Annotated in this window: 42 protein-coding genes (1 of these 42 running past the window's edge); 25 read left to right on the top strand and 17 right to left on the bottom strand. The window is 35.7% G+C overall.

Annotation, left to right across the window (positions count from 1 at the left end):
• Both VB264_RS17885 and VB264_RS17880 read left to right on the top strand, forming a co-directional pair.
• Positions 1-275, top strand: the 3' end of a protein-coding gene (locus tag VB264_RS17885; RefSeq protein WP_323251500.1) for an ATP-grasp domain-containing protein. Its footprint begins 661 nt before the window's first position; 275 of the gene's 936 nt are visible here — the last part of the coding sequence; its start codon lies off the left edge, out of view; its stop codon occupies positions 273-275.
• Positions 276-382: 107 nt separating this feature from the next.
• Positions 383-1318: a metallophosphoesterase family protein gene (locus VB264_RS17880; protein ID WP_323251497.1), complete on the top strand. Its 936-nt coding sequence runs from the start codon at positions 383-385 to the stop codon at positions 1316-1318.
• Between the two features lie 181 nt (positions 1319-1499).
• Here the strand turns inward: VB264_RS17880 and VB264_RS17875 are convergent, their stop codons facing one another.
• Positions 1500-2141, bottom strand: a complete 642-nt coding sequence (locus VB264_RS17875; protein ID WP_309915855.1) for a response regulator transcription factor — start codon at positions 2139-2141, stop codon at positions 1500-1502.
• 38 nt (positions 2142-2179) lie between these two features.
• Here VB264_RS17875 and VB264_RS17870 point away from each other — a divergent pair, with 38 nt between their 5' ends.
• The gene (locus tag VB264_RS17870; RefSeq protein ID WP_323251494.1) at positions 2180-3919 is read left to right on the top strand and encodes a sensor histidine kinase; all 1740 of its coding nucleotides are present in this window, start codon (positions 2180-2182) and stop codon (positions 3917-3919) included.
• Positions 3920-4024: 105 nt separating this feature from the next.
• Here the strand turns inward: VB264_RS17870 and VB264_RS17865 are convergent, their stop codons facing one another.
• Both VB264_RS17865 and VB264_RS17860 read right to left on the bottom strand, forming a co-directional pair.
• Entirely contained in the window at positions 4025-5401 is a 1377-nt protein-coding gene (locus tag VB264_RS17865) for a hypothetical protein (RefSeq protein WP_323251492.1), read from the bottom strand.
• Between the two features lie 213 nt (positions 5402-5614).
• Entirely contained in the window at positions 5615-6013 is a 399-nt protein-coding gene (locus VB264_RS17860) for a DUF3244 domain-containing protein (protein ID WP_323251491.1), read from the bottom strand.
• 649 nt (positions 6014-6662) lie between these two features.
• On the opposite strand from VB264_RS17860, the gene VB264_RS17855 reads away from it, so the two are divergent.
• The 10 genes from VB264_RS17855 (at position 6663) to VB264_RS17810 (ending at position 26614) form a co-directional block, all read left to right on the top strand.
• The gene (locus tag VB264_RS17855; RefSeq protein ID WP_323251489.1) at positions 6663-9848 is read left to right on the top strand and encodes a SusC/RagA family TonB-linked outer membrane protein; all 3186 of its coding nucleotides are present in this window, start codon (positions 6663-6665) and stop codon (positions 9846-9848) included.
• Between the two features lie 36 nt (positions 9849-9884).
• On the top strand, positions 9885-11522 hold the full coding sequence (locus VB264_RS17850; protein WP_323251487.1) for a RagB/SusD family nutrient uptake outer membrane protein: 1638 nt from the start codon (positions 9885-9887) through the stop codon (positions 11520-11522).
• Between the two features lie 67 nt (positions 11523-11589).
• Positions 11590-12855: a glycan-binding surface protein gene (locus VB264_RS17845; protein WP_323251484.1), complete on the top strand. Its 1266-nt coding sequence runs from the start codon at positions 11590-11592 to the stop codon at positions 12853-12855.
• A 112-nt stretch (positions 12856-12967) separates the two neighbouring features.
• Complete coding sequence (locus tag VB264_RS17840; RefSeq protein ID WP_323251482.1) at positions 12968-14749, top strand: hypothetical protein; 1782 nt, start codon at positions 12968-12970, stop codon at positions 14747-14749.
• 62 nt (positions 14750-14811) lie between these two features.
• Entirely contained in the window at positions 14812-16680 is a 1869-nt protein-coding gene (locus tag VB264_RS17835; RefSeq protein ID WP_323251480.1) for a glycoside hydrolase family 44 protein, read from the top strand.
• A 104-nt stretch (positions 16681-16784) separates the two neighbouring features.
• Positions 16785-19586 carry a glycoside hydrolase family 2 protein gene (locus tag VB264_RS17830; RefSeq protein ID WP_323251478.1) on the top strand — a complete coding sequence of 934 codons (2802 nt, stop codon included), beginning with the start codon at positions 16785-16787 and terminating at the stop codon, positions 19584-19586.
• An 84-nt stretch (positions 19587-19670) separates the two neighbouring features.
• Complete coding sequence (locus VB264_RS17825; RefSeq protein ID WP_323251476.1) at positions 19671-20870, top strand: PQQ-dependent sugar dehydrogenase; 1200 nt, start codon at positions 19671-19673, stop codon at positions 20868-20870.
• 147 nt (positions 20871-21017) lie between these two features.
• The gene (locus tag VB264_RS17820) at positions 21018-22781 is read left to right on the top strand and encodes a glycoside hydrolase family 9 protein (RefSeq protein WP_323251474.1); all 1764 of its coding nucleotides are present in this window, start codon (positions 21018-21020) and stop codon (positions 22779-22781) included.
• 7 nt (positions 22782-22788) lie between these two features.
• Positions 22789-24183, top strand: a complete 1395-nt coding sequence (locus VB264_RS17815) for a glycoside hydrolase family 5 protein (protein WP_323251472.1) — start codon at positions 22789-22791, stop codon at positions 24181-24183.
• 40 nt (positions 24184-24223) lie between these two features.
• Positions 24224-26614: a glycoside hydrolase family 31 protein gene (locus tag VB264_RS17810; protein ID WP_323251470.1), complete on the top strand. Its 2391-nt coding sequence runs from the start codon at positions 24224-24226 to the stop codon at positions 26612-26614.
• Between the two features lie 194 nt (positions 26615-26808).
• Here the strand turns inward: VB264_RS17810 and VB264_RS17805 are convergent, their stop codons facing one another.
• Positions 26809-27207, bottom strand: a complete 399-nt coding sequence (locus VB264_RS17805) for a hypothetical protein (protein WP_323251468.1) — start codon at positions 27205-27207, stop codon at positions 26809-26811.
• Positions 27208-27550: 343 nt separating this feature from the next.
• Here VB264_RS17805 and VB264_RS17800 point away from each other — a divergent pair, with 343 nt between their 5' ends.
• From VB264_RS17800 to VB264_RS17790, 3 genes are all read left to right on the top strand, one after another.
• Entirely contained in the window at positions 27551-28366 is an 816-nt protein-coding gene (locus VB264_RS17800; protein WP_323251466.1) for an SDR family oxidoreductase, read from the top strand.
• A 15-nt stretch (positions 28367-28381) separates the two neighbouring features.
• Complete coding sequence (locus VB264_RS17795) at positions 28382-28765, top strand: DoxX family protein (protein ID WP_323251464.1); 384 nt, start codon at positions 28382-28384, stop codon at positions 28763-28765.
• 65 nt (positions 28766-28830) lie between these two features.
• Entirely contained in the window at positions 28831-29745 is a 915-nt protein-coding gene (locus tag VB264_RS17790) for a helix-turn-helix domain-containing protein (RefSeq protein WP_323251461.1), read from the top strand.
• A 94-nt stretch (positions 29746-29839) separates the two neighbouring features.
• Here the strand turns inward: VB264_RS17790 and VB264_RS17785 are convergent, their stop codons facing one another.
• Positions 29840-30859: an aldo/keto reductase gene (locus VB264_RS17785; protein WP_323251460.1), complete on the bottom strand. Its 1020-nt coding sequence runs from the start codon at positions 30857-30859 to the stop codon at positions 29840-29842.
• 118 nt (positions 30860-30977) lie between these two features.
• The gene (locus VB264_RS17780; protein ID WP_323251458.1) at positions 30978-31877 is read right to left on the bottom strand and encodes a helix-turn-helix domain-containing protein; all 900 of its coding nucleotides are present in this window, start codon (positions 31875-31877) and stop codon (positions 30978-30980) included.
• A 535-nt stretch (positions 31878-32412) separates the two neighbouring features.
• On the opposite strand from VB264_RS17780, the gene VB264_RS17775 reads away from it, so the two are divergent.
• Entirely contained in the window at positions 32413-32949 is a 537-nt protein-coding gene (locus VB264_RS17775; RefSeq protein ID WP_323251456.1) for a DinB family protein, read from the top strand.
• A gap of 383 nt (positions 32950-33332) precedes the next feature.
• Here the strand turns inward: VB264_RS17775 and VB264_RS17770 are convergent, their stop codons facing one another.
• The 6 genes from VB264_RS17770 to ruvX all read right to left on the bottom strand — a co-directional run bounded on the left by VB264_RS17770 (position 33333) and on the right by ruvX (position 38397).
• Entirely contained in the window at positions 33333-33710 is a 378-nt protein-coding gene (locus tag VB264_RS17770; protein ID WP_323251454.1) for a nuclear transport factor 2 family protein, read from the bottom strand.
• A gap of 101 nt (positions 33711-33811) precedes the next feature.
• Positions 33812-34336, bottom strand: a complete 525-nt coding sequence (locus VB264_RS17765; protein ID WP_323251452.1) for a DinB family protein — start codon at positions 34334-34336, stop codon at positions 33812-33814.
• Positions 34337-34389: 53 nt separating this feature from the next.
• Positions 34390-34929, bottom strand: a complete 540-nt coding sequence (locus VB264_RS17760; protein WP_323251450.1) for an NADPH-dependent FMN reductase — start codon at positions 34927-34929, stop codon at positions 34390-34392.
• Positions 34930-34973: 44 nt separating this feature from the next.
• On the bottom strand, positions 34974-36548 hold the full coding sequence (locus VB264_RS17755; protein ID WP_323251448.1) for a hypothetical protein: 1575 nt from the start codon (positions 36546-36548) through the stop codon (positions 34974-34976).
• A gap of 527 nt (positions 36549-37075) precedes the next feature.
• Positions 37076-37828 carry a shikimate dehydrogenase family protein gene (locus tag VB264_RS17750; protein ID WP_323251446.1) on the bottom strand — a complete coding sequence of 251 codons (753 nt, stop codon included), beginning with the start codon at positions 37826-37828 and terminating at the stop codon, positions 37076-37078.
• A 152-nt stretch (positions 37829-37980) separates the two neighbouring features.
• Complete coding sequence (gene ruvX / locus VB264_RS17745) at positions 37981-38397, bottom strand: Holliday junction resolvase RuvX (protein WP_309915932.1); 417 nt, start codon at positions 38395-38397, stop codon at positions 37981-37983.
• 223 nt (positions 38398-38620) lie between these two features.
• Here ruvX and VB264_RS17740 point away from each other — a divergent pair, with 223 nt between their 5' ends.
• A complete protein-coding gene (locus VB264_RS17740; RefSeq protein ID WP_323251444.1) occupies positions 38621-40315 on the top strand; it encodes a S41 family peptidase in 1695 nt (564 codons plus the stop codon).
• 315 nt (positions 40316-40630) lie between these two features.
• On the opposite strand, the gene VB264_RS17735 is transcribed toward VB264_RS17740, so the two are convergent.
• On the bottom strand, positions 40631-41188 hold the full coding sequence (locus tag VB264_RS17735) for a YcxB family protein (RefSeq protein ID WP_323251442.1): 558 nt from the start codon (positions 41186-41188) through the stop codon (positions 40631-40633).
• A gap of 242 nt (positions 41189-41430) precedes the next feature.
• On the opposite strand from VB264_RS17735, the gene VB264_RS17730 reads away from it, so the two are divergent.
• Positions 41431-41940 carry a phosphoribosyltransferase family protein gene (locus VB264_RS17730; protein WP_323251440.1) on the top strand — a complete coding sequence of 170 codons (510 nt, stop codon included), beginning with the start codon at positions 41431-41433 and terminating at the stop codon, positions 41938-41940.
• Positions 41941-41942: 2 nt separating this feature from the next.
• On the opposite strand, the gene VB264_RS17725 is transcribed toward VB264_RS17730, so the two are convergent.
• Positions 41943-43469: an NADH-quinone oxidoreductase subunit N gene (locus VB264_RS17725; protein ID WP_323251438.1), complete on the bottom strand. Its 1527-nt coding sequence runs from the start codon at positions 43467-43469 to the stop codon at positions 41943-41945.
• 74 nt (positions 43470-43543) lie between these two features.
• Here VB264_RS17725 and VB264_RS17720 point away from each other — a divergent pair, with 74 nt between their 5' ends.
• On the top strand, positions 43544-44554 hold the full coding sequence (locus VB264_RS17720; protein WP_323251436.1) for a sensor histidine kinase: 1011 nt from the start codon (positions 43544-43546) through the stop codon (positions 44552-44554).
• A 3-nt stretch (positions 44555-44557) separates the two neighbouring features.
• On the opposite strand, the gene VB264_RS17715 is transcribed toward VB264_RS17720, so the two are convergent.
• A complete protein-coding gene (locus VB264_RS17715) occupies positions 44558-46213 on the bottom strand; it encodes a complex I subunit 4 family protein (protein ID WP_323251434.1) in 1656 nt (551 codons plus the stop codon).
• A 48-nt stretch (positions 46214-46261) separates the two neighbouring features.
• On the bottom strand, positions 46262-48181 hold the full coding sequence (gene nuoL / locus VB264_RS17710) for an NADH-quinone oxidoreductase subunit L (protein ID WP_323251432.1): 1920 nt from the start codon (positions 48179-48181) through the stop codon (positions 46262-46264).
• Positions 48182-48402: 221 nt separating this feature from the next.
• Between nuoL and VB264_RS17705 the strand changes: the two genes are divergently transcribed.
• The 3 genes from VB264_RS17705 to VB264_RS17695 all read left to right on the top strand — a co-directional run bounded on the left by VB264_RS17705 (position 48403) and on the right by VB264_RS17695 (position 52162).
• Positions 48403-48978, top strand: a complete 576-nt coding sequence (locus VB264_RS17705; RefSeq protein ID WP_407654663.1) for an acyl-CoA thioesterase — start codon at positions 48403-48405, stop codon at positions 48976-48978.
• 280 nt (positions 48979-49258) lie between these two features.
• The gene (locus VB264_RS17700; RefSeq protein WP_323251428.1) at positions 49259-49798 is read left to right on the top strand and encodes a DUF2911 domain-containing protein; all 540 of its coding nucleotides are present in this window, start codon (positions 49259-49261) and stop codon (positions 49796-49798) included.
• A 330-nt stretch (positions 49799-50128) separates the two neighbouring features.
• Positions 50129-52162: an LruC domain-containing protein gene (locus VB264_RS17695; protein ID WP_323251426.1), complete on the top strand. Its 2034-nt coding sequence runs from the start codon at positions 50129-50131 to the stop codon at positions 52160-52162.
• Positions 52163-52617: 455 nt separating this feature from the next.
• Here VB264_RS17695 and VB264_RS17690 read toward each other — a convergent pair whose 3' ends face one another.
• A complete protein-coding gene (locus VB264_RS17690; protein WP_323251424.1) occupies positions 52618-55422 on the bottom strand; it encodes a putative LPS assembly protein LptD in 2805 nt (934 codons plus the stop codon).
• Positions 55423-55598: 176 nt separating this feature from the next.
• Between VB264_RS17690 and VB264_RS17685 the strand changes: the two genes are divergently transcribed.
• Positions 55599-56411 carry an N-acetylmuramoyl-L-alanine amidase family protein gene (locus tag VB264_RS17685; RefSeq protein WP_323251422.1) on the top strand — a complete coding sequence of 271 codons (813 nt, stop codon included), beginning with the start codon at positions 55599-55601 and terminating at the stop codon, positions 56409-56411.
• A gap of 74 nt (positions 56412-56485) precedes the next feature.
• The gene (locus VB264_RS17680; RefSeq protein ID WP_323251420.1) at positions 56486-57445 is read left to right on the top strand and encodes an MlaD family protein; all 960 of its coding nucleotides are present in this window, start codon (positions 56486-56488) and stop codon (positions 57443-57445) included.
• Positions 57446-57671: the final 226 nt, after the last annotated feature.

The following is a 57671-nucleotide window of genomic DNA, read 5'->3' as shown; positions in this document are numbered from 1 at the left end:
CTGACATTGAAGAAAGCATCAAAAGGGAAATCATGCATAAAGTATTGACATTACACAAAACCATGAAAATAAAAGGAATGTCTAGAACAGATATCCGTATTCATAATGGTGAGATTTATGTATTAGATATCAATACAATGCCTAATTTGGATGCCCGTAGTTTTTTGCCAAGTATTGCTCAAAACGAAGGTGTTGACTTGAAAGAACTCTTTCGTAGAATTTTATTAGTCACTCAAATAGCCTATAACCAACCTATTGAATTTGAAATGGCTTAGTTTACAATTCCTTTACAAACAATAGATAAAGTTTACAAAGGCTTAATTGTCAGAAAACTAAGAGGTTATCTTAAAAGCCCATCTTTGCGCAACCAAACTGTAATTAGATGCAAAGACGTGATTTACTTCGCCAGCTGGGGCTTATTGCTGGCGGTTTATCCATTCCGAATTTAGTAAAAGCACAAGAAGACAAACCAACTGTTCCTAAAAGAGTATTGAGGGTGGCTCATATCACTGATGTACACATCGAAGAAGCAATTCCTTTAGTGAATTCTTCTAAAGGTTTTGCAAGATGTTTACACCATATTCAAAATGAAGTAAAGCCCGACTTAATTATCAATTCTGGCGACTGTGTGATGGATGCTCATAAACACAGAAAAGGAAATGTAAAAAAGCAGTGGGATTTATTTAATGATGTCCTGAAAGCTGAAAACTCATTGCCTGTTTTTCATAGCGTTGGCAACCATGATATTTGTTGCGAGGGCGATAGCCAAAGTAGTTTTGAAGATGGGAAAAAATGGGCAATGGACGAAATGGGGCTAGCCAAGCCTTATTATAGCTTTGACAATAACGATTGGCATTTTGTGATGCTAGATAGCGTTCAGAAAAAGAAGGATGGCTCGTGGTACACGGCTAATTTGGATGAAGAACAATTCGATTGGTTAAAAAGAGACCTGAAAGCTTTGCCTGACAATAAACCAACGATGGTAATATCGCATATTCCTATTTTGGCGGCCTGTGTTTTTTTTGATGGTAATAACATGAAAGAAAAAGATGGACGATGGGAAGTGCCAGGGAGTTGGATGCACACAGATTCTAAACAAATTGCAGAACTTTTTCATCACCACAAAAATGTAAAGCTTGCGGTGTCAGGTCATATACATTTAAGCGACCGTGTTGATTATAATGGTGTTTCTTACTGTTGTAATGGTGCTGTATCGGGTCGTTGGTGGTTTGGAAAATATCAGCATACAGAAGCAGGCTATGCTGTAATTGATTTATACGATGATGGCTCTTTTACTAATCAATATGTGAGCTATTAAGAGTTGTGAATGAGTGAGTTGTGATTATATTATTTAGCGATTGAGTGAGTTGTGATTTAGTGATTATTATTAATTTTATTTAAGTACAAATTCATAATTCACTAACTCACAATTCACAACTAATATAATCACTCAATCACAATTCACTCATTCACTAAATCACAACTCACTCACTCACTCATTATTTCAAATACCCATATTCAATAGCGAGTTTAATCAAACCTGCTACGTTTTTTACTTCAAATTTTGCTAATAAATTACTTCGGTGAGTCTCTACAGTTTTATCACTAATAAAGAGTGCAGTAGCAATTTCTTTCGTGGTTAAGCCTTTCCCGATAAGGTCGAGTATTTCTCTTTCTCTACGCGTAAAACGAATTTGATAAAGACTTTTCTCTTGTTGTTTCTGACGAGTTAACCCCCTCATGATGATATTCATTACCTCCTCGCTTTGGTAGGTATTACCTTCATATACCGTTCTGATGGCTTTTTGAAGCTCTTCTCCACCAGTGTTTTTCAAAATATATCCCGACGAACCGTTTTTAATCATTTTAGTGATAAAACTCTCATCATTATACATCGACATCGCCAAGACTTTTACCTTCGGATGATTGTCTGAAATGAATTTACAAACATCTAGCCCACTATCTTCCCCAAGGTTGATGTCTAGCAAAACCACATCAATGCTATTTGATTGTAAAAAAGTCTTAACTTGTTTCGCTGTTTTACATTCTCCTACCACCTGAAAGTCTGCCTCTGTCGATAACAGTGAAGCAACACCTTCAGTAAAAATTTTATGATCATCAACTAATAAAATGCGTACCATTACGTGATTAATATTTGGCAAATGTATATTTAACTGATATGAAGAAATATTTTTTATACCCTAAAATAACAATATTTTTTTTGCTTTTCAAGGTTTCTTTAGCAATCTCCCAAGATGAGTACCCTAGTTTAAGTAAAAATTATACGAAAGCACAGCTAGATGAAATGCTGGTGAAATATCAAAATAGGAAAGATACACTTGGGCTAGCTTACACTTATTGGAGTTATGCCAAAAGTGAGGAGAAACAGTATGGACTCAATTATTCTCCACTCACGAACCTCCGTAAAAGTATGGAGTGTTTTCAGATAATGAAAGATTCTGCTAGTTTTTATAATATCAGGGGAGCATTAGGCTCTTATTTTATGGATAGGCCTTTTATTAAAGAATATGCAAAGGAATACATTAAAGGTGCAGTTGATTATTTCAGAAGAAAGAAACAGCCCAACAGCGAAATCGGGCATTTAGTTAATTTAGCCAATATTGATATTCATGGGAATAATTTTAAAAATGTAAAAGCAATACTCGATAGGGTTGAAATGCTTAATAGAGAGGTAAAAGATGAGGCATACGAAGGAAGGCTACATTCTTCCTACTCTGATTATTATTACCGTATTAAAAAATATGACGAATCGCTAAAACATGCTGAAATAAGTTATGAAGTAGGAAAAAAACTACAAATCGACTGGCTGGAGGCACTTTCACTGTATGTGAAATCTAAGTGTTTGGATGCGCTAGGCAGACAGGAAGAAAGGCTAGACGCACTATTGGAGAGTCAGAAAATTGTGGAGAGCAATACTATTTTGATACAGCTACAAAAGGAGATTTACTATGAAATACAAAACTATTATTTGAAAAAAAAGAACTACCTGAAAGCATATGAGTTTATGAATAAAGCTCGACAGACCACGGAGGAGCTATATTTTTCAAAAATGGAAAGTGATGTTCGGGATTTTAGTGAAAATAATTTATTAGAAAAACAGCGGATGGTTGTTGCTAAAATTGCCTTAGAAAAAAAGCTTGCAGACATAGAATTGGATAAACTCTTGATAAGGCAACAAATGTATATCGTGTTAATTATTCTAGCTATATTTTTTATTGGGGTATTGGCGTATGCTTATCTTAGTCGGCAACGTTTTAACAAACTAGATGCCGAGAAGGTAAAGAAAAACATACAGATAGAAACCCTAAGGGCATTAATTAGCGGCCAAGAAATAGAAAGAGTAAGAATATCGCAGGAACTTCACGATGGGCTTGGTACTTTGCTTTCTAGAATTAAATTTCAAACTGAAAATATTGCCACTTCTAAAGAGCAGATTGCAGAAATGGTAGATGTTGCCTGTGATGAAGTACGTACAATATCGAGTAATTTACAACCCAATGCCCTTACAAAATTTGGGCTAATTCGTTCGATAGATGATTTGATATTGAAGCAAAATAGTATTTCGCCTAATATTATCTTTCAACATTTTGGCAAAGAATTTGAAATTTCTCCTGAAAGTAGTTTAATGATTTTCAGGATTATTCAGGAATTGATGACGAATGCCCTAAAGCATGCGGAGGCGACAGAAATATTGATTCAGATTGTATATCAGGAAGAAAGAACATTGACTATTACTGTAGAGGACGATGGAAAAGGGTTTGATGATGGCAATGTTCAGCCCGAAAATAATGGTTGGAACAATATTCGTTCAAGGGTAAATTATTTACATGGTATCATTAATCTTCATTCAGAACCATCAGATGGCACGTCGGTAACCATTGCTATTCCTTTTGTTTGAGGGTATTTATGATGAACATTTTATTAAAATATACTTTCGTTTCTATTAGCGAGTGACTTAAGTCACTCGCTAATAGAAACGAAAGTATATTTTAATAATCGCCCTTTACAAAACACCTGTCTTAATTTTATTCAAGGTACTTTCTAAATTACTGGTAGTAAAACCTTGCTTTTTTAAATTATCTATTGCTTTTGTCTCCCATTCTATCGCTTCATCCTTTTTCCCTAATCTATATAATAAACAAGCATAGGTATCCATCATGCTTGAGTTTTGTTTTAAGCTTTCATCTGGACTAAGTGCTTCATAAATATCAATTGCTCTTTTCGACCATTTTAAAGCTTTTACTAACTTTTCTAAATCATTGGTGTATTTAAAAAAATCAAATGAAATATTATTTAACTCTTCCGCATATTTTAAGTAATGTGGAGTATAAGAAAAAGACGTTAACCCATTAACACCTTGTGATTGTCTCCTTTGTGTAAACATAGTATTACGTTCTTTTTCTTCTCTTTTTTTCAACGTATCCACAGATAAAGACATTAAAGTATAGTCACAAAAACTTTGTGCATTTTGTAAAAAATTGGTTGTGTCTTTAATGTCCTTGTAAAAGTTATTTAAATAAGACTGTCCATAAAACCGACCTTTTTCATACTCTTTTGCATAGGTTGATGTAATAAAGCTACTTAGCTGCATCGCTAAATTTCTATCCTTATCTTTCTTCGCAATATTTCTAGTAGCACTTATTACTCTACTATTAATTTTAATCCTTTGTTCCAAAGAATAGGTAAAGAAAAGGCTATCAATCGTTTTAGTTGTAAAAAGTGCATACAATATTTTCCTTGCTTTTCCATTGAGTGGTAAACCCTGTTCAATCATTAGACGGGCATTATCAATCGTAGAAAGCTCATTGATATTATTCAAATTGATGTACTCATCCACCAAATGATAGGTTTCAAAATTGACAGCACTTTTTTCTTGAATAAGTTTTTTTAGTAAATCTTTATTTCTTTCGCCTTTGGCGTATTGCATATCTAGTTCTTTAAGCGTATTATTCTTTGATAGTGCAATAGCTTTATCAGCAATTTCTAAATACATAATTGGGCTAGATGATGTCGAGCCTAGTCTTTGTAAAACATAGCCATCATTATCTAAAAACAATGAACCCATCGAGAAACTACCCAAATTAGTTTTAGCGATGATTTGCTTGTATATCTCATCGTCAAACTTGATAGAAAGAGAAATGAAATTAATGTCAAATTTTTCTTTTAAAGCAGGACTTGAAAGCCCTTTTTGACCTACGTCATTACATTGGACACAACTCGGAGAAGCAATTTGCACAAAGATGAGTTTCTTGTCTTTTTTAGCCTTTACTAGCGCTTTGTCAAAAGACGAAAAGGTTTCAAATTGTACTTGAGCAGTCACTGTAGAGAATTTTAACAAAGAAAACAACAATAGGAGAATACCAAAGTTGATATTTTTCATAGAGATAGAAAGTTTGAAATGTGTTTTGATAATAAGGTATTGTACAAAACTAGTCATAAAACCCAAACTTGACATCCTTTGTGATAATATTAACCTGAATTTAAAATAACGCAATCTCTTCAATAAACTATGATTCTCTTTAAAAGAGCCTAACAATAAAGGGCGACTGTCAATTTTTTGATAGTCGCCCTTTGTAAAAGATTTATGGGTAGCTTATTCAACTACAATAGTTCTTGTTGCTTCTTGTGGTTTAGCAGAATTAATATTGATTGTACGAGTGATTTTTTCAGTACCATCCGTAATTTCTACTGAATAAGTACCGTCGTTTAATGCTTGTAAATCGAATTTACCATGATACGAACGAGCACTCTTTGCGATTCTTTCATTGTGTATTACTTTACCGTCTTTGTCTTTGATGGTAACAGTAACCGCTTTACCAACCACTTTGTCTAATGTGAGGTGCATATCTAAAGTCCCCACGCTTTGGTACATCCCGATAGCGAAGTTGTTAGTTTTGTTAGCATTTACATTAGTTTCCCCAGCGATAGGGTTAGCAAAAATAGAAGAAGTAGTTAAAGTGGCAATAGCGATAATTTGAGCAAAAGTTTTCATTTTCTGATTTGTTTAGATACGGTTAAAATTATGATTGTCTAGAGGTTAAGCACCTGTTTGTTAATTGATTATGCTGTTTATTTGTTAGATTGTTGATTCAAAATTAGCAGATGGAGTGATAGTTTCAATAGAAAAAGGAATGGTCGGTTGGCGGAATTGATAAACGGTGATTTTGGTAGGCTGGCTATAAAAAAGCATTCATATTTTCCATTTTATTACTAGCGATAGCATATAATTACAATATTCATAGGTTGACAGTTCTTGTGTCTAAAGGCTTAAATCTTAAAGTCTAAAAAATGTAACTACACTACCCACTCGTTAACATTACCTTATTATTTATCCTTCATAAATCACTGCTTCTTCCTTATATGATGGAATGTAGTATTCTATAATACTATTATGCTTTCCTTGATATAATATCCATATAGTTCAAATACTTCTTCTATTAGTCAAATTCCATCATTTTGCCTGAAAACCAAGGGTAAACCCTTGATTTTTAAATCAGGGGAAAGCCCTGATTTATATAGTACAAATTAAACCCAATTTTGTACTATTATTTATTATACTATACTGGTATAAAGTTTAACTTTTTTAATTATGTAGTTTCCTCTCATATTTTAAATACATTTTACCCAAAAATTCATTTACAATGAAAACAACTTTCCAAAGCAGTGATCCTCCAAAAGTGGACAAAAAATTATTTTTAAAATTGTCATTAATTGTTTTGATGTTCGTATTTCACCTTGGTGAAGTATCAGCACAAAAAGCAGCGGGTCCAACACAAAAAATTACTGGTAAAATTGTTTCTAGTCAGGACAACCAACCTGTACCTGGTGCAAGTATATTAGTAAAAGGCACTACATCGGGCAGTACTGCAAATTCGCTAGGAGAGTTCGCCATCGAAGCAGGTAGTAATGCTACTTTAGTGGTTAGTTCAGTAGGATACTCTTCTCAAGAGATAAAAGTAAATGGTAGACTAAAGATAAATATCACCTTAGTAGAAAATATTTCTTCATTAGACGAAGTAGTTGTAGTAGGGTATGGTTCGCAAAAAACACGTTATCTATCAGGTTCACAAACCAACATTGGCGAGTCGGAAATCAAGAGAACTGTAAACACTTCGCTTGACCAAGCACTTCAAGGACGTGCTGCCAACGTATATGTGGCAAGTAACTCTGGTAAACCGGGTGGTGCCTCATCAGTATATATTCGTGGGGTTTCTTCAATCAATGGTAATACGCAACCAATGTATGTAATTGATGGGGTACAAATTGTGCCTCCAAACAATACTGATTCAGACGGACAGTCAAACATTCTTGCAAGTTTGAACCCAGATGATATTGAGTCGATGAACGTTCTTACAGGACCTTCGGCACAATCTATCTATGGTTCTAAAGCATCCAATGGGGTAATTGTAGTAACTACTAAAAAAGGAAAGGCTGGTGATACAAGGATTAATTTTACAAGTATGTATAATTTCCAGACTTTGCCAAATCAGTTACCTGTAATGAACCTGAAAGAATATGCAATCTATAGCAATGCTTGGGCAGATGTATCTGGATATGGTCGTCAGGCTGAATTTTCAGACCCATCTATCTTAGGCGAGGGTACAAACTGGCAAACTGCTTTGTTTAAAACTGCTGCTATGAAGAAACAACAGCTTTCTTTAAGTGGGGGGAATGATAGAACAACCTATTATCTATCTTTCGAATTGTTGAATCAAGATGGACTAGCGCCTAACTCAGGGTTTGATAGAAAATCTTTGAGATTGAACCTTGAAAATAAATTACGTAGCTATTTAAAGATTGGGACTAATTTATCGCTTTCAGGCACCAATGAAAACCTTTCGATTGGAGACGACCAAATCATTAGTACAGCTATTCAACAATCGCCAGCTACTCCGCTTAAAAACGGTGATGGCTCGTGGGGTGGTCCACAAAACGTTACTCCAACTACGCCATCATACGTTTTTGTAACGAACCCTGTGGCATTAGCTTATACAAATAGTAATGTTTACAAACGTATAAGTACCTTCGGTGCGGTATATGCTGACTTGACGTTCCTAAAAGATTTTGTTTTCCATGCTGAATTTAATGGTACTTATGGTAATGACACCAGAGCAATTTTTAACCCATCTTACCAATTTGGGGTAAATAATATTACACAAGGTGCAACCAACTCGGTTACTTCATCAAGAAGATATGCTGGTAATAGCTATTATTGGAGCACAAACCAACGCTTAAATTACTCGAAGAGATTTCAGAAACACGACATCAATGTTACGATGGGACATGAGTCTCAATATAGCTTTTCTGAAAATTTATCAGGAAGTGTTACAGGCTATACGAGTAACAACATTCCAGAATTATCTGCTGGAGATTTAAAGACATCAATCAGTGGTAGTAGTAGAGATGCAAGTTCACAAGAATCTTATTTCACTCGCGTTGGCTATATTTTTGATGATAAATATATTGTTCAAGCAACTTATAGAGCTGATGCCTCTTCAAACTTTGGTCCAAACAATAGATGGGGCTTTTTCCCTTCTGTATCAGCCGCTTGGAGAATTTCTAAAGAGAATTTTATGAAAGATGTGAGTTCGATTGATGACTTGAAATTAAGATTAGAAATGGGAACAACGGGTAACCAATATTATGGTAAACCTATTTATGCTTCTTTGAACGCAATTCCTACACAAACAGGTCAAGGCTTTTTAGCAGCCAATTTTGCTAACCCAGATTTGAAATGGGAAAGTACACAGTCTTATAACATCGGTTTTGATTTACATGCCCTTAAAAATAGAATTCAAGTAGTTTTTGATGCCTACATCAGAAAAACTAGTAACCTAATCACTGAGCTTCCATTACCAGCTTATGCAGGTACAACAGGTACAGGTGCTATTGGTTCTCCAGTTGTTAACCTTGGTAACTTAGAAAACAAAGGGATTGGTCTTTCAATCAATACAGTACCTATTGAAGGAAAAACGGCAGGTTCTTTAACGTGGAAAAGTGGATTTAATATCTCGTTTGATAGAAATAAATTATTAAAACTAAATACTGAAAGAGCTTTTGCTAGTCGTAAACCATGGTTTACAGATGTGATTTCTCGCTCAGATATTGGTCAACCACTTTGGCAGTTTTATTCATATAAATATGATGGTATCTTCCAAACTTACCAACAATTAATCAATAGTGCTGTTCCTGCCAACGTACCTATTAGTAGAGAAGGCGTATGGGTTGGTGACGTAAAATTTGTGGATGTTAATGGTGATAAAGTAATTGATGATCAGGATAGAACAGTTGTAGGAAACCCTTGGCCTAAATTTACTTTTGGTATCAATAACAGTTTCTCTTACAAAAATTTCGATTTGTCTATATTCATGCAAGGTACTTATGGAAACCAAATATTTAATCAATTAAAGTTAAATAACTCTGGTTTTACAAACCTTATCCGTGGTGCTTACAAAGAAGTTATCAACTTTGCTAGACCGAGCAGTTATGACGAAACGGCGGTATTGCTAAACCCAGGTACACAAGTACCAAGAGTAGGCAATACACCAAATGGTAATAACCGTGCTACAGATAAATTTATTGAAGATGGCTCATATTTACGTGCTAAAAACATCACGTTGACCTATACATTGCCAAAAGCAATCCTTAAAAAATACTTACCTATTAACGGACTAAGATTTACTGCGGGGGTTCAAAATGCTTTTACAATCACAAAATACACTGGTTATGACCCTGAAGTAGGAAACTCTTCTAACGTTCCTGGTTTTGATAACGGTCGTTATCCATCTTCAAGAATGTACACTTTTAGTTTGTCGGCAGACTTGTAATCATCGTACATTTTACCATGTTTAAACATCAAGAAAATGAAAAGAAATAGTTTTTTAAAATATATGTTCTTATTCTTAACTATTTGTGGTTTGGCAAGTAGTTGTAAAGAAGATTTCCTAGAAAGACCCCCTTTAAGTAACCTTACTGCGGGTACTTTCTTCAATACAGATGCTGAATTATTAACGTCAACAGGGGCATTATACAACCAAGTATGGGCAGGAGCGAACGGACAGTCGTTACTAGCTTTTGGTGATGGCCGAGGAGGTAACTTCTTTACGCCTTATGTAGCCGACTGGCTTCAATTCTGTTCTTTTGCAGTATCTAATACAAATGGTGCTTTAAAAGACTCTTGGTCATCATTTTATAATATCATTGCTCAATCTAATGTATTAATGAGCAATATAAATACTTATGCTAAACCATCGGTTTCGGCAGCAGCAAAGAATAGAGCACTAGGTGAAGCACGTTATATGCGTGGTTTGGCATACTCTCTTTTAGTACAAAACTGGGGACCTGTACCTATTATTACGGATAACATCAAGCAAGGAGGAGATACTACGCTATCAAGAAACACGGTAGAAAGTGTTTGGGAATTTGCCATTCGTGATATGCAATTCGCTATTGCTAATCTTCCTGTAACCTCTACTTCAGGACGTTTAACAAAGTTTTCAGCCGAAGGGATGTTAGCAAGATTTTACCTGACTCGCTCGGGCTTGAATTCAACGAATGGACAACGTAGCCAGATGTATTTAGATAGTGCAAAATACTATGCAAAAGATGTTATCTTGAACAGTCCATACAAATTGATGGACAACTATGCAGACTTATTTTATACTAAAAACAACAATAATCCAGAGCAGTTATTTGGTTTACAATGGGTTCCATTGCGTGACCCTTGGGGTGTTGGTAATGGTTTCCAATCTCAATTTGCAGAAAATAGTACAATCACTGGAGGGTCTGATGGCTGGGGTGGTGGTCATGGTGCATCGGCTGACTATGTACTAAACCTTGACCCAATAGATTCTATCCGTAGAAAAGCAACGTATATGTTCCCGGGTGACCACTATCCTGAATTAAACAAAAAAGGCGGAGGTTGGTCTGAGGGTATTCCTAACGCAAGTACATACACTAACATTGCCCACTTCAAAAAGTATATTGTTGGTACACCAGACGACAATGATGGAAAAGGGCAGGTTCAAGCTACTGGAAACAATACATATATGCAGCGTTTGGCAGATGTGTACCTTATTTATGCCGAAGCTATTTTGGGTAATAATGCCTCAACTACTGATCCAGAAGCACTCAAGTATTTTAATGCTGTACGCAATCGTGCAGGTTTACCGTCGGTAACATCAATCAATATTGATAAAATTTTACATGAAAGACGCTACGAGTTTGCTGTAGAAGGTGATGCTTGGTATGATATTGTTCGTTTGTATTACTACAATCCTACAAAAGCAAAGGCAATTATTAATGCTCAACAAAAAGGAGATTATAAAATTGAAATCAAACCTGGTACTTATGCTAATGGTAGAATACGTGAATTTGTTACTACAATTGTAGTACCACGTACTTTTACGGTAAATGATGCAACAATGTTTTTGCCATATCCAGATACTGAATTGGCAATGGCTCCAAACTTGAGAAAACCACCAGTGCCTTACAAGTTTTAGTTTCAAGTATAAATTGTAAAATTTGAAAGGAGAGAAATACTCTCCTTTCAATAAATTCTCATAGAAGATGAAAAAATCAATAAATCATATATTTGGTAAGCTGGGGTTTTTAATAATCGTCTCGCTTGCTATATTATCCTCTTGCAAGGATTCCGAGCTAGAAACAATATCTACGGGAACGCCAGTAATCAAGAAAGTTTATCTTTTAGATACTATTGCTAGACATAAAGACAGCACATTTGTATCATCAATCCCTGATGATAAACTTTTAGTGATTAATGGTGAAAATTTAGGAGGCATCATCAAAGTGTATTTCAACGATTACGAAGCTTCTTTCAATACCAATTATAACACTAATACAAACTTAATTATTAGACTTCCCAAAGAAGCACCAACCGAAGCAACAATGGCAACAGTTCCTAATAAAATTAGAATTGTAACAAGTCATGGAGAGGTAACGTATGATTTTACATTATTGCCACCACCACCCAATATTTATTGGATAGATAATGAAAATGCTCTACCCGGAGCAACGATTACATTAAATGGGGCTAATTTTCTTTTAGTACAGAAAGTGGTTTTTCCAGGAAATATTGAAGTGACTGATTTTAAGGCAACTAAAGAAGGAGATAAAATTGAGGTGAAAGTGCCAGCTAGCTTGACACTAGCAGGCCCAATACAGGTAGTTACTAAATTTGGAGAAGCTAAAACGGTAGCTCCTTTCAATCTAAATGCTGGTACTACAGTCTTTGCCAATTTTGACGACAAACAATGGGCTAGTTGGATGTGGAATATTTTTGTGAAAAATAGTACAACAGACTATCCTGGCGCTAGAGGCTCTTATGCTTATTTTGAAAAAAATACGGTGACAAAAGCTGGCGATAATGCTTGGTGGAATGCAGATGGTAGAGCATTATGGTTGACTACAGATTTAAGAAACCCACTATTTAATAAAGATAGTTTGTCTAATAGAGTAGAGCAATATTCTTTAAAGTTTGAAATGTACGTTAAGCAGCCTTGGGCTTCTGGTTCTTTCCTAATCAAAGCAAATGGCAAAAATTATGCAGCAAGATTTGAACCATGGAGAGCCGCTGGAAAGGCTTATTCAACGACTGGATGGGTTACTCAAACAATCTCGTTAACTGAATTTAGAACAGCAGATGGTACAGGTACTTCGGCGAGCTCAATTAGCGATATTGTTGGTGCAGACGGAAATAATGGAGGAGCTGAATTTGTGTTCTTCTTTGATAATACAACTCCTAAAAATAGTGACATTGATAAGATTGCAATTGCAGTGGATAACCTTCGTATTGTAAGAACGACAAGAAAATAGCAATTACAACCATAGTTTATTAAACTTTAAAAATCCTTCTACGAAAATTTAGAAGGATTTTTTTTCAAACATCCTTATTTTATCCAATTTAAAATCTTTGCTACTCGTAATTATGAAATGTTTCAACCCACTACTATGTTTTGGAGTGTCACTCTTTTTGGGTTTTTCTTGCTCAAAAAAGGAAGAAAATATCATTACAACCCCAAAAGATACCACCACTATTACAGTTACTCCGCCAGTTGAACCCAAAATAGCTAGTACCGTTGGTTTTTTCTTGGATGATTGGCAACCTAAAAATTATGTAGTTCCTGCTTACACAGACTTTACAACACCCACAGAAGCCTTAACTACTGTTACCGTAGATGCTTCGGATATTATAGCCAAGATACCCCAACAAATATTCGGTCATAATGCCAATACTTGGATGGGAACTTTTGTAGATCAGCCTAGTTTTATGACAGATGTAACAAACCTCAAACCAAACATCATTCGTTGGCCTGCTGGTAGTGGTAGTGATGGCTATTTTTGGAATGCCAGCCCTACACAAGACCCTAATAATAAAAACCGACAAACACCCTCTGCTCAATACATGAAAGAATGGGGGCTTCCAGATAAATATATAAACAAAGACGGTGTGGCGGAAGATGCATGGTTTGGCTATGGACAAACCACCGATAATTGGAGAGCCTCTTTGAATAACTATTATGATATGTTGAAGCAAAGTAATAATAAAGGCATTATTACGATTAATTATGGCTTTGCTCGCTATGGTACTAGTGCTAATCCTGTTGCTACTGCCGCCCATTTAGCGGCTGAATGGGTACGGTATGATAAAGGAAGAACACAGTACTGGGAAATAGGAAATGAAAATTATGCCGATTGGGAAGCTGGATATAGAATAGACGTTACTAAAAATAAAGATGGTCAGCCCGAGTTTTTGACAGGAAAACTATATGCCCAACATTTTAAAGTTTACGCCGATTCTATGCGAAAAGCTGCGGCTGAGGTAGGCTCAAAAATCAAGATTGGAGCTGTAATGCAGGAATCTGTCACAGAATCTTGGCAGAATAATACTACCAAAACTTGGAATTCAACCCTGATTCCCGAACTCAATAATAAGGCTGATTTTTATATAGTACATAATTATATTACCCCTTATCAACAAAAGTCAAATGCAGCCACAGTCCTTAGTTCAGCCCTTTCTGTGCCTGCAAAGATGATGAGTTTTGTAAGTAATGAGATTACAAGTAATGGAGGAGAAATAAAACCTATTGCTTTTACAGAATGGAATATGTGGGCTGCTGATTTGAAGCAACAAGTATCCAATGTAAGTGGACTTTTTGCAATTATCGTTCAAGGAGAAGCCATTAAAAATAAATATGGATTGTCGGCTCGTTGGGATTTATTAAATGGCTGGGAAAATGGAAACGACCACGGGCTTTTTAGTGACGGTGGCAGTAGCGACGACCCACGATGGAATCCTCGTCCTTCATTTTATTATATGTATTACTTCCAGAAACTCATTGGCGACAGGCTAGTCTCATCAACCGTTACTGGCAATGGGGCAACATCCATCAAAGTTTATGCTTCTACGTATAGTGCTGGTCAAGTAAACGTAACCTTACTCAATACAACGAGCGTCCCACTGACAGTGGAGGTAAAAACGAAAAACTTTCTAGTCGGTAATCGCTATTACTGGTACAGCTTAGAAGGCAGTAACGACAATGGCGAATTTTCAAGAAAAGTATTGGTGAATGGTTCTGGCCCTAAAGGAGTAGCGGGTGGCCCTTCAGATTACACGACCGTCAAGGCTCGTTCTGCCCTTACTGGTACAGGTATAAAAGTTATCGTTCCTGCATTCGGCTCTATTTGTATGTTGGTTGATAAAAAGTAAAAGCGTGTTTTCATAAAATACATTACACTTCATCAATAACGTAAATTTTAAAGATAAATACGATGAAATACATTTTAGTCATATTCATTTTTGTAACCTTGTCAACAAAAGCACAGGTATCTATAAAAATAGATGCTACTGCTGAAAAAAAAGCCATTTCTCCTTATTTATATGGAAGAAACAATTCGCTTACCACAGACCCAGGAAAGGTATTGGACATTAATTGGACAATGCTAAAAGATGCAGGCGTAACTTTTTTTAGAGAAAGCGGTGGAAATAACTGCACAAAATATAATTGGCGAAAAAAGCTTTCCTCTCATCCCGACTGGTATAATAATGTCTATGCCAACGATTGGGATGTTGCCGCTAAAGCTTTAAAAGCCAATATGCCCTCGGCACAAGGTATGTGGGCGTTTCAATTGTTGGGTAAAGTAGCCAAAACTAATCAGGCTAATTTCGCAGATTGGAACTATAATAATTCTCAATGGTGGGAAGGCGTCAATCAAAATTTGGCTGGAAATGGTACACCAAACCCTACGGGGGCTAAAGCTAAGATAGAAGGAGACATTAACCAATACCTTGAAAATTGGCCAGCAGATTCAACAGTTGCTATTCTAGACCATTGGTTTAAAGATTTAGCCTTGGATAAAAACCAATTGCTGTATTGGAACATGGATAACGAAGTGGAAATATGGAACGGCACCCACGATGATGTAATGCCTGTTCAGATTTCAGCGGAGGAATTTATGCAGAAGTATTTCGAGGTGGCAAAAAAAGCCAGAGCTAAATTTCCTACTATTAAATTAGTAGGGCCAGTGACAGCCAATGAATGGCAATGGTATAATTGGTCAAAAGCCATTAATGCGGATGGTAAAACCTACCCGTGGTTAGAATATTTCATTAAAAGAGTAGCTGAAGAACAAAAAAGTTCTGGTATTAAGTTATTAGACGTTTTAGATATTCATTTTTATCCAAGTAGTAACAAAATTGATGAAGTAGTTCAATATCATCGTGTATTCTTTGATAGAAATTATGTGTATCCAGAAGCAAATGGCGTAAAAGTAGTGAATGGAGGGTATGATAATTCGTTGAATAAAGAATATATTTTTGGAAGAGTAAACGATTGGCTAGATAAATACCTAGGTGCAAATCATGGAGTAAAACTGGGCTTGACTGAATCTGGCGTGAATATCACCGACCCTAGTGCGATGGCTGTTTGGTATGGCTCTACTTTAGGTGAGTTTATGAAAAATGAAGTAGAGGTTTTTACACCGTGGTCTTGGAGTACAGGAATGTGGGAAACACTCCATTTGTTTAGTAGGTATAATAAAAGCTTTTCCATCAAAAGTAGCTCATCAGATGAAACCCTTGTGTCGGCTTATCCAAGTATCAATGCCACACAAGACTCTATGACAGTTGTGTTGATAAATCGCTCTTCCACAAGTGCCAAAACTACTTCTTTAAGTTTTGATAACTTCGTTTTAACAGGCAAAAGTGCCTCATCACTTGCCTTAAAATCATTACCCACTACAGAAACTTTTGTCTCTCACTCTCAAAATGCTTTAAACAAGGGTACTGTATCGATAAATAACAATGCTATTTCGCTTACACTCCCTGCTATGTCAATTACTTCGATACAATTAGTTGGCAAATTAGGACAATACTCCGCTGTTTTAGGGACTTTAACAGAGCCTGAAAATACTGTTAAAGTTTTCCCTAATCCATGTAACAATGAATTTACAGTAGATGCTGGTACTGAAAAATTCAAGCAGTTAGAACTCATGGATGAAGCTGGAAGGCAAATTTATACTCAGTTTATTGCCGATGGTGATACGATTATCAAAGTGAATCAAAAATTAAAATCAGGGACTTATTTACTCAAATTATCAAACGATAAAACGGTGATAGTCAAGAAGATTTTAGCGCTATGACAAGTAAATACATACAGGGAAGTGCTTTGTTTTTTAGAATTTTATGCGGAAATATTTTACTGATGTTTCGTATGAATGAAAAATTAAACCTTCAATAAATTAGTATGCAAAAAAACAAACTATTTTATGCCTTCTGGGTAAGCATTTTTTTGCTATCACTGAACGTATTCGCTCAAGAGACCCAAAAAGTTTACCTTTCTGGAACTGATAAAGACCATACCGTACAGTGGGATTTCTTTTGTAATAAAGGAATGAATAGCGGGAAGTGGACTAAAATTGCTGTACCTTCTAATTGGGAACTACAAGGTTTTGGCAAGTATAGTTATGGTACTGAAAATCGGAAAGAGGAAACTAAGGCAGACGAGCAAGGGCTTTATAAACATACTTTTGACGTTCCGAAGACGTGGAAAAGTCAGAGGGTCTATATCATTTTTGAAGGCTCAATGACTGATACTGAAGTAAAAATCAATGGAAAATTGGCGGGTGATGTACATCAAGGAGGCTTTTATCAATTTCAGTACGAGATTACAGGGTTATTAAAAACAGGTAAAAACCTACTGGAAGTAAAAGTCGACAAAGCCTCAGCCAATAGGTCAATTGATGTTGCCGAACGTCATGGTGATTTTTGGGCTTTTGGTGGAATTTATCGCCCTGTTTATCTGGAAGTAGTACCACAAAGTTTTATTGAGCGTTTGGCGATTGATGCAAAGGCGGATGGCAATTTTTCTGTAGATGTTTTTACTTCCAAAACTACTGCAAATCAAAGCCTCGATGTACAAGTACAAACATTGGCAGGACAAAATGTAGGGGCATTGTTTACTGCTAAAATCAATCCAGCAGACGAGAAGACAGTATTAAGACAAGCTTTTCAACAGGTAAAATTATGGAATGCTGAAAATCCTAATTTGTATCAGGCAAAGGTATCATTGAAAGATGAAAAAGGTATCATTCATGCACGCACTCAGCGATTTGGTTTTAGAAGTATCGAAGTCAGAAAGCGAGACGGTATTTATGTGAATGGCGTAAAGGTAATGCTTCGTGGGTCTAACAGACACTCTTTTAATCCTGAAACAGGCAGAACTACCAGCAAATCTGTGAGCATCAATGATGTAAAATTGATGCAAGAAATGAATATGAATGCCGTTAGGATGTCGCATTATCCTCCTGATATTCATTTTTTAGATGTTTGTGATTCACTTGGGTTATATGTGATGGATGAATTGACAGGATGGCAAAACAAATACGACACTATTCCAGGCAGAAAGCTCGTGAAAGAAGTAGTGATTCGTGATGTAAACCATCCTTCTATTTTATTTTGGGATAATGGTAACGAAGGTGGTTGGAACAGAGGGTTAGATAATGATTTTGAATTGTATGACCCACAAAAACGCCCAGTGTTTCACCCTTGGGAGCGTTTCAGTGGTTTCGATTCAAAACATTATATTACTTATAATTATTTAGCAAACGCCGTTTTGTACGATAAAGACATCATGATGCCAACCGAATTTATGCACGGTTTGTATGATGGCGGACATGGGGCTGGGTTGGAAGACTTTTGGGATTTGATGTTGAAACACCCCCATTGTTCAGGCGGGTTCCTATGGTCGTTTGTGGATGAAGCCGTCGTAAGAACGGATAAAAACGGTATTCTTGATGGCTTTGGTAACAATGCCCCTGATGGAATCTTGGGACCACATCGTGAAAAAGAAGCTAGCTTTTATGCTATCAAGGAAATATGGTCGCCTGTAAGGATTACAAAAAAATATTTACCACGCACGTTTGAAGGAAAACTGCCTGTTGAAAACCACTATTTCTTCACCGATTTGAATCAATGTACTTTTGAATGGCACTTGGTTTCTTTCCCAAAACCAAGTGATAAGTCTTTAGAAGCCATCGTAAATCAAACAGGAAAGCCTGCATTTACTTCTATTCCTGCTGGAGAAACAGGTTATCTGAAATTGAATTTACCTAGTAATTGGACAGAAAGCGATGCGCTTTATTTAAAAGCAACCAATCAGAATGGTAAGGAGATTTTCACATGGTCGTGGGTAATTCCTGAAGAACAAGAAGAGATTACCAAGATAATTGCCTCAAAAAACACTGTTTCAAAAATTGAGGCAAGCGAAGATGCTAATTTCTTGACGATTAAGGCTGATAATATTATCTATGTTTTTGATAAAACTACGGGCTATTTGTCTAAAGTAAACAATTCAAAATCAGACATTTCATTATCGAATGGCCCAAGTTTGGCAGGGGTAAATGTTACCTTAAAATCGTTTAAACATTATGCTACTGCCAATGGCTATGAAGTAGCCGTCAACTACGGTGGTGATGGCGGAAGTTTTAATGTATGGTGGAAGTTTTCGAGCAATCAACCTGTAGAACTTTCTTATCAATATTCACAAAAAGGAGATGCAGACTTTATGGGAATTACTTTCAACTATCCAGAAAGTAACATTACTGGCATGAAATGGTTGGGGCGTGGACCTTTCAGAGTGTGGAAAAACCGTATGAAAGGGTTGAAATATGGGGTATGGCATAAAGATTATAACGATGCTATTACAGGGGAGGACTTTCAATATCCAGAATTCAAAGGCTATCATTCAGATTTGAAATGGGTAGTGATTGAAACCAAGGAAAGTGCCTTTACAGTATACGCGGAAGACGAAAATATGTTTTTGCAGATGCTTCAACCTCAAAAACCTAAAGGTGCGACCAATGATAATACCAGTCCCCCATTTCCGACAGGGAATATTGGTTTCTTAAATGGTATTAGTCCGATAGGGGCAAAGTTTAATCCAGCTAATTTATATGGCCCTCAAAGTCAGAAAAATATGATGCTGAATTACACGCCTATTAAGGGTAAAATATTGTTTGATTTTAAAAATAAAGCTATTGAAAACTAGTTAGTTTATTGTGAATAAATGAAGTTGTTTTTTCAAAAAAAATAATTCACTCATTCACAATTCACCCATTTACCATTAGAAAACATGATAACGATAAAAAAACTTAGCAATATATTTTTCCTCAGCTTAGTATTTAGCTGTTCGGGTTATAGTCAGGAAGCAATTTCTACCATTAAAGTAGATACAAAACTGATTTCAGACCAACTGTCACATCCAACGGTTTTTGCTGAACCTAATGATAAATCAGGCAGGTTGTTTGTAGGTGAACAAGAAGGGAAAATTAAAATCATACAAAAAGGGAAAGTATTACCAACCTTATTTTTAGATATTACTGATGAAGTAGTTAAGAAAAAAGGCTATGAAGAACGCGGACTCTTAGGCTTGGCTTTTCATCCAGATTTTGCTAAAAATGGCAAATTATACGTATACTGTAGTATTCCTGGAGCAAGTGGTACGAAAGGAGTTGACCATAAAAGCTTAATCAGAGAATACACTGTTTCAAGCCAAAATAAGAATGCTGTGGATGAAAGTACTGCTAAAACAGTATTGGAATTTAACGAGCCACAATCTAACCATAACGGTGGAGATTTAAAATTTGGCCCAGACGGATTTTTATACATTGCTGTAGGCGATGGTGGAGGTCAGAATGATAAACATGGCGAGTTTGGTAATGCCCAAAACCTAAGCAATTTTTTAGGGAAAATCCTTAGGGTTGATGTAAAACAATTGCCTTACAGTATTCCAAGCGATAATCCCTTTGTTGGAAAATCAGAGGTACGCCCTGAGATTTTTGCTTATGGTTTCAGAAATCCTTGGCGTATAAGTTTTGATAAAAAAACAGGCGAATTATTCGTAGGAGACGTTGGTCAGGATAATTATGAGGAAGTAGACCTTGTAACAAAAGGCAGTAATTATGGCTGGAGAATCAGAGAAGGATTACACGAAAAATTCCCGAACGACCCAGACCCTAAAAATTGGATTAATCCTATTTCAGAATATCCCCACTCAGACGGATTGAGTATTACAGGAGGCTTTGTGTATAGAGGTAAACAAATTCCTGCCCTTTATGGAAAATATATTTTTGCTGACTGGACAGGTCCTGTATGGGCGTTGACTGATAGTAAAAAAGAACAATGGAACAGAGAAAAACTTTCTATCTCGCAAGAGGCTGGCAACTGGCATATTTACAGCTTTGGCGAAGACCAAGCAGGTGAGGTGTATTTGCTAACAGTGCTACTAGGAAGTGATAAAGGAGCATTGTATCAATTAGTGACTAAGAAGTGATGAGTTGTGAGTGGTAATTTGTAAGAAGTTATATAATTAGTGTGTTTATATAAAGTTGTTTATTAATAATTTACAACTTTATAACTCCCAACTTACCACTCCCAACTAAAATGATTATCCTTAAAATTTATAAACAAAAATTATCCAATGAATAGCTTTAAGTATATAATGTTATGTGTGGTTTCTTTTATTTTTTACCCAATTTTTGGACAAAAAGTATCAGAAAATATTCGCCTTAATCAAATTGGTTTTTATCCAAATGCGCCTAAAATAGCCGTTGTTGTCAATGCTAAAGCAACCACTTTTTTAGTTAAAACGAGCGATTTAAGTAAAACGGTTTTAGTAGGTACATTAAGTACCTCTCGCAAATCAGAATTTTCTGGAAAAACCACTCAAATAGCAGATTTTTCAAGCTTACAAAGCGTAGGTAAATATGTAATAGAAGTACCCTCATTAGGGGTTTCTTATCCATTTGAAGTGCGTGCTAATATCCATCAAAACCTCGCTAAGGCATCCCTAAAAGCCTTTTATTATCAAAGAGCCTCTATCGAACTTCCTTCAAAATATGCTGGGAAATGGGCAAGACCATTTGCACATCCAGATACCAAAATATTAATTCATGCTTCGGCTGTAAGCCCCGAAAGACCAGAAGGCACTGTCATTTCATCGCCTAAAGGATGGTACGATGCAGGCGACTATAATAAGTATATCGTAAATTCAGGTATTACGATGGGAACGCTTTTTTCGTTGTATGAAGATTTCCCAGCGTATTTTCAACAACAAAACCTGAATATTCCAGAAAGTAATAATACTATTCCCGATATATTAGATGAAGCACTGTGGAATTTACGTTGGATGTTAACCATGCAAGATACTGATGGAGGAGTTTATCATAAATTAACCAATGCTGTTTTTGACCCAATCATTATGCCTAAGGAGGCAACTAAAACGCGATATGCAGTACAAAAAAGTACTACTGCTACCCTCGATTTTGCTGCGGTAATGGCACAAGCGGCTAGGGTTTTCAAGCAATTTCCAAAAGAGTTTCCAGCTTTGGCTGATTCTTGTTTGCTAGCTTCTACTCGTGCTTGGAATTGGGCGATTAAAAATCCAAACGTGAAGTACGATCAAAATAAATTGAATGAACAGTTTTTACCTAAAATAATAACGGGTGCTTATGGTGACAATGATTCCTCGGATGAATTTTTCTGGGCAGCCACAGAATTATATATCACTACCAAAGATGATAGCTATTACAACACTATTGGGAATCAGCTTAACACAAAAATGAATATACCTTCTTGGAATCAAGTGCGTCTATTGGGGTATTATACCTTCGCAAGATTTCAACATCAATTAACAGGAAAAGCAAAAGACGATTTCCCTATTTTGAAAAACAGACTCCTGACCTTTATAGATACGTTGGCGAATGGTGTTGAAAAGCGTTCTTTCCAAACAGTAATGGGAAGAACTGCCAGAGATTTTATGTGGGGAAGCTCTGGTGGAGCTGCCAATCAAGGAATAGCCATGATTCAAGCATTTAAATTGACAAAAAATAAAAAATACTTAGATTTAGCTTTAAGTAACTTAGATTATCTGCTTGGTAGAAATGGAACTGGGTATTCGTTTATGACAGCCTTTGGTTCAAAAACGCCTATGCATCCGCATCATCGCTTGGCAATGGCGGATGGTATCGTTGAACCTTTACCAGGTTTTTTGTCTGGAGGAGCAAATCCTGGACAACAGGATAAATGTGTAGGATACACAACCAAAGTAGCTGATGAATCTTATTTAGATGCAGATTGTTCATATTCGACTAACGAAATTGCAATTAATTGGAATGCTCCGATGGCCTATTTATCCGCGGCTATTGAAGCCTTACAATCAAAAATGAGCAGGTCTATAAAATGATATTAACATGAAAAAAAACATTGTATATTTTGTATTATTCAGTATAAACTTAGTATTGAATAATACCCTTTTCTCGCAAACAATTGCTTCGAAAAGAGCCGCCACATTGGGCATCGGAATGAACCTTTCTTATTTAGAAAATTATTGGGTAGGGACAAAAGCTAATCATTATGGTGATTTCTTGAAGATGTCAGAGGTAATGAAACGTAAAAGCATGATTGCTGATATTGCTAAAGAAGGCTTCAAAACTATCAGAATGCCCGTTTGTTTTAGTGCCTTTGCTTCTATACAAGCACCTTATCAATGGGATTATCCGCTTGGACTAACGGCTACAGATTCTCTCATTAAATGGTGTATGAATAATGGATTGAAAGTAATTATTGATTTACATCACCCAGAATACAATGGCTCGATACCTGAAGCAAATACCATCGATAGAAAATTATTTTTGTGGAAGAGTGTCGCAGAAAGGTATAAAAATACAGACCCTGAGAAAGTGTTTTTTGAATTACAAAATGAACCCCACGACATCACCGCAGAGGAATGGCGAGCAGAGGCCAACCAATTAATCAGTGCAGTCAGAGCCATTGCCCCTCGCCATACGCTTGTTGTAGGCTTTCATGACTGGAATAGTAGAGAAGGTTTATTAAAATCTGAACCTTTTGATGACCCCAATATTATTTATACTTTTCATTATTACGACCCATTTATTTTTACCCACCAAGGGGCAACATGGACGAGTCCAGAAGTAAGAGATTTAAGAAATATTCCTTTCCCAAGCCCCACAGACAATTCAACGCTAGTAGTACCTCCTTCAGCAAAAGGAACTTGGGTAGAGTATAACGTTACTCATTATTCAAGATATGGGACTCCAGAAGCAATTTACAATGCACTTGCCAAGGCAAAAGATTGGTCTGTTCAGAAAAATGTCCCTATCTTCTTAGGAGAGTTTGGCTCTTACAGCAATTTTGCAGATGCCGATAGTCGTTGCAGACATGCCAATGCTGTTTACGATGCGTTGACTGCCTTAGATATTCCATCTGCTTGGTGGGAGTGGAATGGAGGATTCAATATGTTTCAAAAAGGAACTACAGCACTATCGCCCTGTATAAAGACTGATATTGGAAATTATGTCCTAAAAACCTTAGGGTTGAGTAAAACGCCTGAATTAACAGATGTAGATATTCTTTCCAATGCTCGCCAAGATGTTTTTACGATAAAAAGTACAGGTAATACCGTTTATTCCGCACAATTAATAAATCTTCAAGGAAAATCTATTGCAAAGAAAAAATTAAGTAAGAAAAAACTGACAGTAAACAAACAGCAATCAGGTACTTATATTTTAAAGTTTTTTGATGCTAAAAATAGAATTATAGGGTATAAAAAAGTAGAAAAGCCATAGCAAGTTGATACATTGTTAACCATTAATCATTTTATTCTATATGAACATCAATATTTATTCGCATGTCAAACGAGGTGTTTTGCTCGCATTATCTTTAGGACTTTTCCAAAGTCAATACACTGTTGCTCAAAATGTACAAACAATGCTCAACGAGCCTGTTGACCTTAGCAAAGATTTTAAAGATTTTACCAATACTTATTTCGTAGCAGATAGTTTGGCAAGTTTTAATCCTGCTACAGGTTCGGGTAGTATCAAATGGAAAAGAAATCAGTATTTTCCTGCTCATGCGTTTAATTATACACAGTCGGCTTTGCATAAAGTGCTGGGAAATGAGTTCCCTGGACCAGAATATGCGGAAAACCCTGTTTTACCTTTTTCAATAGAATTTATTTCACCAAAATCAGTAAGAATCAGAGCCAATACAGGTACTATTACTAGGAAAGACGAACCATCTTTGATGTTAGTAAAAGAACCTACTCGCGATAATTCTTGGCAATACACCAAAATTGCAGGGGGACATCAATACAAAAGTGCCTTCGGAACAGTGACGATTACCGAAAGCCCTTGGGGAATAGAATTCAGAGATAAGACAGGTAAATTATTAACCAAAACTCGTGGATTTGCAGATAATAAAACATCTTATACAGCCTCGATGCCTTTCTGTTTTGTGCGACGTGCAGCAGACTATTCACGGAGTATAGCGCCCGTATTTACGCTATCGCCCGATGAAAAAATCTTTGGTTGTGGTGAATCATTCACCAAATTGAACAAGTACGGTCAAAAAGTAAATTTATATACCTCAGACCCTAATGGTATCGAAACGGCTGGAATGTATAAGCCTATTCCGTTTTTTATGAGTTCAAGAGGCTACGGCATGTTTATGCACACTTCTACGCCCATTACTTGCGATTTTGGTGCTACCTATGGTGCTGCCAATGCATTAATGATTGGGGATGAATCATTAGATTTATTCGTTTTCTTGGGCGAACCTAAAGAAATTCTGGACGAATATACCAATGTGACCGGTAAAGCTTCTATGCCTCCACTTTGGTCTTTTGGGTTGTGGATGAGTCGTATTACTTATTTTTCAGAAGAGGACGGACGTAATGTTGCGGTTAAGCTAAGAGCTAACAAAATTCCTACAGATGTACTCCATTTTGATACAGGATGGTTTGAAACAGATTGGCGTTGTGATTATCAATTTTCCAAAAATCGTTTTAAAGACCCTGTCAAAATGATTTCGGATTTAAAGGAACAAGGTTTCCGTACTTGTCTGTGGCAATTGCCATACTTCGTTCCTAAAAATGACCTCTTTCAAGAAATTGTAGATAAAGGCTTATTTGTCAAAAATGATAAAGGTAATATCCCTTACGAAGATGCTGTCTTAGATTTTACCAATGTTAATACCATTCAATGGTATCGTGAAAAAATTGGTAATTTATTAAAAATGGGTGTAGCTGCCATCAAGGTAGATTTTGGCGAGGCTGCTCCCTACAAGGGAATTTATGCCAATGGTCGTACAGGCTTTTATGAGCATAATTTGTACCCACTGCGTTATAATAAAATTGTATCAGAATTGACCAAGGAAATCAACGGAGAAAATATCATTTGGGCTAGAAGCACATGGGCAGGCTCACAACGTTATCCTTTACATTGGGGTGGCGATGCGGAATCTACCAATATGGGTATGGAAGCCGAATTACGCGGAGGTTTATCGCTAGGCGTTTCTGGCTTTTCATTCTGGAGCCACGATATAGGTGGTTTTACGCAAAGAACTCAGCAAGATTTATACCGACGTTGGTTGCCATTTGGGGCTTTGTCATCGCATACACGTTGTCATGGACAGCCACCTAAAGAACCGTGGGATTATGGTGTAGATTTTATGAATGATTTCCGAAAGGTAATCGAAATGAAGTATAAGCTATTGCCTTATATTTATGCACAGTCTAAATATGCCTCTGAAAAAGGATTGCCAATGATGCGTGCTTTGTTTGTAGAGTTTCCAGAAGATGCAGGTTCTTGGCAAATTGAAAATGAATACATGTTTGGCTCAGATATTTTGGTGGCACCCCTATTTGAACAAGATGCCAGAAGCAGAGAAGTATATTTACCCAAAGGAAATTGGATAGATTATCAAACCAAGAAAGTGTATGCGGGTGGTTGGCACAAGATAGACGGAGGAGAGTTGTCAGTAGTAATGTTGGTACGTGATGGTGCTTTTTTGCCACACATCAAATTGGCACAATCAACCAATGATTTAGACTGGTCTCAGTTAGAATTAGTACCTTTTTCAGTAAGTACTAGTAAGGTAAAGGGTAAAATATGTTTACCATCTGATAATGTTTTACATGACATTTCAATGAGCAAAAAAGGGAAAGCCTTTGCATTAGATACAGACCCTTTTGCTGGGAAAGTAAAGTTTATAAAATAAACAAACATAAGGTTCGTTCGCTTGGCGTAGTGTTTTTCACTACGTCAGTGTATACGGCAATGTTACATTGCAAAAATGGAGAGCATTTTATAATTATTCCCAAGTTGTGTACTCATATACCACTAGCCGTTGCCTTCTAAGAAGTCCTGACACACTGACGTAGGGAAAAATACTATGCCAAGCGAGGGAATTAATTATTGTTTTTCGAGGTAATAATTAAAGTTCCCAATACCATTTCTTTCAGCATATATTTTTAGTTTTTTCCCATCAAATGTATAGGTATACGTCCCTTTAAGTATTAAATTAGGATCAAATTCGGCCGTCCAAAAATTTTCATCATTAAATGTTATTTTGTTGTTGTCTGAAGAAAAGGTACCTGACCCCCCAGCAGGTATTCTATTGGAATTACCCGAACAAGAAAATTTACCATTCGTCAATACTAAGGTCGTTTGTCCAGTTTTTATTCCCGAGCTGTAAGTTACAGAAAACGTTCCTTTATATGTTCCGTCTTCAATGTTTAAGTCGTCTTTCTTGCAACCCGCCAAGAGTGTTGCGATAGAAAAAAATATTGATAATAAAATTTTTGTTTTCATAGTTATTTTTTTTTTGTTAACGCTATCTGGAATTTCATTATTGCACGAAACTTATAAATATTTGAATGTCAGTGTTTTATGATAAACGTTATTAGTTGAAAATGATTTTACTCACGTGCGAGTTGGCTTGCCTGTATGTTCCCTCGCTTGGCGTAGTGAAAAACACTATGCCAAGCGAGGTTGCCCTATTCATCAAAATGTAGTAGCACAGAATCAGATGTGGATGAGGTAGCTCTCCAAATTTACATATTACTCCGTTTTGGATACAATATCCCACGTTTTGGCTACTTCCCAGTGTTTTATTTAGCTGAACTTTGCAACAACAAATTAAAACAATAAAACAATGGAAAATAAAGTTTGGTTAATTACGGGAACATCAAAAGGTTTTGGTAAGACTTGGGCCGAGGCAGCCCTTCAACGTGGCGACAAAGTGGTAGCAACCGCCAGAAATATTGATTCTTTAGATGATTTGGTAACAAAATACGGCGATGCTGTTTTGCCAATTTCTTTAGATGTCGATAATCGTGAGGCTTGCTTTGCGGCAGTTCAACAAGCACAGGAACATTTCGGGAAAATTGACGTATTGATTAGCAATGCAGGTTTTGGGCATTTTGGATGTATTGAAGAGATTTCTGAAACTGAGGCAAGAGCTCAATTTGAAACAAATGTCTTTGGTTCTTTATGGATTATTCAAGCAGTATTGCCAATTATGAGAAAACAACAAGGCGGGCATATCATGCAAGTATCAAGTATTGGTGGAGTAACAACTTTCCCAACATTGGGTATTTATCATGCGTCTAAATGGGCTGTTGAAGGTCTTTGTGATTCACTCGCTCAAGAGGTTGCAGGCTTTGGCATTAAAGTTACATTGATTGAACCTGCTGGTTATGCTACTGAATGGGGAACGGCATCTGCCAAACAAAGTAAAGCTATTGAGGCATATAACGGTGTAAAAGCTGCTTTATATAAAGCATTTAGCGGTGTTTCACAAGGGAATCCTGCCAATACAGCCAATGCAATTTTAACACTTGCTGATACTGAAAATCCGCCTTTGCGTTTGTTTTTGGGTGCAGTACCTTTACATGTAATAGAGCCTGTTTATGCTAAACGTTTGGCAGATTGGAAGACATGGCAACCAGTAGCAGAGAAAGCTCAATAACTAAAGATCATAATGATGATGAAGACGATTAAAGTTGTATCGCTGTACCTTTTGGTCTTGTTTTATGTAGGAATGGGGGCAATGCACTTGCTATATCCCAAGCAATATTTGGCTATGATGCCTACGTGGATGCCTGCACATATCTTTTTGATTTATTTTAGTGGTATCGTAGAAATTGTGTTGGGGCTATTGCTTTTGCCTTTGAAAACAAGAGTCTTATCAGCAAAACTTATCATAGCTATGCTGATTGTTTATTTTTTGGGCATTCACATTCCCCAATCTATTGATTTTTATCAAACTAAAAATGAAGGTTTTGTGGCAAGTATCATCCGACTACCTTTTCAGTTTCTGTTGATTGCTTGGGCTTGGATATTTACCCAAAAAGTCACAAATCATTAATTTGACATCTTTAAGAAGTGTCGTTGTATCTTGTAACGACACTTCTAATCATTATAGATTTCATCATGAAAAATAGAGTAAAGCCAACTATTATAAACTCTGTTTCTGAGTTACATCGACTTATTGGGCTTCCAAAGCCACATCATCCTCTGGTTAGTCTTATCAATTTAGATACTGTGCCGAATACAGATAGTAGTACAACTCATCATTTAATTCTAAACTTTTACAGCGTGTCTTTAAAGAAAAATGTGAAAGGAAAATTAAAATATGGACAACACTATTACGATTTTGATGAGGGTGTTTTAGCAACAATGTCGCCTGGGCAATTATTATCAACCAGAGGACAAGATAATTATGAAGTGTCTGGCTGGTGGTTAGTTTTTCATCCTGATTTTATACGTCCATATCCACTGGGAAGGCTCATCAAAGAATACGGTTTTTTCTCCTATGAAGTAAACGAAGCTTTACACCTTTCTGATAAGGAGGAAAAAATGCTTGAAATGATTTTGCAAAATATTGAATTAGAATCCCAAAATTCAATAGACCAATTTAGTCAAGATGTTATGATCTCATACCTTGACCTATTGCTGAATTATACCAATCGCTTTTATAATCGCCAGTTCCTGACCCGAAAAAATGCCAGTAACAATTTACTCGTGAATTTTGATAAGCTACTTAATGAGTATTTCGACAATAAAATTATTGAATTAGGGATTCCAAGTGTTCATTTTATTTCGCAAGAACTTAATGTTTCAGCACATTATCTAAGTGATTTATTAAGAAGTCTCACTGGACAAAGTGCACAACAACATATCCATCAAAAACTTATCGAAAAAGCCAAAGAGAAGCTTGCTACAACCAGTCTTTCTGTGAGTGAAATAGCTTTTCAATTAGGTTTTGAGCATTCACAATCGTTTAGTAAATTGTTTAAGACTAAAGTTGAGATGAGTCCATTGGAGTTTCGGGCGAGGTTCAATTAACATTGTAAAATTGATTTTGAGAATCAAGATGAGTATAGAATAGTCTTAGAAGGTCAAATAAAGTAGTAAATCTAACCTTCTAAGAAGCTTATCCTTAATTTCTATACGTACTTTGTCTGTTCACCATCCACCCCGGATATTGTAATGGTAATGGGCTTACCTCATTGATTTTGGCTAAATCTTCAGGCGTTAATTGAATCTCGACTGAGCGAAGATTATCATTCAACTGAGCAACAGTTTTTGCTCCGATAATGGTACTTGTTACGCCACTTTGCTGTCTGACCCACGCCAAAGCTACTTGTGCTACTGTAGCATGATGGGCATTGGCAATGCTACTTAACACTTCTACCAAATCATAACCTTTTTCTTTGTCGATAGGAGGGAAATCGAAATTTACTCTTCTCGAACCTGCTTCTGCTTGTTCCCGAGTATATTTACCACTCAAAAATCCACCTGCTAATGGACTCCACGGGAATATTCCTAATTTGTGATGTGCCGCCATCGGTACAAGTTCATGCTCAATATCACGGCTTACGGCAGAATAATAATATTGCAAGCCAATGAATTGATGGAAACCATTGTATTTAGCAAAGGTTTGAGCCTCAGCGACCATCCAAGCCGGCCAGTTACAAATAGCAATGTAACGTACTTTTCCTGTGTTTACAATGTCGTTGAGGGTACGCACAATTTGCTCGATAGAAGTTTTTGGATCAACGCCATGAACGTATAATACATCAACGTAATCCATTTGCAAACGCTTCAAACTTGCTTCAACAGAATTGAAAATGTGGTATCTAGATAGCCCAGTGCTGTTAGGGTATTCGTCCATTTTGGCTAATACTTTTGTGGCAATCACCACTCGGTCACGCTGAATATTCAAATCTTTCAAAGCCTGTCCCAGCAATTGTTCCGATTGTCCAAAAGAATAAATATTGGCGGTATCAATAAAATTGATGCCTGCCTCTACTGCCACTTTAATCAATTCGTTTACTTCTTGCTGTTGTAGTTTGCCAATATTTTCCCACATTCCAGCATTCTGTCCGCCGAAAGTCATTGTTCCCAAACATAGCTCCGAGACTAATAAACCCGTTTCGCCTACATAATTATACTTCATAGTCGTTGATTATTTTTGAATATGTTTATCTGTTGCAAAATTCCTTAGAAATACTTATTTATAAGTAGCCCATAAGAAACAGGAAATATAAAAAATCAAACAATTAGATGTTTGTCTGTCAATTACGAAACAATTTGGGCGTGATTTGTGAAGCACGCCTAAAAAATGAAGTAAAATGCGAAGGGTCTTCAAAACCTAAGCAAAAACCGATTTCAGCAATGTTCCAATCGGTATGTTTTAATAATGTTTTTGATTCTTGTAAAATCCGTTCAGCAATTAATTGAGAAGTAGTTTTGCCCGTAACACTTTTTAAAGCTCTGTTTAAGTGGTTGATGTGTACCGAAAGATGCGTAGCAAAATCTATCGGGTTTCGCAATTTCATCGTTTGAAATGGCGATTCAATCGGGAATTGGCGTTCCAATAATTCAATAAAAAGAGAGGTGATACGATTGTTTGCCGAATGATTTTGCGAAGAAACCACCGTTTCGTTGGGTTTCAAACGCATGGCTTTGTGAATGAGTTGCTGTACCAAAGTACGGAGTAAATCGTACTTATAGACGTACTCAAGGTTGATTTCAGTAAGCATTTGCTCGAAAATATGGCTGTATCCTGCGATATTTTCAGTTTCTAACTCATAAATTGGGAAAGAGCCAACTTTGAAAATGGGATATTCTTTGATATTGGGAATTTGTTGAAGAAAAGATTCGGTAAATACACAAAAGTATCCCGACTGCTTTTCGCCGATTCTTTCTAATTTGTAGGGAATCATCGGGTTGGCAAAAGAAATGCCTGCTTCTTGTACTTCCACGATTTTATCTGCATAATGATAATGGTTTTTGCCAATTACTAGTGAAATTTTATAATAATCCTTTCGACTGTACGGAATCGGTTTTTGCGAATTTCCGATAAAATCTTCAACCCGAAAAACATTAAAATGTCCGATATCATTTTTAAGGTTTTCGGGTACAAAGTTTAAACGATTTTTATATAAATCTTCTAAAGTATGAATTTGTTCCATCTTGCATAATTATAAAAATCAAACATACTAAATTATGATTTAGTTTTGATAGACAACGCATATTTTTTAATGCTTAAAGAAAGAAGAATGCTTGTACCCACCCCAAATAAAATCATACAACATCAAAAACCCTAAACATTAATCATATCTCTTGTAGTTAGTTACTTAGCTAATTTGGGGTATTAAATTGATTTGTACTGGAGGTGAAAGTTTAACTATTATGTTGGTGTGTTGTTTTCGCCCATCGCTGTTTCAAGTCTTATTTAGACTAGGAACAATTAATAAAATGCAGACTCTGTCTGCAAGTAATCTCTAAATAGATGATAGAAAAAAGTTTGTTATTATCGTTGTTGGTCTTTGTTTTCCCACAACCCAAGTATAAGCAACACATCAATTTTCAAAACCATATATCTATATCCTCAAAAAGGAGTTATTTTACGTCATCTAAGAAAAAATAGTTTCATTTGAACGAGCAAAGGCTCTTTTTAACTTGAATAGTAGAAAAGCTTAGGACTAACATTCAACGTGATGAAATATGGACAAATCAATAAAAGAAATATTATGGAATCAATTCGGAGCAAGCATTGATATGCTTATAAATGCCATCTCAAATAGTCCTGACGACTATTTTATTACTCACAAACGATTTTATTATATTGCTTTTCATAGTACAATATTTTTAGACTACTATTTAACAATTCCACCAAGTGACTTTTCACCACTACTTTCTTTTACGCAAAAAGAGCCAGAAGAAAGACCAAAAGAAGCTATTGACGATTTAATACCTGACAAAATTTATAGCAAACAAGAAATAGTAGAATATCTTCAACTAAGCCGTGAAAAGTGCAAACAAATAATCTATGCCTTGACTGATGAAAAATTAAATGAAAGATTTAAAGAAGGAGATGACCCCAATGATATGGATTACCCGATTTTGGAAATTCTACTTTATAACCTCCGCCATACCCAACATCATGCAGCACAACTCAATATGTTGTTACGACAAGATATTGACAAACATACGGAATGGGCATTCAGAGCAGGTGATATAAACAATGGACTATTAAACTGAGGAAAGTAAAGAACAATTTCCACCATTACTAGTATCTGTCTCGGGGGAGACGCCTAGTCCTCAACACCTACTTGTAGTTAGTAGTACCCCAGCTATTCCACATCTTTAGCCTTGGAACGATAAATATTAAGCAAGCCCAGCCCACCCAGTTTAGTGATGAATTGAGCAATTTGACTTGTGGTTTATAAAACCATTGTTATTACAGTCTATCATCAAAGATACGGACTAATGGGGGCAAGGTGAAAAATTACAAAATGCGTTGCATTTTTGCAATGTTACATTGCAGTACAGCCAAGCGAGGGAAAGTAAAATTTATAAAATAACCAAAAGCGGTCGTAGCAAATGAATGCTACGACCGCTTTTGGTTAATAAATATATGTACATTAACTAATATCAGTAAGCTTAATAATTTTATCATCCAAAAACTTGAAAATAGACTTTCCTTTTAATTTCAATTCGTCGCCTTTCTTTAATCCATTAGGGAAATCCATTCCTAATATGGCATAATAACCTATCTCGACTTCAACTTCATCATCTTTGTCCTCTAATGATGTTATTGTTTGAGTTCTTGCAGAGAAGTAAGCTTTTGCCTGTTCTGCTTGTTCTTTAAACGCAGTAATTCCTGACAAAGTCATGTTGACTTCCCCATTAGAAATATTCTCAAAAATAATATTGTCATCGAAGTCTAACACCATTTTATCAATATCAAACTGATTGTATCCTTCTATGTAGTTATTGATTATTTTTTCTTTGTTACTCATTTATTATTACGTTTAATTTAGCTTTATTATCATTTATCCACAACATCCAATGATTTCCGTGCTTATTATCATATTCGAAGAAAAGCGAATAAATGATTCTTTTATTCATTTCGTCTTAATCCAAAATCGTATCGCTCGTCAATAATTCTTTTTAATATACCAATTTGTCCACAGTGGTACATGGTATGTTTAATATTCCAGTCTAAAGCTTCTAGTTTAGTTTTTGCGATAGGATGAGGTGTCGGTGTTGGCTCTAATTTATTATCAAGTTCTGCTAATGGCAATGCTTTGATTATAGCTAAAGACTTTTCCTGAACGATATTCAATTGAGTTAAAAGGTTATTTGCATGTGTTTTGCCGATGGTGGCACTGGGAACACCATCTGTAAAAAAATCATTATAGTCTTTTAGCGGTATCTTTTGGATAATATCCATTTGGTGGCCAACTATCACCATAATAGAGTGGTAATAATGACTCATGATTAAGTGACCTACTTGCCAAGTGACATTCGTTTCAAGAATGTTCGGGGTAGTATCCCATTTTTCTAAAGAAATAGAATGGATTAATTTATTAGTCCAGTTATAAGCATCACTAGTTTGTTTAATCAAGAAATCAATTTCATTCATCTTGCATAAGGTTTGATGGTTTAGGTTTTGTTGTCAAGAATTAAATATAGTCATTACATTAATAAATCGTCCTTTATTTTCTCAATTTTAGTAGCTAATTCCGTAGCGTATTCGCTATTTGTAATTCCTTTACCTTCCACAAAACTCTTATAGAAACTTGGTAAAGAAAAAGTCTCTATTACTTTACCACCACTATGAGGCATTCTATTTTTGGCTATTTCCATTACGCTTGCTCCCCCTCTTGCTCCAGGAGAAGTTGATAATAAAAACATAGGTTTATTCCCAAACACAGGACGCTCAGGAATCATAGAAAGCCAATCGAAAACGTTTTTGAAGGCTGTGGTATAAGCACCATTGTTTTCTGCTAATGAAATCAATAAAAAATCACTAGAGTCGATTTTTTCAGCGAAATCTAATGTCAATTGAGGAATCCCATCTTTTGCCAACTTATCCACACTAAACAAAGGCATTTCATAATCATTGAGGTCTAGAATTTCAATAGTATGTCCCTGAAAATATGATGAAACGTATGTTACTAGTTTTTTATTGATAGAAGTAGAGCTATTACTTCCTGCAAATGCAATTATTTTCATATTAGATAATTTGTTCTTGTAATGTTAAAATCAGGGAGCAAATTTTATTTACATTTATCGTAATCTGCTACGATATTTTTCATATTTAAATTATTGTAACTGACTTCGCTGTACTTTTCCTTGATTGATGGGCAGTCGCTAAAATATTCAAAAAGTCTCTTTTTTACGTTAATAAAAGTTGTTTGTACTCCTTCTGTATCGCCTGTTTTAGCCAACCAAAAATAAACTTCTGGGGCTATATTTTGACGTTCTGGGTTAGAGCTTTTCTGTGAAACAGGCGAATCTTCAACAAATAATTGTTCGTATAATGCAACTTTAGGGCCTTTATAGGTACGCTCTAAGAGGGTAAAGTAGGTAAACGTCAGCAATCTAAATTTACGAACAACAAACTCTTTTGAATCATCATTGCTCGTTATCTTCTGAATATTAGAGGCATAAAGTTGTTTAACCAATTCTTTACCATTAAAAAGTTTAATAGGAACTCCTACATCTTTTCCACCTAGCGTAGAGACTGCTCCGCTGTTGGTTATATTGAAATAAGGTTCTGGCTTCACAATTTTGATGGTTCCTTTAAAAGGTTCTTTAAAAAACTTATCACCTTCATAAGGAATGGCAGTGCCTTCAACAGTAATGAATTGGTGTTTTTCTAAGATTGCGTCAAGTGGTATCTCTTGAGTTAGTAAAGGCTCTGTTTCTTTTTTAGGGAATATTTCATTAATAAGTACTTCCTCTATTCTATCTGAATACCTAAATTTTACGCCATTAAATTTTAACTCAACATCTACTTTTTTATATTTTTCTAAATAATCTCTTGCCATTTTTTCATCATGGTTTAGCGTATAGTAAACACACAAATTGTGCAAAGCGGCTCTTTTTATATCATTTTGGTCTGTATCATCTTTTTCATTGACAAACTCCCCCCAATATTTAATGTCATCTTTCGTGATTTCCTTTAACCAAGCATTAGTTCCTTGTTTTCTAAGCGTTTTGTTAGTTTCTTCGATAATTACGTTGAAGTCTTTTAAATCTGGCCAATTTTTAGCTTTGCTAAACTGAGCCAATGTAACACGAACATATTTTTCATGACCTTCTACGCCTGCTTTGTACATTGTCGCTAAAAAGTCTTCGAGCGCACTTTCAAGGTTTGCTTTAAATTTTACTTTATAAGCAGAATCATCCGTTAGTTTTTTGGAGGCTTTGGGTTCTAGATAACTCCAATTCTTTTGAAATGTTCCCTGTACGTTCATAAACTTGTCGTAGAGGGTAATATAGAATCCAGTATATGCACCAAGTTTCATATCACTATACGCTTGTAGTAATACGACCACGTGTAAATCACCCCCATCAGTTACTTGTTTTAATGGATTGAATGAGACAGACGACAAAAGCGTTGAGAAGTCACTGTCGGGGAGATTTTTTATTTCTATCGGAGCATTCAAGGCAGTGTATTTAATGAGCCTTACATCAAAAGTCTTAAAATCTTTTAATTTGGGTTTTAAAGGGGCAGTTTGGGAAAGAGCATCAACTGTATATTCTTCAAATACTTGTGCAAAAATGGTAGAGTGAAGACAAACAAACAATGTGATGTTGAAAAATAAGAGCAGCAATTTTTTGTTCATGGTGGTTTATTATTAGGGTTAAAATAGGGACTTGATTAGTTTAAGGCTTTAATTTTTTTGAATATTTGTTAAGTAAATTAAAAAGGTTTCAAGATAAAAGTTATCTATTCAATCTACGCCGAATAAATGTCGAAACTATTATTAACAGAATGAGCAATCCTGCAATTTGCATAATACTTGTTTCTGTTTTTTGAGGAGCTCTATGACCAGAACCGTATAAGGCTGCCCAAAAAAATAAATCTAAGAAAAGTAACAATGAAAGAAGTACTTGTATAAGTGTAATTATGATTTTCATAATTTATATTTTAGACAAAATTTTGACTCTTTATTTTTCGATGAATTAATTCTAAAGAATGCTGGATACTGTTCAGCGGTGTTTTTCCAAACATTTCCCAATATCCCAATTCCTGCCAAACAATCAAAATCCATCATCAATATCTTTTCCATATTTTATCATACGGTCATATATCAATAAAAAACCATCTAAAAATAGATGGCTAAGAGTAACAAAATATCAATAAATAGCATTATTCCCCCCAAATCTCCCAAGCTTTTTCAGCTTGTCCATGAAGCATTTCTAATCCAAAATGCACACCTTTGGCACCATGCGCTAATCCCTTTTTTAAGAAAGTAGTTTCTAAAGGATTATAGACAATATCATACAGTAAATGTTTGTCAGTTAATAAATGATAGGGGATAGCAGGGAAATTTTCTACTTTTGGAAACATACCCAAAGGCGTAGTATTCACAATAAAAAGATGCTCGTTCATTACTTCCTCTGTCAATTCCTCATACGTAATAGTATCTTCTTCCTTCGTTCTTGATACATATTGGGTGGTTAATCCTAAATCTTCCAAGGCTTGAATAATGGCTTTGGCTGCTCCACCTTTGCCTAATACCAATGCTTTTTGTGGTTTGATAGCTTGAAAATCTTCCCATTTTTCTAGCGTCCAACGGAAACCCCAATAATCTGTATTATACCCCTTGGTTGTGCCGTCGGGTAAAATTTTGATGGTATTTACTGCCCCAATTTTCAACGCTGCTTCGTCGATAGCATCTAAAAAAGGAATCACGTTTTGTTTATGTGGGATAGTTACGTTCAAACCTTTTAGCTGTGGGCGATGGCTTTGTAGCAGAGCAGGTAAATCTTGAATGTTTTCTAATTCAAATTTTTCGTAAGTATGGGTTTCGGCAATGCCTAATTGTTGGAATTTTTCAGTAAAATAACCTTTTGAAAAAGAATGTCCGAGTGGATAACCTATAAGTCCGTAAAGATTCATGTTGATTGTTTTGGCTTTAAGCAATAAGCCGTAGGCTATAAGCTTTGTTAAAAATTGTTGTTTTTAAGTAATACGTCAAAATTAAATGGCGAAGTGAAAAATGTTAATTTTGAATGTATTACAATCACTAAATCACTCATTCATTCAATGACTCACATCCCCTTACTCTCCATGTAAGACTGTAAAATAATAGTAGCAGAAATTTTATCAATGTTCCCTTTTTCGCGACGGTCTTTTTTAGAATAGCCACTTGCAATCATGGCACTCATAGCCATTGATGACGTAAAACGCTCGTCGTGCAAATGAATGGGCATTTCGGGGAATGCTTTTTTCAGCGTAGTAATAAAACCTTTTACTTGTGAGGTATTATTAGTGGCTTGTCCGTCAAGATTCACAGGCATTCCTACTACAAAAGCTTCTACGCTTTCTTTTTCCATATATACTTTCAGGAAGTTCAAAACATCTTTGCTATGGACAGTATCTAAAGCAGAGGCAATAATTTTTAAAGGGTCTGTTACAGCCAAACCTACTCTTTTAGTTCCATAATCTATGGCTAATATTCTTCCCATGGTGTTGCTTAACCTCACCCCCTGCCCTCTGAAGGAGAGGGGGCAGGGGGTGAGGTTTCATTGTTTTATAATCTCACAAAGTTACATCATTTTATTGGGCAAATATTTTCTTGACGAATTCTGCGTTATTAAAATTCCTAAACCTCTTCGAAAATTATAGCACATTATATGCTTTTTGAAAATTTATTGGTATTTTGTTGTTAAAATAATATTCAGTTTGAAGATGAAGGAAAATAAGCCCGTGAATAATCAGCCGATGATTATCAGATTGCCCATCATAATTGCTTTTACTTTGGTAGCAGGAATGCTTATTGGTGCCAACTTTTTTAGTGGTCAGTCGCGCATGAATAATGTCGCTAAAGGAGTAGCGAAATATCGTGAGGTGCTTTCATTAGTTGAAAATAATTATGTAGATTCTGTCAGTACAGACTCTCTGGTGGAGTTCTCTATCAAAAAAATGTTAGAGAAACTAGACCCGCATACCTCTTATTTTTCTACGGAAGATGTAGCTGCCGCTCGCTCGCAGTTAGAATCTGGCTTTGATGGTATCGGTATAGAATTCAATGTGTTTAATGATACCGTTTATGTGGTAAATGCCATGGTTGGTGGCCCTTCGGATGCTGTGGGCATAAAAAGTGGCGACCGTTTGATTAAAGCAGATGGCGTTTCATTAATCGGACAAAAAGTAAATTCAAGCCTAATATTCAGTAAGCTAAGAGGGCCGCGTGGGAGTGAGGTTGAATTGGAAATCGTTAGAAGCGGAGAAAGTAAAATCAGACAATTTACCGTTACCCGTGATAGGATTCCTTCATATTCTATCAATGCTGGTTTTATGATGGATAACCAGACAGGATATATCAAGGTAGATCGTTTCTCTGAATCTACGTATGATGAATTCCATCAAGTATTATCTTCTTTGAAATCACAAGGATTAAAACGTTTGGTGCTTGATTTACGTGGAAATCCGGGGGGGTACAAAGACCGCGCAGAGAAAATGGTTGATGAGCTTTTATCAGACGAACGCCTGATTGTATATACCAAAGGCAAAGGTTCTAAGTTTGATTCACAGACATTCACTCGTCAGGAAGGGATTTTTGAAAAAGGAGCCGTCATTGTACTGGTTGATGAAAATAGTGCTTCTGCCGCTGAAATTGTAGCAGGTGCTTTACAGGATAACGACCGTGCCTTGATTGTAGGCAGACGCTCGTTTGGAAAAGGATTAGTACAAATGCCAATTACCTTGCATGATGGCTCTGAGTTACGATTGACTATTTCAAGATACTACACGCCAAGTGGAAGAAGTATCCAGAAACCATATTCTTTAGGGAAGGAAGAAGACTATGAAAAGGATTATGAAACACGGATGAAAAGCGGAGAATTCTTTAGTTCAGATAGTATAAAATTCAATGAGAAATTGAAGTATAAAACTGTTGCTGGTCGTACAGTGTATGGCGGTGGAGGTATTACGCCCGATGTATTTGTCGCCCGAGATACAAGCTATTATTCTAAGTATTTAACGGAATTGTTTAGCAAGAATGTTATTCGTGAATATGCGTTGAACTATGCAAACAAGAATTTAAAAACACTTGAAAAACTTAATTTTAAAGAGTTTAATAAGCAGTTTGTTGTAACAGACGCCATGATGGCAGATTTACAAAGATTGGCAACACAAGCAAAAGTAAAACAGTCGGCTAAAGATTATGACCGTTCAAACAACTATATCAAAGGACAAATAAAGGCTTTGGTCGCTAGAAGCGTTTGGCAAAGAAAGGCGGGTAAAAACTTGAATAATGAATATTATCAAGTGATGACATCTTTTGACGAAACTATTCAGAAGGCCCTACAAAATTTTGACAAAGCCGATAAGCTTGCACATGGTGAGATAGTTGAAACGTTGACACATTCGGGAAAACAATAAACAAAATAACTTAGTTATAAACATGAGTCATCCCAAATTTTCTCTAAAAATAGTGAGTTTTAGATGATTTTAAGTTTTTGTAATTTATTCTCGTCCTTACTTTTTGCCTTGATGCAAAAAGTAACCGCAACGGCGGACCGCAAAAAAATCAAGAATTCCTAATCGAGTCGGTTCGCCGATGCGATTAGGAATTCTTGATTTTCTTTTGCGGTCCGCCGCGCGGTTACTTTTCTTTCATCAAGGAAAGAAAAGTAAGGACAAGACGATAAATAAAGAGAAATTCGAGATGATTCATATTTCATCAGAATATTTCTATTAATCAACCGAATATCCTTTGTCTTTCAAGATTCTATCCAATAACTTCTTATCACTATCAGTATTAAATACCGTAAATGGTAAATAAATAAACTGATACTGCCCCATGTCTAAAATGTAGGCATCCTTAGCTTTTCTAGCACCTTTAATCATGTCCCATTTAATGACACCTCCCTCAGTATCGCTTAACTTCATCAAAATCTGGCGACTATCGATTTCATAACGATATTTACTAAAAAGCTGTTTGTATTGTTCTAATTGGGTAACGCCAGTAAACTGAATTGCCCAGAATATTAAATATGCAATTGCTCCGATTAGTGTCAACACGTAAATCCAGTAGTTATGATAAACGCCTGTAAGGTTCAAAATAACGTTGATAAAAATTAATGCTAAAGGCACAAATCCCCAATACCATTGATTTTTAATAAGTTGCATCATGTTTATTCCGATGAATTTATTTTTTTCAAGGGCAAACTTTTTTGTTTTGATTGCTAATGGATTTGATTGAATTGGTTGTTGTACTCGTCTTTGTTGCGACTGAGCGTATCCTTTTGCCATGTCTATAATAAAATTTGGTGATTCAGACGACAAAGGTACAAAAAATAAGGAAGTTTTATTGAAATGAGTATTAACACCAACAAATTAATGATTTAATAAAGAAAGTATAGTAGGATGATTCCCTAAATCCAAAGATGAAATTACGGGTAAATTACCTTTAATGATTTGTTTTAGGGGTTTTTGAATGTTAATTTTAATGCCTTAACGAAAATATATCCAAGAATTTTCTAGAATTATTAAATATGGAACTTATTGAGAGCCAAATACTGAGCCAGACCCAAGTGCTTCAGAAAATTAGAAGAATTGCTTTTGAAATTTATGAAAATAATTTTGAAGAGTCGGATATTGTTATTGCTGGTATCAGAGGGCAGGGGCATGCCTTAGCCAAGTTATTAGCCAACACACTTCAAGAAATTTCACCTATAGAAGCTAGTGCTGTATTAATTGACGTGGATAAAGATGTTACCTACGAAAGTCCAGTAGAGTTTGATTGTGACGAAAGATTTTTAGAACACAAAACTATTGTCGTGGTAGATGACGTGCTGAATAGCGGAAGAACCCTTGCTTATTCATTATCTCCGTTTTTAAGTATTCCTGTGAAGCGTATTCAAGTAGCTGTAATGGTAGATAGAAACTATCGTCGTTTCCCAATTTTGGCAGACTACGTTGGGTACGAACTTTCGACTACCCTCAGCGAATACGTTTCAGTAGTATTAGACGACGAAGCTCGAATGGGAGTGTACTTAAAATAGCCTTATAAACTATTGATAATATTCATGAGCCAATCTGCATTGAAAAACAATGCTAGGATTGGGAAAACCAGCAATATTGCCAATACAGCTTGTTCTAAACTGAGTTTGAATGTTACTCCTTTTTCGCTTTCTTTAAAAAACATCAGGAATGGTATTTTCAAATAGAAAGATAGAGAAATCACCGTATTTAATAAGCCAAATATAAAAAGGAGTAATAGCAGTTGCTTACCAGAAGCTTGGTAGGCTTCCCAAAGAGCAGAAAAGATATTCAGTTTTGCAATAAATCCGCCAGTAGGAGGTAAGCCCGCCAAGGAAATCATTACGATTAATATTAATATTCCAAACAAAGGATTCAATCTGCCCAAGCCTTTAAAGTTTTCTATCATAAATTTAGAATCATTGTCTGACTTTTGTCCTTGGGTATTATTTGCTGCGTAATCAATTAATAGAAAAGCGGAGAAATTAGTAAATAAACTAACTATCAAATAAAATACGATGCTCTTGATGCCTAATTCAGAAATCATCACCAGACCAATCAGCATAAAACCTGTATGGGCTATTGTTGAATAAGCCAATAATCTTTTGGCATCTTTTTGCCATAAAGCCGAGAAATTGCCGAAAGTAATGCTCGCCAAGGCTATGATGGCAGTGATTAATGTTAAGTCGGTAGGTATGACAGAATAAAAGCGAATAATTACTAAAAATGAGGCAATTTTGGGTGCTACTGCAAAAAAAGCCACAATCGGTGTGGGAGCAGATTGATACACGTCGGGCGTCCAGATATGAAAAGGCGTTGCGGATATTTTAAATAAAAATCCAGAGAGTGTCAGTACAATAGCAATCGTTGAAGCTACATTATCTGTTTGGGCAATTCCTCTTGAAAAATCAGGAGAAGCAATACTAAGCGTGCCCGTCATGCCATATAATAATGACATACCATACAGCATAATTGCGGAAGAAGCTGCCCCAAAAATGATGTATTTTAAACCACCTTCAGACGCTTTTTTTGTCTTATTAAAAGTAGTCAGCACATAAGATGAGATAGAAACGATTTCGATAGAAAGGTAAATCATTAATAGATTAACCGACATAGCCATTAAATTTAGGCCAATGAGGATACTAATTACCAAAGGATAAAATTCGCCATCATATTTCCTTTTTGAAACATAGATGTGTGCCAATAAAATGATTACTGAAAACGTTGTAATTATTTTAAAGAAAATGGCTTTGCTATCTAAAATAAGCATTTCGCCAAACAGAAAAGTATCGTTGGTAGTTGAAAACTGCGAAATGATTTGATTTAAGGCGATTAAAACAGAAATCAAGGAAATACCCCATAGTGTATTTTGATAACTTTGGGCAATTGAGTTGTCTAAAGAATCAGACTTTTGGAAGATGTATTTATAAAGAATTAATTCAATGATGATAAGGAGTAAAAATACGGCCCCCAAGAATACTTCCGGAGAAATGACGCTCAGGCTTTCAAGAATGTGAGCTAGTAAATCGGATAAGATTATTTTTTCGGTCATTATTTTTCTTCACAAACGTGTTTTATTCTACTATTGTTGCTATTTTTGAGTTTAACTATAATTAGGTAAAATTTATGAATAAAGCCAAATTTTACTGGTTGATTCAAATTCTATGTTGGTCGATTATTACGCTTCTTTCCATTCAACATATTGAATTTAATGATTTCAGTCAATCCACTAAAACCATTTATTTACTACTTTATTTTTTTTCAGGCTTTGTTTCATGTCACATTTATAAAATCATCATTAGCCGTTTCAGCCCTGATGATATTACTCATCTTCAATATGCCCTTTTTCCAATAGTTGGTGGGCTTTCAATAGGCTCTATCTATACTATTATAGACTATCAATTATATCATTATTCAGATACTTCTTTCTTTAATTTTGCCACCATTTTTGTTGAAAATGTATGGAAGGTGTTTCCTTGGTTTATGTTTTTTCATTTGCACCGTTTCTTGAGTATTTATCAAGATAGAAGGCAACGAGAAGCACATACTGAAAACCTACTGAAAATTTCTCAACTAGAAAGCTTAAAAAAACAGTTGAATCCTCATTTTTTGTTCAATGCCCTCAATAGTATAAAGGCACTAACGTTGATTGATAGTATGCAGGCCCGCGAATCAATCATTCAATTGTCAGATTTATTAAGACTATCTTTAAACCTTGGCGAACAACAAAAAGCAACGCTTAGTGAAGAGCTTCGTTTAGCTGAGAATTATCTGGCTCTTGAAAAACTTCGTTTTGATACCCGCTTAAAGTACGATTTTCAAATTCAGGAAGATATAGGTAATATCTTAATTATGCCAATGACCTTGAATACTTTGTTAGAGAATGCCGTTAAACACGGCATTGGTCAGTTGAAATTTGGTGGATATATTACCATTACAGCCAGAACAGAAAAAGGTTTTATCATTTTATGTGTTGAAAATTCGGGCGTATTTGTACCTAAACCTAAAAACAATGAAGGTGGAATAGGACTCGAAAACCTCAAAAAACGCTTAGAATTACAATATGGTGAGAATGCTTACCTAAAAATTGATAATACCCAAGGAAAAGTATTCGCCACTATTAGAATGCCTTATTGAACGTTAAAATAGTTTCAAAAGCTCGGCAACAGTTACATTGGTTAAGTTAAAGATTAAATGAGGGAAAATACCAAATACCAATGCTAATATCGCTAAAGGATAAAGCATCATTTTTTCCCTAAAATTTAAATCTTCTAATACTCCTTCAAATTGTCTGACCCAGTATTTTCCAAAAAATATTCGTTGTAAAGTCCAAAGAAAATAGCCTGCCCCCAGTACCAATCCAAAGGCAGCTAAAGCGGTTAGCCATCGTGGAATAAGCGGACTGTTAAAGCCCCCCATCAGGGTAAATACTTCACCAATAAAGCCTGAAAAAGCAGGCAAGCCTAATGAGGCAAAAAAGGCTATAGCCGTCATGGCTGTGTACAAAGGCATTTTACTAGCCAGCCCTTGATAGCTATCAATACGGCGGTCGTGTGTGCGATTATACAAAACGCCCACTAATAAGAATAACATCGCCGACAGTACACCATGCGAAAACATTTGATAAATCGCTCCGTTAATACCTTCACTTGTTAACGACCCTACGCCGAGTAAGACAAAACCCATGTGCGAAACTGACGAATAGGCAATCATCTTCTTCAAATCATTCATCGCCAAAGCATTGAAAGCTCCGTAAATAATTGATAAAACGCCAAAGGCAACAATTACAAAGGCATAATCATGGGCAGCGTCAGGGAAAATAGGATAAGCTATTCTAAGAAAACCATATCCCCCAATCTTTAAGAGGATTCCTGCCAATATCACAGATACAGGTGTTGGTGCTTCTACGTGGGCATCTGGCAACCAAGTATGAACAGGTACGGCTGGCAACTTAATCCCAAAACCTATCATCAATAAAATAAAAGCTAATGCACGAGCCGAAACATTAAAAATCTCGATACCTGAAAAAACATTTAACCACGAATTTGGCAGGAAATTGCCAGCATCGGGCATAAAACGTAAATCGAAAGTATGTACAATTTGCTCAGAAGGAATTTTTAAATCTTTTAGCAACACTTGTACTTCTGTAATAATCTGTGGCGTAATATCAGTTACATTGCTGATTAGCCCAATTCTCACGGCTGTTTCTACAGGGTCAACCACTGATAGATAGAGCGCAATCATGACAATCAAGATAAAAATAGAGCCGAACAGCGTATACAAGAAAAATTTGATAGAAGCATATTCTTTGCGTGGACCACCCCAAATACCTATTAAAAAATACATAGGCAAGAGCATAAACTCAAAAAAGAGGTAGAAAAGAAACATATCTAACGCCACAAAACAACCAATTACCGAGCCTGTCAGCAACAAGAAAAGTGAAAAATATCCTTTTTCTTTCTCTTTAATTTCAAAAGACGAAATAGCCCCTACAAACATTACGATGCCTGTCAACAAAACCATTGGCATGCTGATACCATCCACACCCAAAAGGTAATCAATAGAACCAACCCCCAATGTGCCTAATGGAAGGGTTATCCAATCTAATTGTTCTAGGAATTGGTAGTCGGCAATATCATGATTAAAGTTTTGATATAAGTAAATACAAATTGCTAGTTCTACAGTAGTAACGCCTAGCGTAAACCATTTGAAATAGGCTTTGTATTGGTCTGGCGAAAAAGCCACTACCAACGACGCTACCAATGGTAAAAATATAAGTACTGATAAAATGGGCATAATTATATAAGAATAATTGTATTTGTTTTGAAACAAACACAGGCACTATCAAGATGAAAAAACGATAAAAGTAATCAAAGCTATTAATCCTAAAAAGGATATGGCAACGTATAGTTGTACTTTACCAGCTTGTACTGAACGAGTAATTTTCCCGATTACTCCTGCTGAATAAGCTGTTGAATTGGGAATACCATCTATAATTTTAGCATCCCACCAAGCTACGATGCTGGCAATGATAACTTGTAATTTAGCTACAGCATTCACTACAGTATCTATAATATACAAATCAAACCATTGTAACAAATCTGCTGATTTTAATATTGGGGCAACAAATATTTTTTGATAAATGTTATCAAGCGTAGGAATGGTATAAGCTAGTGCTTTATTTCTAGATAAATATCCTAAGCCTATTCCTGCAAAAGCTAGTGCTGTGGATAAATAGGCAACCCAATGATTTTCGGCAGACTTTTCTATCATCTCAGGTTTCAAAAATTCCCAAAACCAAGCACTTTCAGCATTCAATGGATTGAAAGTGAAAACAAAACCGATAGATAAAATAGCCAATAGTCCGATTGGGAAAGTGATTTTCCATGAGCCTTCATGGATAGCGTAAAGGTCAGCCTTTTCATTCCTGAACTCTCCAAAAAAGATAAGCCATACTTGGCGAGTCATATAAAAAGAAGATAGCAAAATACCAATAAAAAAAACAACGCTAATAATGTATAAAGCCAAGCTTTGGTGCTGATTGGCACTAGCCACTACCTGTGCAAGGATAGCATCTTTAGATAAAAAACCCGAAAAGAAAGGAATACCCGCCAATGCTAATGAACAAACGAGATAACACACAAAGGTAAAAGGCATTCTCTTACGCAAGCCACCCATTAATCGCATATCCTGAGCATCGAAATCATGACCAGCATGATGAAGTGCATGAATAATAGACCCTGCACTAAGGAATAGCCCAGCTTTAAAGAAGGCGTGTGTTAATAAATGAAATACGGAAGCATCAGAGCCTAAACCAACGACCATTAAACCTACTTGTGAGATAGTAGAATAAGCCAATGTTTTTTTGATGTCAGTTTGAAAAATAGCATATACAGACCCCAAAAGCATGGTAAAACAACCAATGGACGATACGATGATGGTTTCTTCAAAGCCAAATAATGGATGAATCCTTGCTAATAAGTAAACTCCTGCTACGACCATCGTAGCGGCATGGATAAGTGCCGAAACGGGCGTTGGCCCTTCCATCGCATCGGGAAGCCACGTGTGCAATGGAAATTGTGCTGATTTACCGATACACCCACAGAAAAGTAGTAAGCCTGCAACGGGTACTAAACTGGGTTCTGAAGCATTGGCGATAATGTTGGGAAAATCTTGAAAATTGCTACTGCCAAATAAATAATAAATCAGAAAAATGCCTAACAAAAAACCTACGTCACCCACACGGTTTACTAAAAATGCTTTCTTGGAGGCTTGGACGGCCTCAGGTTTTTGATACCAAAAGCCTATTAATAGGTATGAACTTAATCCTACTAATTCCCAGAAGGCATACATTATCAATAAATTATCGGTGAGTACGATGCCAAGCATTGAAAATACAAACAGACTTAAAAAACCGACATACCTATATTGGTCGGGTTCTTCGTGCATATATTCCAACGAAAAAATCTGTACTAATAAGGCTATGAAATTCACCAAAACCAACATCATTAGCGTTAGCGAGTCTGCCAGAAAGCCAAAAGAATATGTTTCTTTTCCGAGCAAAAACCAATTGAATAGATAATGTGGATTAGCAACATGTAGGTTTTTACGAAGCAGTAGGATTGAAAAGATAAGATTCAAGCCTGTAAAACCAATTGTTAGCCAAGCTGCTAAGGTGTTATTTTTTCTACCCAACAGAATTGGCATAATAAACCCTGCAAGTGGGGTTAATAAAATGAGCCAAATCAAAGTGGAAGGATTCATAAATATTAATTACGAAAGTTTTAAGCCTATACGCAGAGTTTTTCTTGGAAAATTTCAATTTTTGTGCAAATATACGGCTCAAATTGGATTTAGTCCTAATTGAATTTTGATAAAACCCACTAAGTTTGTGGAGTAATATAATAATATTTGATGTTTCTTTGTTATCGGAAGCATTTCCTTACTTTATTTTAATATTATTTACTAACCAAATACTTATTATGATGGACAACGCTAAAACAGTAAACTATTCAAGAACTACTATCACAGAATTGATGATTCCATCTTATGCTAATTTTGGAGGCAAAATTCACGGAGGAATTTTATTATCATTGATGGATAAGGTTGCTTATGTATGTGCGGCCAAACATTCAGGAACTTATGTGGTGACTGTATCTGTAGATAATGTAGAATTTAAACAGCCTGTGGAAGTAGGCGAATTGGTTTCGCTTCATGCCTCTGTAAACTATGTCGGAAATAGTTCTCTGATTGTGGGTATAAAAGTAGTTGCCGAAAATATCAAAACGGCTAGTGTAAAACATACCAATACTTCGTATTTTACGATGGTTGCTAAGGATGATAATGGAAAACTTACTGCTGTTCCTCCGTTGATTTTGGAAAGTGATGAAGATATTCGCAGGTTTTTAGAAGCCTTGAAACGTAAAGAAATTAAAAGCTCGTATAAAGAACTATTACATGATGCTAAAACTTGTATGCAGATAGACGAAAACTTACATTTATTAGATGCAGAGCGTTGTATTATAAAACGGGAAAAAGATATGCAGAGCGAGTGGGTATAAATTAATTATATAGTGAAGCTGTTTAAACTTTCCCTTTCGGGTTAAACTAAGTCTTTTAGCATAGCTTGTTCCAAAATTTACTCAACGTAGCGATGCTATGCTTCGCAAATTTTGAAAAAATCAATTCAAAAATACAATACTTTCACCTCAGAAACGGAAAGTTTAAACAGCTTCAGTGTTTGGATTCATTTTGACGTCAAGATAAAATGGAGTATTTTTACAGAATTGATTTCAAATTTATCCTTATATAATTATTCCACTCTCCCTAATTGAACAATTAATGATGAAGGTTTTAAAGGTTATACTGATTGTTTTAGCAGTCTTGGCATCTGTTACTGTTTTTATTCGATTCTACTACAACAAACCTTTTAGTCCATCAGCTACTGCTGAATACGAGAAGAATGGTTTAGGAATTACTGTAGATTATTGCCAACCTTCTAAAAAAGGGAGGCTTATTTTTGGAACAACTCAAGGAAAAGCACTTGTTCCTTATGGAAAATGGTGGAGAACTGGGGCTAATGAAGCAACTATTATAAAATTCTCAAGAGATGTAACCATCGGAGGCAAAGTACTTAAAGCTGGTAAGTACACCCTCTTCACAATTCCTGAGAAAGGCGATTGGACAATAATTATCAATGCAGAAGTAGGACAATGGGGTTTATCGTATGATGAAAGTAAAGATGTTTTAAGAGTACCCGCTATGTCTTCACAACAAGCAGACTCTGTAGAAACATTTAAGATTGATTTTAATGAAAAAGAAAGCGGAGTAGATATGCTTTTACATTGGGATACTACTGTGGTAACAATTCCAATAAAATAATTCTTATACTTTTAATAGAAATAAAAGAGGCAGAATATACTTAAAAGTTATTCTGCTTTTTTTGTTTTCTTTTTTTTAGAATGACTATAATTAAAGAAAGTTTTTGGTTGATTTCGATGATTTTTCAAAAAAAATAAAGATATTAATAAATAAAATAAGGTATGATTGATTTTTTGGTACGCTATTTGTTTAAATAGTCATTAATTAAGTGATTTTACTTAATAAGGGTCTTAATTCAATTGATTCGAACGTTTTTCAAAAATCAAGCAACAATATTTATCGCTAAATACATTTATAGAACTTTTTCCTCCATTTTTTAAATATTACGTCATGAAATCTTTTTATTACCTCATAATTTTAGTTGTAACTTCTACTTTATTGAGTGGTTGCTTACCTAATGAAAACGGTTCAACAATTGATCCTGCTGCTGCAGCCATGGATAAGCTAAATGTTCCAAAAGGCTTTAATTTTAATACATCAAAAGAGATTACTTTTAAAATAGGTGCTTACGATAATATGAACAACCCAATTTCGGGTGTAATTATGTCTGTTTATAGTTATCCTGAAAATGTGCTTTTGTTCAAAGGTATTACATTGAAAAATGGTGTATTCAGCTTAAATCAAAAAATACCTACTTATGTTACTAAAATATCGGTAAAACCAGATTATATCGGTTTACCTTCTGAAACAATTGTTACATTGAGTGGTACTACCTCAGAAGTGAATTTTGGAGGAAATAACCCTACTGTTTCTGAAAGCGTTGAACAACCACTAAAAGCAGCAAGATTAGAAGGTACTGCATCGCAGACATATCCACTAATTACTTACTTAGGTTCTTGGAACAACGATGGTTTACCTGCTTATCTTGAGAAAGACAGAGACCCAATCTCTAGCCAGTTTTTAGAATATATTAATGCTAGTTTACCAGAGTCTAAATCAGTGCCTGTAGCACACCCAGACTTTTTGAATAATAATAACCGTAACTTCTTATACATTACTGAAGCTGCTGATGTTTGGGTAACATTTGTACACGAAGGTGCTGGCTGGAAAAATACATTAGGATATTATACATTCAATCCGCTTAACCCTCCAAAAACTACGGCTGACATTTCTAAAATGACAGTTGTTTTCCCTAACGTTTCTTACAAAGGATCAGGTGGAGCATTAGTATCAGGTGATAAAGTTAAAATTGGTCAGTTCCCAGCAGGTACAGGTATTGGATTTGTTCTTTTAGCAGATTCTTACACATCTAATAATAAAGTAGGAACTGGTAATTATGCTCACTTCTCGCATGATGTTCTTAACGTAGAAAGTAAAGAAAGTAACCGTCGTCACTTAATTGTATTGAACGAGCCATCTACAAAAAGAATGGTACTTGCTTTTGAAGATATTCAAAGAGAAAGTTCTTCTTGTGACCAAGATTTCAATGATGCTATTTTCTTTGCGACTTCTAACCCAATCAAAGCAATTGATACTAGCAACATACCGATTGTAGATAGTCCAAAAGATACAGATGGTGATGGTGTAGGTGATAGTCGTGATGAGTACCCAACAGACCCTGCGAGAGCAATCAACAATTATATTCCAGGAAGCAACACTTATAGTACATTGGCTTATGAAGATTTATGGCCATTACAGGGTGACTATGATATGAACGACTTAGTAATTAACTACCAATTCCAAGAAGTATTGAATGCACAGAACCAAGTAGTTGATTTAAAAGGTAAGTTTTATATTAAAGCGATTGGTGCAAGTTATATCAATGGTTGGGGCTTCCAATTACCAATTGACCCAGCACTTGTTAAATCAGTATCAGGTCAGTCACTTACACAAGGCATGATTACAAATTCAAGCAATGGTACAGAAGCTGGCCAAAAATATGCCACCATTATTGCCTTTGATAATGCATTCAGGCAAATGAAATCGTCAGGAGGTTTTATTAATACATCGAAAGGTTCTTCTGTAATTGCACCAAATGATACATTAAGATTAACCATTAGCTTTACGACTCCGATTAGTAAGACAACATTAGGTGTGGCACCATATAATCCGTTCTTGTTCTCGGCAAACGATAGAGGCAAAGAGGTTCATTTACCAAATATGGCACCAACTTCTAAAGCAAATATGTCGTTGTTTGGTACAGGTCAAGACGCTTCAGATCCATCTTCAGGTATTTACTATAAAAACGCTAAGTTGTTGCCTTGGGCTATAGATTTACCTAGTGACTTTAAGTATCCTTTAGAAACAGTACCTATTATTGATGCTTATAACGAGTTCGGTTTATGGGCTGAGAGTGGAGGAACACTTTACCCAGATTGGTATGTGATTGGCAAAGCATACTTCGATCCAACAAAAGTATTTTAGTATTACCAAATAGGAATTAAAATGTTAGTCATCCCAAATTTTCGGGAATATTAATATAAAAGACCTCCTTAGTAATTTAGAGAATAACCAAATCTCAAATTATCTAAGGAGGTCTTTTTGTGTTTAAAATATAGCCACAAAACAAAAAGAGATAAAAGCAAACACTGACAAATGCATATTTATCTGATTAGTGTAATAGTTATGATATTAACCTAGACAAAGCATATCAATCATCATCTCCACTCAAAAAATACTATGCTCTAGTACATATCCCCTCCATTTGCGCCTGTCAAAATCTTGCAGTGACACATACAACACCGTTGTTTATACGAGGTATTATAAGCTATCAATATGCAAAAAACTTTCCTATTTTAAGAAAGATTGAGATGAGTCATGTTTGTCCTTCTTTCATACTTAGTTACGGACTTAAGTACTAGGCATGGAAGAAGGATTTTTTAGAAACCTCCTCTATCATAGAAAGTATTTCTACGCGAAAGTTTTAATTCTTGTAATAAGGCTGATTTAACTCTGATAGTAAAGTTGTAAGTACTAGAACGACCATAATACGGACTAGCAATCGGCGTCCAGTCGAAATTAGCTTCCCAACAGTGTAAGTCTCTATGAATACTAATATTGGTTAATGAAATGCCTTTATTGACAAAGTCATAACCAGAACTTAGGGTAAAATTCCATTTCTCAGTCAGTTTTACATCCCCTTTAAAGGTCAAAGCACTTACGATAGTAGCAGGAGCATAGCCCGTTTTGTTCATATTATAATTGAAACCAAACTGGAAACTCCAAGGCACAGACCAATCTACATAGTCATTGATATTCCTGTTGATTTGGCTCATTTGTCCCTCCGTACCATTCGTATTCTGTTTCTTTTTATCAGCACTAGCAGGTTTAAAGCTTTTGCTTATCGAAAGGTTTAAGCTAGCCAACTTTGCAAAACCTTCGCCCAAGTCAATTAACAAAGTATCTATTCTACGCCCTGATATAGAGTAACCATCGTTTACATACTTGTAGGGGTCTAAAGAACCTCCAAAATTGATGTCAAACTTTTTTACCCTAGAGTTGGCTGAAAAGTTCAAATTAGAAAGTTTGAACTGCGTAGCAAAGAAGTTGTAATTTCCTGTGAATGAGAAGTTATCAAGCAACATTATCTTCTCAGATTCTTTTTGAGCCGTATCCGACTTTGCTCTTAGTTTGGCTTCTAAAGTATTCTGAATCCCGAAACTAATACCACCCGATTGGCTACCACGGTTAGTTTGGGTAGGGTTAAAACTTGAGATGTTCAAGAAATCGCCGGGAAGCGTTTCTTGTCCCGCCAACGAACTTGGAATGGTTTCGCCTTTTTGGTATTTATGAACCCTGTTATTGATTTGAACCGTTTGGTAAAAACCATATTTAGGGTCTGTAAAATCTGGCGTATAATTTATGCTCAATGAAGGCGATATCGTATGGCGAATGCCTTGTAATCTACCTTTTTTGAAGTTAATCGTACCATACAAACGAGTATTCATACTCATTGAAAACGCATAAGTATAATCAGCATAGAAAGCTCCACCCCGAAGTGTATCAATCTCGACGGCTCCTTTGCCAGCAGTAGTATCTTTACTATAAATAGCAGCTTTATCGTTAAAGGCTTTGAAATTGTATTTATATTTCTGTTGATAAATATTCCCAGAAAAGTTAAAGCCAGGGGTTAAGTTAATATACTTACCAATTTTAATATTAGGCAATGAAATAGGGATGCTGTATTGAGCCTTGAACTGAGCATTTTTTAATAATTCAGGTAAGGTTGATAAATTAAATGGAATTACACCATCTCGTGCCAAGTTAGTACTAGCGTTAGCCGCTGTTCTTGGGTCTATAACTACGGGCTTGGTTGGGTCAAGGTCTAATGTATCAATCGTTCTATAAACAGTATAACCAAAGTTATTGTACGAACGGTTGGTTAAAGCTACTTGGTTGGTAATACCATAAGTACCTGAAAGGTCTAAGCCCACCCTGAACTGGTCAATAAAACGGTCTGTGACAGCATTTTTCTTTTTGAAAGGCTGAAATTGGTTTAAGCCAAACGTATAATTGGTATTTACATTGACCGCCTTCGTTACCGTATTTTGGTCGGCTTGTAGGCTCAAACTAGTTCGAATAGTTTGTCCAAAATTGCGTGAATATTGTATTGATGAGTTCAACGCTGTAGAAATGTAGCTACTCGTGCTTAAACTGTTATATTGGCTATTTGAATTACTTTGTAAGTTTACTGAAGCCGAAAAGCTAGAATTTCCACGGCTCTGTGGTGAATGTGACCATTGGATACCATAGTCATTTCTTATTTGTCTGTCAAACTCACTACCGTTGTTACTTTGTCTAAAATTCACATTGAAAGTACCCGAATAGCGATAACGTTTGATGTATTGAGAGTTGGCAGCAATCCCAAAACTACCTTTTGAATAAATCTCTCCAGTAAGTCGCAAGCCAATATTAGGACTCAATGCAAAATAGTAGCCACCATCACGCAAGAAGAAACCCCTGCCTTGCGGTTCTTCACCATAAGTAGGCATGATAATACCCGAAGTGCCCGATTCTTGCGGAGGTTTATAAGGGAAGAAACCAAAAGGCAAGCCAATAGGCAAAGGAATTTCATTTAATTCAAAGTGGAATGGCCCAGCTACAATTTCTCTTTTACCCACTACTTTAATTTTAGTAGCCCTAATATTAAAGTGTGGATGTTCAAGATTACAAGTAGTATAAATAGCATTTCGGATATAAAGGTTGTCTTCATTATCCTTTTTTACTTTCTCCCCTTGTATCAAACCATCACCTTGGGTAGTAATAAGCCCTTTGATAAAGGCCTTCCTACTTTTGAAGTTATACCTGATTTCTTCGGCATCATAAGGTTCACCGCCTTGTTTAAAGATGGGCTTGCCTATAATCTTATTGGTTGTCGAATCTTTCGTACCATGTGCCGAAACTTCATTCTTTGCCCAGTTGAGTTGAATATAGTTCGCCTCCAGAGAAACATCTCCATAGGTGACTTTTGCATCCCCAAATAGGTATACAATTTGGTTTTCGGTATCCATGATGGTGGAATCCTTTGCTGAGTATACAACAGTTGTAGTGAGGTCACTTTCTTTTTTAAGTGAGTCAGGTACGCTTTTTGTAATACTTAGCTTGGTAGAATCTAAACTAGCAGTATCTTTAGGGATTACTGCATTAGCTTTATTGGCTTTAGGTTTATAAGGTTTTCCGCCCAATAATCGCTGAGCAGAAGACTGATTTATGGTTAAAAGCCCTAAAAGTAAGCTAATTAATATACTGAATATGTGGATTGCTTTTTTCAGAAGTCTTTAAAATTTATATTTGTCTTTTATTAAATAACGCACAAAAATACTTTATTACTTTTTGAACATAGCGAACCAACCCGAAAATAATGTTAAACTTTGTTAAAGGTTTTTTAATAATCACTTGTATTTGCTCGCTTAGTGGTTTTACTTTTCAATATTCACTCGTTGAAAACCCAGCATATCGCCCTGTGTTGTTACAGACTAGAGTAAGAACAGTAGTGTTGGATGCTGGACATGGGGGCAAAGACCCAGGATGCCACGGAGCAAATAATAACGAGTCTAAAATTGCCCTTAAAATTGTTTTAGAACTCGGGGAAAAAATAAAAGAACAGTATCCAGATGTTAGAGTAATTTATACCAGAACAAAGGATGTGTTTGTAGATTTGCATGAACGTTCTGCTATTGCCAACCGTAATAAAGCAGATTTGTTTATCTCAGTACACTGTAATGCACATCACTCTGCTAAATTTGCTGGAACTGAGACCTACACAATGGGGTTACATAAAACAAGTAGTAATCTTGATGTGGCAAAGCGAGAAAACTCAGTAATTTTGCAAGAGGCTAATTATGAAAAAAACTATAATGGTTTTAATCCTAATTCACCACTTGGACATATTATGATGGCAAATTATCAAAGTGCCTTTATGATGAATAGTATCAAGTTAGCACAAAAAATTGAAAAACAATTCAAACAAAAATCTGAAAGGCACAGTTACGGCGTAAAACAAGCAGGTTTTTTAGTACTTTGGGAAACGGCCATGCCAAGCGTTTTGGTAGAAGCTGGTTTTTTGACAAACAAAAATGAAGAGCAATACTTAGCAAAAAGCTCGGGACAAGGAGAAGTAGCTGAGGCTATTTTTAAAGCATTTAAATCGTATAAAGAAGAAATTGAGGATTAAGTTTGGATTGATAGTGTGTTTTAAAAATCAATAAAACCTATTAATAATCAATTGAAAAACTTCAACAGTCATTTATGAATATCTCTAAAGAAACCAAAATTGGCATACTTGCCCTTACATCCTTTGTGATTTTATATCTAGGATTTAATTTTTTAAAAGGTAAAGATTTTTTTACACAAGAAAATAAATATGTCATTATATACAAAGATATACAAGGCTTAACACCAGCCAACCAAGTTTCACTAAGTGGAATGAAAATTGGGCAAGTAAAGGAAATAGAATTGTTGAAAGGTGATGCTAATAAAGTAAAAGTAGTAATCAGTATCAGAAAAGACTTAAAATTGCCCGAAGGTACACAAGCGATTCTAGCTTCTGATGGTCTGTTAGGAGGGAAGTTAATCAGAATTGAGATGGGTAAATTTTCTGGAAAATTCATTGAAGATGGAGGAATGCTAGTGTCTACGTCAGAAACAGGTGTAACCGATCTTCTTAAAGAAAAAGCACTTCCATTGATTCAAAACTTAGATTCTTTAACAAAATCCCTGCGTGTTGTTGTTAAAAGTTTTGAAAGCACAGGGATGGTTGTCAATGGCTTTGTTAAAAACTCTGATCGTTCGGTAAGTTCTTTAACGGCTTCATTGAATAGTACAATTACTGAAAACAGAAGTAATTTGGCTGGTATCTCTGCTAATATGAGAACCCTTTCTAATAATTTAATAGAAACAGAAAAAAGCTTGAAGCCTTTGATTGGTAAATTTAATACCATGGCAGATTCGCTAAATGCCTTGAAGATAGGTCAGGCTGTAGCTACTACGCAAAAATCTTTAGAAGGCTTACAAAAAATTATGCAGGGTATAGAGGCAGGACAAGGCTCGATGGGTAAATTATTAAAAGATGATTCACTTTATACCAACCTTAATCGTTCGATAGCTGATTTAGATAAGCTTTTAATCGATTTCAGATTAGCTCCTAAACGCTATGTGAACATTTCAGTATTTGGCGGTAATAAAAGCACGCCGCCTGTGGTGAAATAGTTGAGAGTTGTGAATGAGTGATTTAGTGAGTTGTGATTGAGTGATTAATTTTAAAAAATTACAAAATAAATAGATTTTTGGGAACTCATTTAAAATGAATCGGCTTTTAAATCACTAAATCACTAAATCACTAAATCACTAAATCACTAAATCACTAAATCACTAAATCACTAAATCACTAAATCACTAAATCACTAAATCACTAAATCACTAAATCACTAAATCA

The organism is Arcicella aquatica (assembly GCF_034928825.1).
GTDB lineage: Bacteria > Bacteroidota > Bacteroidia > Cytophagales > Spirosomataceae > Arcicella > Arcicella aquatica.
Note: the sequence above shows the minus strand (reverse complement) of the source record. Positions and strands in the feature narration are given on the sequence as shown.

Bases quoted from the DNA above. Each gene is read 5' to 3' on its own strand.
- VB264_RS17880 (WP_323251497.1), top strand. From the start codon at position 383: ATGCAAAGACGTGATTTACTTCGCCAGCTGGGGCTTATTGCTGGCGGT.
- VB264_RS17875 (WP_309915855.1), bottom strand. From the start codon at position 2,141: ATGGTACGCATTTTATTAGTTGATGATCATAAAATTTTTACTGAAGGT.
- VB264_RS17870 (WP_323251494.1), top strand. From the start codon at position 2,180: ATGAAGAAATATTTTTTATACCCTAAAATAACAATATTTTTTTTGCTT.
- VB264_RS17865 (WP_323251492.1), bottom strand. From the start codon at position 5,401: ATGAAAAATATCAACTTTGGTATTCTCCTATTGTTGTTTTCTTTGTTA.
- VB264_RS17860 (WP_323251491.1), bottom strand. From the start codon at position 6,013: ATGAAAACTTTTGCTCAAATTATCGCTATTGCCACTTTAACTACTTCT.
- VB264_RS17855 (WP_323251489.1), top strand. From the start codon at position 6,663: ATGAAAACAACTTTCCAAAGCAGTGATCCTCCAAAAGTGGACAAAAAA.
- VB264_RS17850 (WP_323251487.1), top strand. From the start codon at position 9,885: ATGAAAAGAAATAGTTTTTTAAAATATATGTTCTTATTCTTAACTATT.
- VB264_RS17845 (WP_323251484.1), top strand. From the start codon at position 11,590: ATGAAAAAATCAATAAATCATATATTTGGTAAGCTGGGGTTTTTAATA.
- VB264_RS17840 (WP_323251482.1), top strand. From the start codon at position 12,968: ATGAAATGTTTCAACCCACTACTATGTTTTGGAGTGTCACTCTTTTTG.
- VB264_RS17835 (WP_323251480.1), top strand. From the start codon at position 14,812: ATGAAATACATTTTAGTCATATTCATTTTTGTAACCTTGTCAACAAAA.
- VB264_RS17830 (WP_323251478.1), top strand. From the start codon at position 16,785: ATGCAAAAAAACAAACTATTTTATGCCTTCTGGGTAAGCATTTTTTTG.
- VB264_RS17825 (WP_323251476.1), top strand. From the start codon at position 19,671: ATGATAACGATAAAAAAACTTAGCAATATATTTTTCCTCAGCTTAGTA.
- VB264_RS17820 (WP_323251474.1), top strand. From the start codon at position 21,018: ATGAATAGCTTTAAGTATATAATGTTATGTGTGGTTTCTTTTATTTTT.
- VB264_RS17815 (WP_323251472.1), top strand. From the start codon at position 22,789: ATGAAAAAAAACATTGTATATTTTGTATTATTCAGTATAAACTTAGTA.
- VB264_RS17810 (WP_323251470.1), top strand. From the start codon at position 24,224: ATGAACATCAATATTTATTCGCATGTCAAACGAGGTGTTTTGCTCGCA.
- VB264_RS17805 (WP_323251468.1), bottom strand. From the start codon at position 27,207: ATGAAAACAAAAATTTTATTATCAATATTTTTTTCTATCGCAACACTC.
- VB264_RS17800 (WP_323251466.1), top strand. From the start codon at position 27,551: ATGGAAAATAAAGTTTGGTTAATTACGGGAACATCAAAAGGTTTTGGT.
- VB264_RS17795 (WP_323251464.1), top strand. From the start codon at position 28,382: ATGATGAAGACGATTAAAGTTGTATCGCTGTACCTTTTGGTCTTGTTT.
- VB264_RS17790 (WP_323251461.1), top strand. From the start codon at position 28,831: ATGAAAAATAGAGTAAAGCCAACTATTATAAACTCTGTTTCTGAGTTA.
- VB264_RS17785 (WP_323251460.1), bottom strand. From the start codon at position 30,859: ATGAAGTATAATTATGTAGGCGAAACGGGTTTATTAGTCTCGGAGCTA.
- VB264_RS17780 (WP_323251458.1), bottom strand. From the start codon at position 31,877: ATGGAACAAATTCATACTTTAGAAGATTTATATAAAAATCGTTTAAAC.
- VB264_RS17775 (WP_323251456.1), top strand. From the start codon at position 32,413: ATGGACAAATCAATAAAAGAAATATTATGGAATCAATTCGGAGCAAGC.
- VB264_RS17770 (WP_323251454.1), bottom strand. From the start codon at position 33,710: ATGAGTAACAAAGAAAAAATAATCAATAACTACATAGAAGGATACAAT.
- VB264_RS17765 (WP_323251452.1), bottom strand. From the start codon at position 34,336: ATGAATGAAATTGATTTCTTGATTAAACAAACTAGTGATGCTTATAAC.
- VB264_RS17760 (WP_323251450.1), bottom strand. From the start codon at position 34,929: ATGAAAATAATTGCATTTGCAGGAAGTAATAGCTCTACTTCTATCAAT.
- VB264_RS17755 (WP_323251448.1), bottom strand. From the start codon at position 36,548: ATGAACAAAAAATTGCTGCTCTTATTTTTCAACATCACATTGTTTGTT.
- VB264_RS17750 (WP_323251446.1), bottom strand. From the start codon at position 37,828: ATGAATCTTTACGGACTTATAGGTTATCCACTCGGACATTCTTTTTCA.
- ruvX (WP_309915932.1), bottom strand. From the start codon at position 38,397: ATGGGAAGAATATTAGCCATAGATTATGGAACTAAAAGAGTAGGTTTG.
- VB264_RS17740 (WP_323251444.1), top strand. From the start codon at position 38,621: ATGAAGGAAAATAAGCCCGTGAATAATCAGCCGATGATTATCAGATTG.
- VB264_RS17735 (WP_323251442.1), bottom strand. From the start codon at position 41,188: ATGGCAAAAGGATACGCTCAGTCGCAACAAAGACGAGTACAACAACCA.
- VB264_RS17730 (WP_323251440.1), top strand. From the start codon at position 41,431: ATGGAACTTATTGAGAGCCAAATACTGAGCCAGACCCAAGTGCTTCAG.
- VB264_RS17725 (WP_323251438.1), bottom strand. From the start codon at position 43,469: ATGACCGAAAAAATAATCTTATCCGATTTACTAGCTCACATTCTTGAA.
- VB264_RS17720 (WP_323251436.1), top strand. From the start codon at position 43,544: ATGAATAAAGCCAAATTTTACTGGTTGATTCAAATTCTATGTTGGTCG.
- VB264_RS17715 (WP_323251434.1), bottom strand. From the start codon at position 46,213: ATGCCCATTTTATCAGTACTTATATTTTTACCATTGGTAGCGTCGTTG.
- nuoL (WP_323251432.1), bottom strand. From the start codon at position 48,181: ATGAATCCTTCCACTTTGATTTGGCTCATTTTATTAACCCCACTTGCA.
- VB264_RS17705 (WP_407654663.1), top strand. From the start codon at position 48,403: ATGGACAACGCTAAAACAGTAAACTATTCAAGAACTACTATCACAGAA.
- VB264_RS17700 (WP_323251428.1), top strand. From the start codon at position 49,259: ATGATGAAGGTTTTAAAGGTTATACTGATTGTTTTAGCAGTCTTGGCA.
- VB264_RS17695 (WP_323251426.1), top strand. From the start codon at position 50,129: ATGAAATCTTTTTATTACCTCATAATTTTAGTTGTAACTTCTACTTTA.
- VB264_RS17685 (WP_323251422.1), top strand. From the start codon at position 55,599: ATGTTAAACTTTGTTAAAGGTTTTTTAATAATCACTTGTATTTGCTCG.
- VB264_RS17680 (WP_323251420.1), top strand. From the start codon at position 56,486: ATGAATATCTCTAAAGAAACCAAAATTGGCATACTTGCCCTTACATCC.